This is a genomic window from Streptomyces polyrhachis, assembly GCF_042663125.1.
GTDB classification, from domain to species: domain Bacteria; phylum Actinomycetota; class Actinomycetes; order Streptomycetales; family Streptomycetaceae; genus Streptomyces; species Streptomyces polyrhachii.
In genome coordinates this window covers 1-57,544 of record NZ_JBHSZO010000011.1, presented here as the reverse complement: position 1 = coordinate 57,544, position 57,544 = coordinate 1, and the positions used below count along the sequence as shown (strand labels likewise).

Here is a 57,544-nt window from a genome sequence, read left to right as displayed (position 1 = left end):
CCACGAGGGCGCGCCCGCTGCGGGCGCGCCCTCGTGTGCTGCTGCGGATCGGCCGTTACGCCGGCACGCTCGCCACGCCCTCCGGGAGGAAGCGGCGGCCCAGGACGCGCTCGGTGACGCCCGCGCGGTCCAGGTACGGGGTGATGCCGCCCAGGTGGAAGGGCCAGCCCGCGCCCGTGATCAGGCACAGGTCGACGTCCTGCGCCTCGGCGACGACGCCCTCGTCGAGCATGAGGCCGATCTCCTGCGCGATCGCGTCCAGCGCGCGGTTACGGACCTGCTCCTCGGTCAGGACGGTGTCGCCGACCTGGAAGAGCTCGGCGACCTCCGGGTCCAGCTCGGGGGTGCCCGAGTCGTAGACGTAGAGGTTGCGCTTGCCGGCGGCGACCACGCGGCCCAGGTTCTCCGACTGGCGGAAGCGGTCGGGGAAGGACTCGGCCAGGGTGCCGGCCACGTGGTGCGCGACGGCCGGGCCGACCAGGTCCAGCAGCACGATCGGCGACATCGGCAGCCCCAGGGGCGCCAGCGCGCGGTCGGCGACCTCCACCGGGGTGCCCTCGTCCACCGCGCCCAGGACCTCGCCCATGAAGCGGGTCAGGATGCGGTTGACCACGAACGCCGGGGCGTCCTTGACCAGCACGGACGTCTTCTTCAGCTTCTTCGCGACGGCGAAGGCGGTGGCGAGGGTGCCCTCGTCGGTCCTCTCCGCCCGCACGATCTCCAGCAGCGGCATGATCGCGACCGGATTGAAGAAGTGGAAGCCCACGACCCGCTCGGGGTTCTTCAGCTGCGAGGCCATCTCGGTGATCGACAGCGAGGAGGTGTTGGTCGCCAGGATCGTGTGCTCCGGGACGACGGCCTCCAGCTCGGCGAAGACCTGCTGCTTGACGCCCAGTTCCTCGAAGACGGCCTCGATGACGAAGTCCGCGTCGCCGAACGCCTCGGCCTTGTCCAGGGAGCCGGTGACCAGGCCCTTGAGGCGGTTGGCCTTGTCCTGGTTGATCCGGCCTTTGAGCAGCAGGAAGTCGATCTGCTCGTGGACGTAGGCGACACCCTTGTCGATCCGCGCCTGGTCGATGTCCGTCAGCGTGACCGGCACCTCCAGGCGGCGGACGAAGAGCAGCGCCATCTGCGAGGCCATCAGGCCCGCGCCCACGATGCCGACCTTGTTCACCGGACGGGCCAGCGCCTTGTCCGGGGCGCCGACGGGGCGCTTGGCGCGCTTCTGCACCAGGTTGAAGGCGTAGATACCGGAGCGCAGTTCACCGCCCATGATGAGGTCCGCGAGGGCCTCGTCCTCGGCGGCGAAGCCCTGGCGCAGGTCGCCGTTCTTCGCGTTCGCGATGATGTCCAGCGCGCGGTACGCGGCCGGGGCGGCGCCGTGCACCTTGGAGTCGGCGACCGCGCGGCCGTGCGCGACGGCGGCGTCCCAGCCCTCGCCCCGGTCGATCTCGGGGCGTACGACCTCGGTCTCGCCCGTCAGGACGGACGCGGCCCACAGCAGCGACTGCTCCAGGAAGTCCGCGCCCTCGAAGATCGCGTCCGCGATGCCGAGGTCGCGGACCTGCCTGCCCTTGAGCTGGCGGTTCTGGTTGAGGCTGTTCTCGATGATCACCTTGACCGCGCGCTCGGCGCCGATCAGGTTGGGCAGCAGGGTGCAGCCGCCCCAGCCGGGGACCAGGCCGAGGAAGACCTCAGGCAGCGAGAAGGCCGGCAGCGCCGCCGAGACGGTGCGGTACGTGCAGTACAGGCCGACCTCGACGCCGCCGCCCATCGCCGCGCCGTTGTAGAAGGCGAAGGTGGGGACGGGCAGCGCGGTCAGGCGCTGGAAGACGGCGTGGCCGCCCTGGCCGATGGCCAGCGCGTCCTCCCGGCGCCCCAGCAGCTCGACGCCCTTGAGGTCGGCGCCGACGGCGAAGATGAACGGCTTGCCGGTGACACCGGCGGCCGTGATCTCGCCGGCGGCGGCCTCGCGCTCGACCTGGTCGATCGCGGCGTCGAGGTTGGCCAGCGACTGCGGGCCGAAGGTGGTCGGCTTGGTGTGGTCCAGGCCGTTGTCCAGGGTGATCAGGGCGAAGCGCCCGGCGCCCGGCAGGTCCAGGTGGCGGACGTGCGCGGCGGTGACGACCTCGTCGGGGAAGAGCGCCGCGGCGCCCTTCAGCAGTTCGGCGGTGGTGCTCACTTGCCCTCCCAGTGGGGGTTCTCCCAGATGACCGTCGCGCCCATGCCGAAGCCGACGCACATGGTCGTGATGCCGTAACGGACCTGCGGCTGCTCCTCGAACTGCCGCGCCAGCTGCGTCATGAGACGCACGCCGGAGGAGGCCAGCGGGTGGCCGTAGGCGATGGCGCCGCCGTACTGGTTGACGCGCGGGTCGTCGTCGGCGATGCCGTAGTGGTCGAGGAGGGCCAGCACCTGCACGGCGAAGGCCTCGTTGATCTCGAAGAGGCCGATGTCGTCGATGGTCAGGCCGGCCTTGGCCAGGGCCTTCTCCGTCGCGGGGACGGGGCCGTAGCCCATGACCTCGGGCTCGACGCCGACGAAGGCGTAGGACACCAGGCGCATCCGGACCGGCAGGCCCAGTTCCTCGGCGACGTCCTCGGCGGCCAGCAGGGAGGCGGTGGCGCCGTCGTTGAGGCCGGCCGCGTTGCCCGCGGTGATCCGGCCGTGCGGGCGGAAGGGGGTCTTCAGCCCGGCCAGCGACTCCATCGTGGTGCCCGGCCGCATCGGCTCGTCGGCGGTGGCCAGGCCCCAACCGGTCTCGCCCGCCTGCTCGTTGGTGCGGCGGATGGCGATCGGCACCAGGTCCTGCTGGATCCTGCCGTCGGCATACGCCTTGGCGGCCTTCTCCTGGGAGCGCACGGCGTAGGCGTCGGCGCGCTCCTTGGTGAGGTGCGGGAAGCGGTCGTGCAGGTTCTCCGCGGTCATGCCCATGAAGAGGGCCGACTCGTCGACCAGCTTCTCGGAGACGAAGCGCGGGTTGGGGTCCACGCCCTCGCCCATGGGGTGGCGGCCCATGTGCTCCACGCCGCCGGCCACGACCACGTCGTAGGCGCCGAAGGCGATGGAGCCGGCCGTGCTGGTGACCGCGGTGAGCGCGCCGGCGCACATCCGGTCGATGGAGTAGCCGGGGACCGACTGCGGCAGGCCGGCCAGGATGCCGGCGGTGCGGCCCAGGGTCAGCCCCTGGTCGCCGATCTGCGTGGTGGCGGCGATGGCCACCTCGTCGATCTTCGCCGGGTCCAGCGCCGGGTTGCGGCGCAGCAGCTCACGGATGCACTTGACGACCAGGTCGTCGGCGCGGGTCTCGTGGTAGATGCCCTTGGGGCCCGCCTTGCCGAACGGGGTCCGGACGCCGTCGACGAAGACGACATCCCTAGCGGTACGAGGCACGGCTCTCCTCCGGGGGGGTGGGGTTACGTACGAGCCATGCTACTCGCGAGTAACAGGTACGCCCAGGCCGGGCCGCGCTAGCGGCGCATCTCACACACCGCGCCCCCGCGACCGTCCTCCGCTCCCCCTAACTCCCCCGCCCTCACTTCCCCAGCACCGCCGCCAGCAGCGGCGCCACCAGCTCCACCTGCCACTGCCGCGCGCCGTGGGCCCGCAGGAAGGCGCCCACGGCCGCCTCGTCCGCCACGGCCGGCGGCTCCCAGCACAGCCGGCGCACCGTGTCCGGCGTGATCAGGTTCTCCTGCGGCAGGTCCAGCTCCTCGGCCCGCGCGGAGACCGCGGCGCGGGCGGCGGCCAGCCGCGCGGCGGCGGCCGGGTCCTTCTCCGCCCAGGAGCGCGGCGGCGGCGGGCCGTTGAGCACGGCGCCCAGCTGCGGCAGCTCGCTCTCGGGCAGCTCGCGCGCCCGGTCCACGGCCGACTGCCACTGCTCCAGCTGGCGGCGGCCCGTGCGCTGCCCGAAGCCGGGCAGCGCCGCCAGCGCGCCCACGCTCGCCGGGAGCTTCAGCGCGGCCTCCACGATCGCCGCGTCCCCGAGCACCTTGCCCGGCGAGACGTCGCGCCGCTGCGCGACGCCGTCCCGGGCGAGCCACAGCTCGCGCACCACGGCGAGCTGCCGGCGCCGGCGCAGCTTGTGCATCCCGGAGGTACGGCGCCAGGGGTCGCTGCGGGGCGCGGGCGGCGGGGCGGCGGCCAGCGCGGCGAACTCCTGGCGCGCCCACTCCAGCTTCCCCTGCCCCGCCAGCTCCTCCTCCAGGGCGTCGCGCAGGTCCACCAGCAGTTCCACGTCGAGCGCGGCATAGCGCAGCCAGGGCTCCGGCAGCGGGCGGGTGGACCAGTCGACGGCGGAGTGGCCCTTCTCCAGGGCGAAGCCCAGCACCTTCTCCACCATCGCGCCCAGCCCGACCCGGGCGAAGCCCGCGAGCCGGCCGGCCAGCTCGGTGTCGAAGAGCCGCTTGGGGCTCATGCCTATCTCGTGCAGGCAGGGCAGGTCCTGGGTGGCGGCGTGCAGCACCCACTCGGCGTCGGCGACAGCGGCGCCCAGAGCGCTGAGGTCGGGGCAGCCCACCGGGTCGACCAGGGCCGTCCCCGCGCCCTCGCGGCGCAGCTGGACGAGGTACGCACGCTGCCCGTAGCGGTAGCCGGAGGCGCGCTCGGCGTCCACCGCGACGGGGCCGCGGCCCGCGGCGAAGGCTTCGACCACCTCGGCCAGGGCGCCCGGGGAGGCGACCACCGGGGGGACGCCCTCGCGGGGCGCGAGCAGCGGGACCGGCTCCTGCTCCGCGGCGCCTCCCGCGTCGGCGGGGCTGCCGGCGCCGGCAGCCCCGTCAGGGACTGCGCCGTCCGTACCGGTTACTTCCCGCGCGGTGTCGTTTGCTGCGGTGTCTTGAGCGTCGGTCACCTGTCAAGGGTATCCGGGCGCGCCGACAGCCCGCCGACAGTACGGGCCCGTCGACGGAACGTTCCGTCGACGGGCCCGGTGGGAATGTACAGATTCAGTGGATGATGCCGGTCCGCAGCGCCACCGCGACCATGCCGGCCCGGTCACCGGTGCCGAGCTTGCGGGCGATGCGCGCGAGGTGCGACTTCACGGTCAGCGCGGAGAGCCCCATCGAGACCCCGATCGCCTTGTTGGACTGGCCCTCCGCCACCAGCCGCAGCACCTCGACCTCGCGGCCGGACAGCTCCCGGTAGCCACCGGGGTGGCCCGGCGCCCCCTCGCCGCGGCCGGGGGCCCCGCCCGGGGCTCCGGGGCGGCGGTGCAGCCGGCCGGCGGCGGCGCCGATGTGCGCGGCGCCGGGGCGGGTGCCCAGGCCGACGTTGGTACGGGTGCCGGTGACGACGTAGCCCTTGACCCCGCCGGCCAGCGCGTTGCGTACCGCGCCGATGTCGTCGGCGGCGGAGAGGGCCAGGCCGTTGGGCCAGCCCGCGGCGCGGGTCTCGCTCAGCAGGGTCAGCCCCGAGCCGTCCGGGAGGTGGACGTCGGCGACGCAGATGTCACGCGGGTTGGCGATCCGGGGGCGGGCCTCGGCGATGGAGGACGCCTCGATCACGTCGCGGACGCCGAGGGCCCAGAGGTGGCGGGTCACGCTGGAGCGCACCCGCGGGTCGGCCACGACGACCATGGCGGTCGGCTTGTTGGGACGGTAGGCGACCAGGCTTGCGGGTTGCTCGAGCAGTACGGACACCAGGCCTCCTGATGATGCGGGGACTTTTGCACGGGGGGATCCACTGGGGAGGGGAGCCTTCGGGTCGGAAGGGTCAATCAGTTCTTCGGCACGGGGCGGGCGCGGCTTTAGGCAAGATCGCGGATTGATTTCTACTAATTCGGGCAATTCGGATGCGTTATCGACTGGCTCGTACGGCTCCGGACGCCCCTCCCCGGGGTCGCGCCGGGGTCCCGTGGGCACTGCGGGGCGGGCGCGGGGCCCGTATCGTGGAAAGCCCGGTGGCCGGGGGCCGTAGAGCGGGCCGACTGGCAGCCGATTCACATACGCGCAGGTCAGCGACCCGGTCGGGAGACTGAGGAGCTGGGCACCATGGCCGATGAGAAGCCGCTCGTCGTCGTTGACGCAGCCAATGTCGTGGGCTCCGTGCCCGACGGCTGGTGGAAGGACCGCAAGGGCGCCGCGACCCGGTTGCGGGACTCACTCGATCCGGTGGTCGAGAAGGGCGTCCCGGGGCATCCGGGTCCGGCGGAGGTGGTGCTGGTCGTGGAGGGCCAGGCGCGCGGGGTGGACTCGGTGGAGGGGGTGCGGGTGGAGTCCGCGCCGGGCAGCGGGGACGACCACATCGTCTCCGTGGTGGCGAAGGCCGATCCCGAGCGCGACCGGGTGGTCGTCACGGCCGACCGCGGGCTGCGCGACCGGATCGAGGCGCTGGGCGCGACGAGCGTGGGGCCGAGCGCGGTGCGGCGCAAGTCCTGAGGGGTACACAGCAGGAGGGGCCGCCCGGTGCGACACCGGGCGGCCCCTCCTGCTGCGTGCGGTCAGCGGGGCGCTGAGGCGCTGTTCAGGCGGCTGTGGCTGCGGCCGTACGCGTAGTAGACCGCCACCCCCACGGCCATCCAGACGCCGAAGCGGATCCAGGTCTCGGCCGGGAGGTTCAGCATCAGCCAGAGCGAGGCCAGCACCGACAGGGCGGGGACCAGCGGGACCAGCGGGGTGCGGAAGGAGCGGGGCAGGTCGGGGCGGGTGCGGCGCAGGACGACCACCCCGAGGGCGACCACGATGAAGGCGAAGAGCGTGCCGATGTTCACCAGCTCCGCCAGCTCGTCGATCGAGGTGAAGCCGGCGACGACGGCCACCACCGTGCCGAGCAGGATCGTCGAGCGGTAGGGCGTGCCGAACCTCGGGTGGACGTGGGCGAAGAAGCGCGGCAGCAGGCCGTCGCGGCTCATGGCGAAGAAGACCCGGCTCTGGCCGAGCAGCAGGATCATGCAGACCGTGGTCAGGCCGATGGCCGCGCCGAAGCTGATGGTGCCGGCGAAGAAGGGGGCGCCGACGGCCTTGAAGGCGTCGGCGAGGGGGGCGGCGGTGGACAGCTCGGTGTAGTGCTGCATGCCGACGACGACCAGCGAGACCAGTACGTACAGCAGGGTGCAGATGGCGAGGGAGCCGAGGATGCCGCGGGGGATGTCCTTCTGCGGGTGGATGGTCTCCTCGGCGGCCGTCGCCACGACGTCGAAGCCGATGAAGGCGAAGAAGACCACCGCCGCGGCGGTGAAGATGCCCAGCACGCCGAAGGTGGTGGGGGTGTAGCCGGACATGAGCTGGATGAGGGGGGCGTGGATGCCGGTGTCGCCGGGGGTGCTCTTGGCGGGCGGGACGAAGGGGGTGTAGTTGGCGGCCTTGACGAAGAAGGCGCCGGCGATGATCACCAGCAGCACCACGGCGACCTTGATCGCCACGACGACCGAGGTGACGCGGGAGGAGAGCTTGGTCCCGGCGACCAGCAGGGCGGTGAGCGCCAGGACCAGCAGGCAGGCCAGCAGGTCGAAGCCGAAGTGCCCGTCGTGCGTACCGGACAGGGCGTCGGGCAGGGGGATGCCGGCGGAGTCCATCAGCGAGCGCAGGTAGCCCGACCAGCCGACCGCGACCACCGCGCAGCCCAGCGCCAGCTCCAGGATGAGGTCCCAGCCGATGATCCAGGCGGGCAGTTCGCCCAGGGAGGCGTAGGAGAAGGTGTACGCCGAGCCGGCCACCGGCACGGTCGAGGCGAACTCGGCGTAGCACAGGGCGGCGAGGCCGCAGACGACGCCCGCGACGACGAACGACAGCGCGGTCGCCGGGCCGGCGGTGTCGCGGGCGATCTTTCCGGTGAGGACGAAGATGCCGGTGCCGATGATGACGCCGACGCCGAAGACGGTCAGGTCGACGGCGGTGAGGGACTTCCTCAGTCCGTGCTCCGGCTCCTCGGTGTCCCTGATGGACTCCTCGACGGACTTCGTACGGAAGGCGCTGCTGCGCATCGGGCACTCCTTCACGGCGGGGTGGTGGCCATGGGTGCCCGTTTCCGGGTGCGGGAAAGCCGGGGGCCGGGCCGCTCACCTCGTACGAGTGAGCGACCCGGCCTCCGGGTGGGTCAGTCGGCCGCCTCAGTCGCGGGCGGGCTCGCGCGCTGCCTCGCTGGCGTCCTCGCCGGCGTGGCGGTCGATCCGCGCCACCAGGCCCGTGATCTGGCGGGCGATGTCCGGGGCGGTGAGGCCGATCTCGGCCAGCACCTCCTTGCGGGAGGCGTGGTCGAGGAAGCGCTCGGGGATGCCGAAGTCGCGCAGCGGCAGGTCCACGCCCGCGTCGCGCAGGGCCTGGGAGACGGCCGAGCCGACGCCGCCGCTGCGGCTGTTGTCCTCGACGGTGACCACCACGCGGTGGCGCGCGGCGAGGGGCGGCAGCTGCTCGTCGACGGGCTTGACCCAGCGGGGGTCGACGACCGTCGTCGTGATGCCCTGCTGCTGCAGCATCTCGGCGGCCTCCAGGCACATCGGTGCCAGCGCGCCGACGGAGACCAGCAGCACGTCGGGCTGCCCGTCCTCCCCCGTGCCCGCCTCGCGCAGCACGTCCATGCCGCCGATCCGGCGCAGGGCCGGGACGGCGGGGCCGACGGCGCCCTTGGAGTAGCGCACCACGGTGGGGGCGTCGTCGACCTCGACGGCCTCGCGCAGCTGGGCGCGCAGCTGGTCGGCGTCGCGCGGGGCGGCGATCCGCAGGCCGGGGACGACCTGGAGGATCGACATGTCCCACATGCCGTTGTGGGAGGCGCCGTCGGTGCCGGTGATGCCGGCCCGGTCCAGGACGAACGTCACGCCGCACCTGTGCAGGGCGACGTCCATCAGGACCTGGTCGAAGGCGCGGTTGAGGAAGGTGGCGTAGACGGCGACGACCGGGTGCAGGCCGCCGGTGGCCAGGCCCGCGGCCGAGACCGCGGCGTGCTGCTCGGCGATGCCCACGTCGTAGGTGCGCTCGGGGAACGCCTCGCTGAAGGGGTGCAGGCCGGTGGGGCGCATCATCGCGGCCGTGATGGCGACGAGGTCCTCGCGCTCGCGGCCCAGGGCGACCATCTCCTCGGCGAAGACGGAGGTCCAGTCGGCGCCGGAGGTGGCGACGGGCAGGCCGGTGTCGGGGTGGATGACGCCGACCGCGTGGAACTGGTCGGCCTCGTCCTCGCGGGCGGGGCGGTAGCCGCGGCCCTTCTCGGTGAGGCAGTGCACGATCACCGGGCCGCCGAAGCGCTTGGCGCGCTGCAGGGCGGACTCCACGGCGGCGATGTCGTGGCCGTCGATGGGGCCGACGTACTTCAGGCCCAGGTCCTCGAACATGCCCTGGGGGGCGATGAAGTCCTTCAGGCCCTTCTTGGCGCCGTGCAGGGTCTCGTAGATGGGCTTGCCGACGACCGGGGTGCGGTCGAGGAGGTCCTTCGTACGGGCCAGGAAGCGCTCGTAGCCCTCGGTGGTGCGCAGGGTGGCGAGGTGGTCGGCCAGGCCGCCGATGGTGGGGGCGTAGGAGCGCTCGTTGTCGTTGACGACGATGACCAGGGGGCGGTCCTTGGCGGCGGCGATGTTGTTGAGCGCCTCCCAGGCCATGCCGCCGGTGAGGGCGCCGTCGCCGATGACGGCGACCACGTGGTCGCCGGTGGCGCGGACCTGGTTGGCCTTGGCGAGGCCGTCGGCCCAGCCCAGCACGGTCGAGGCGTGGCTGTTCTCGATGACGTCGTGCTCGGACTCCGCGCGGGAGGGGTAGCCGGAGAGGCCGCCCTTGGTGCGCAGGCGGGAGAAGTCCTGGCGGCCGGTGAGCAGCTTGTGGACGTAGGACTGGTGGCCCGTGTCGAAGAGCACCCGGTCGCGGGGCGAGTCGAAGACCCGGTGCAGGGCGATGGTCAGTTCGACCACGCCGAGGTTGGGGCCGAGGTGGCCGCCGGTGCGGGCGACGGACTCCACGAGGAAGGTGCGGATCTCCGCGGCCAGGTCCTCCAGCTGTGCGGGGGTGAGGCCGTCCAGGTCGCGGGGGCCGGTGATGCGGGTCAGCAGGGGCACCCGTTCCTCCTAGGTGTACGTCGCGCGGAGCGCGGAGCGCGGGTGTGGGCGTGGTCCGCGTTGAGTCTAATCTTCCGGCCGGGTCGCGGCTTCGCCGGTGTGGTTTTCGGGTTGCGTCGCGGTACGTCGAGGTCCCGTCGCGCCGGCCGGCGCGGTTCCGGCTTCGCCGGGAGTCCTCACCGCATCCGGCAGCGCGCTCCGCCCGCGGGCCGGACGGGCCGGGGGGTGTGCCCCCCGGGCGTGCGAGAACCCCGCCCGGGGCGGGCGGGGTTCTCGGCGGGGTGCGTTACGCGCGGCCTGCTGTCTTCTGGGTTTTGCGGGAGATCGAGTCGATGACCACCGCGGCGAGGAGGACACCGCCGGTGATCATGTACTTGACCGGTTCGGCGATGCTCTCCAGCTGGAGGCCCTTCTGGATCGAGACGATCACCAGGACGCCCAGCAGCGCCGACCAGGTGCGGCCCCGGCCGCCGAAGAGGCTCGTACCTCCGATGACCGCCGCGGCGATCGCGCTCATCAGGAGGTCGCCCGAGCCCGCGCCCTGGTTGGCCGCGGAGATCTTCGAGGCGATCAGCAGGCCGCCCATCGCCGCCAGCGTGCCGGAGATGGCGAAGACGGAGATGCGGACCGCGGTGACGTTGATGCCGGCGCGGCGGGATGCCTCGACGCTGCCGCCGAGGGCGAAGACCTTGCGGCCGAAGGAGGTGCGGCGCAGCACCAGGTCCGTGACCACGACGACGACGAAGAAGATCACCAGCGCCAGCGGCAGGCCCTTGTACTGGTTGAGGACGTACGCCGAGCCGAAGGCGAGGACCGCCAGCGCGGCGGTGCGCACCGCGATCTCGTTGACGGGCCGCGAGGGCACGCCGACCGCGGCGCGGCGGCGGCTGTCGAGGAAGGCCGAGAGGAAGTACAGCCCCACGGCGACCACGGCCAGCCCGTAGGCGGCGGCGACGTCCGTGAAGTAGTAGCCCGTGAGCTTCTTCAGCAGCCCGGTGTCGGGGATGTTGATGGTGCCGTTGGAGCCGAGGATCTGCAGCATCAGGCCGTTCCAGGCCAGCAGTCCGGCCATGGTGACGACGAACGCCGGCACGCCCACGCGGGCGAAGAAGTAGCCGTGGACGACGCCGACCAGGGTGCCGGCGAGGATCGCCAGGACCAGCGCGAGCCACTCCGGTACGCCGTGGCTGACGTTGAGCACCGCGAAGGTGGCGCCCGCCAGGCCGCTCACCGAGCCGACCGAGAGGTCGATCTCGCCGAGGAGCAGGACGAAGACGATGCCGACGGCGATCAGGCCCATGCCCGCGATGTCGACGGAGATGTTGGAGAGGTTCTCCGCGGAGAGCATGAGGGAGTTCATGCTCTGGAAGATCGCCAGGATGACGACCAGGCCGACGACGACCGGCACGGAGCCCAGTTCGCCGGAGCGCATCCGGCGCCTGAACTCGCCGAGGTAGCCGGCGAAGCCCTGCTCGCGGACGAGCAGTCGGGGGTCCACCGCGGCGCTGGCGCCCGCGGCGGCGGGGGCGGCGTCGACCGGCGCGGCCTGTGCGGGGACCACGACGGGCGTGCCCTGCTGGGAGGTCTTGTCGGTGCTCACTTCGCGACCTCCCCGTGGGAACGGGCCTTGCGGCGCGTCACGGCGTTCTCCGTGGCGCCGGTGATGGCGGAGATGATCTCCTCCTGCGAGGTGGTCCGCACCTCGAAGACGCCGTTGTTGCGGCCCAGGCGCAGCACGGCGACCTTGTCCGCGACGGCCTTGACGTCCGCCATGTTGTGGCTGATGAGGATCACGGCGAGGCCGCGCTCCCGCAGCCGCTCGACCAGGTCCAGGACCTGCGCGGTCTGCTCCACGCCCAGGGCGGCGGTGGGCTCGTCGAGGATGACGAGCTTGGGCTCGCCGAGCAGCGAGCGGGCGATGGCCACGGTCTGGCGCTGGCCGCCGGAGAGCGAGGCGATGGGGATGCGCACGCTCGGGATGCGGATGGAGAGCGTGGTGAGCAGCTCGCGCGAGCGGCGCTCCATCTCGACCTCGTCCAGCACGCCCCGGCTGCGCAGTTCGCGGCCCAGGAAGAGGTTGCCGACGACGTCGAGGTTGTCGCAGAGCGCCAGGTCCTGGTAGACGGTCGCGATGCCCAGGTCCTGGGCGTCGTGCGGCTTGTCGATACGGACGGACTCGCCGCCCCACTCGATCTCGCCGTCGTCGATGGGGTGGACGCCGGCGATCGTCTTGACCAGCGTGGACTTTCCTGCGCCGTTGTCGCCGACCAGGGCGACCACTTCGCCGGCGTGGACCTCAAGCTCTACGTCGGTGAGTGCCTGCACCGCACCGAACCGCTTGGAGACCCCGCGCAACGCCAGCACGGGCGTAGCGGACAAGTGAACCATCTCCTTCGCCGCCTGACCGGCGGGATGCCCGCGCCAACGGGGTTGCGCAGCACGGGGGTTGAGAAAAACGGGAGCCTTGGATGGAGTGAACTCCCCGGCGGGGGACCGATCAAGACTCCGGGCGGTATTCCGTCCGGCCCCCGCCCCGCGGCAGCGGGGGATGAAGTCGGGGGCGGGGGCCGGGCGGGCTCCGGGGGCCGGGCGGGGGCGGTGCCCCGTACGGCCGCGGCGGCTGCCGGAGGGGGAGCTCCGGCGGCCGGGAGGTGCTACTTCAGGCCGAGCTTGTCGCAGGCGGCCTTGTAGTCGGCGGTGCAGATGTCCGCGACCGTGTAGACGTTGTCCTTGATGACCGTGTCGGTGATGTTGTCCTTGGTCAGCGAGACAACCGGGATGATCTTGCTCGGGACGCCCTGGGTGGTGGGGCTGTCGACCTTCTCCGGGGCGATGGCGTCGAGCTTGTCGCCCTTGGCGAGCGCCACGGCCATCTCGGCGGCCACGACGGCCTCCTGGGCGTAGGGCTTGTAGACGCTCATGAACTGCTCGCCCGCGACGATGCGCTGCACGCCGGCCAGCTCGGCGTCCTGGCCGGTGACGGGGGGCAGCGTGTCGAAGCCGGCGCCCTTCAGGGCCTGGATGATGCCGCCGGCCATGCCGTCGTTGGCGGAGTAGACGCCGATGATCTTGTCCTTGCCCAGGGAGGTGATCGCCGACTCCATGTTGGAGTTGGCGTTCTCCGGCTTCCACTCCTTGGTGTCGAACTCCTTGCCGATGTTCACCTTGCCGTCGAGCTCGGCGTGCGCGCCCTTCTTGAAGAAGGCGGCGTTCGGGTCGGTGACCGCGCCGTTCATCATGACGATCTGGCCGTCCTTGGCCTTGTCGCCCAGGGCCTCCAGCAGGGCCTTGCCCTGGACGTGGCCGACCTGCTCGTTGTCGAAGGAGGTGTAGGCGGAGATCGGACCCTCGGCGAGGCGGTCGAAGGCGACGACCGGGATGCCGGCCTCCTTGGCCTTGGTCACCGAGCCGGCTATGGCCTTGGAGTCGACGGCGTCCAGGATGATCGCGTCGACCTTCTGCGTGATCATCGTGTCCATCTGCTGCGTCTGCAGCGAGGCGTCCTGCTTGGCGTTGACGTAGTTGACCTTGCCCTTGCCGCCGGTCAGCTCCTTGACCTTCGCCTCGATCAGCGGGCGGTCGGACTTCTCGTACCGCGCCGTCTGGTTCTCCGGCAGGAGCAGGCCGATGGTCAGCGAGTCGCCCTTCTTCTCGCCGCCCTTGTCCGCCTTGTCGCCGGACTCCTTGGCGCTGCCGCACGCGGCGAGGCCGACGGTCATCGAAACGGCGGCCAGACCGACGGCCGCGCGACGCAGATGCGTGTTCACGTGGGGAACCCTCCCTGACGGGGCCGCGTCGTTGCGGCCGAGGTGAGGAGAAGTCAACTCCGACACCCCGTTGACGTCAAGAAGTAAATCTTTAACGAGATGGCAACGATGGTTTGCGTTCTTTAGCCGAACGCGGACGGTTGCGCGGGGATGAATCCATCCAGGACGGACTTGTCGCCCATCTCGTTGAGTACGAGCGCCAGCGCCCCGAGGACCTCCGCCCGGTTGCCCAGCGCGCCGACCTCGATGCCCAACTGCCGTGCGGCGCTGGGGATCGCGTAGCGGGCGACGGAGTCGCGGATGGGGCCCAGCACCAGCTCCCCGGCCTCCGCCAGGTCGCCGCCCAGGACGACGCGGCTGGGGTTGAGGAGGTTGCACAGCGAGGCCACCCCGCTGCCGATGTGACGTCCGACATCCCCCACCACCCGGCGGCAGCCCGGGTCGCCCTCGCGGGCCAGGGCCACCATGCGCTCCACCGTCAGGTCGGGGCCGTGGCTGGCCTCCAGCAGCGGCAGTACGTAGCGGCCGGCGGTGAAGGTCTCCAGGCAGCCGCGGTTGCCGCAGCGGCAGACGGGCCCGGACTCGTCCAGGGTGATGTGGCCGATCTCCCCCGCCGTGCCGCCGGGGCCGCGGTAGACCTGGCCGTTGATCACCAGTCCGGCGCCGACGCCGCTGGCCACCTTGATGTACGCGAGGTCGCGCACCCCGCGCCCCGCCCCCCAGACCATCTCCCCCAGCGCGCCGAGGTTGGCGTCGTTGTCCACGTAGACCGGCATGCCCAGCCGGGCCGCCAGCTCCTCGCGCGGGTTGGTCCCGGCCCAGCCCGGCAGGATCGAGGTGGAGCCCAGCACGCCGGTGGCCACGTCGATCGGGCCGGGGACGCCCAGGCCGACGCCGACGATCTTCTCCGCCGGGGCGTCGGTGGCGGCGACCAGCCGCCTGACCAGGCGCTGCGCGCGGTCCAGGCCCTGCGCGGCGGAGGCGTCCACGTCGATCGGCTCGGACTCCTCGGCCAGGATCCGGTGGGCGAGGTCGCCGACGGCGACGCGCAGGTGGGTGTGGCCGAAGTCCACGCCGATCACGAGGCCGGCGTCGCCGCTGAGCGAGACGGCGCGGGCGCGCCGGCCGCCGGAGGAGGTCGGGTTGACGTCCACGGTGCCGCTGTCCTGCAGCTCGCGGACGATGTTGGAGACGGTGGCCGCGGAGAGCCCGGTGCCGCGGGCGATCTCGGCCTGGGTGAGCGAACCGGCCAGCCGTACGGCCCGTACCACCCGCTCCAGATTGGCCCGGTGCAGCGAGGACTGCGAACCCGGAGTCGCCACGGCCATCCACTCCCACCTCGAAGGCGGCAGCACGCCGGCCGCCGACCACCCGGCGCACGGCGCTGTGCCCGGACTTGTCTACAACTTGTGAAGTCTAGGCTCGGTGGACAGGGTTACCGGCGTCAAGGGGTTGATGAGACTGTGATCTGATCACCGCGCGCGCCCGGCCCGCACGAACGGCGCTCCGCGACGGCGCCCGGGGCACACGGGAAAACGGGGCCGCCCGCCCGGGTTAACAATCGTTAACCCGGGCGGGCGGCCCCGTCGGCAGGTCCCGGCGGCAGGTGTCAGCGGAAGGTGCCCTGCGACACCGAGCCGGCGATCCGGCGCTGGAAGACGACGTACACGGCCAGTACGGGCACCACCGTCACCACGATCGCCGCGAACAGCGCGCCGTAGTCGATGTCGTAGACCTGCGAGGAGGCGTAGGCGGCCATCCCCTGGGTCAGCACCCACTTGTCCTGGTCGGTGTTGAGCGCCACCGGCAGCAGGAACTGGTTCCACAGTCCCAGGAAGTTGAAGATCGCCACCGCGGCCAGACCCGGGCTCGCCATCGGCAGCATCACCTGGAAGAACGCCCGCCAGTCACCGGCGCCGTCGATCAGCGCCGCCTCGTACACGTCATGCGGCAGTGACCGGAAGAACGAGTAGAGGAAGAACATCGTGAACGGCAGCGCGAAGGCGACGTAGGTGAGGATCAGCCCCGGACGGGTGTTCAGCAGTCCCAGGTTCTGCAGCTGGAAGAACAGCGGCACGATCGCCAGGAAGCAGGGGAAGGTCAGTCCCGCCAGCATCGTGTAGTAGATCAGCCGGCGCCCGGGGAACTCGAACCTGGCCAGGATGTAGGCGCACATCGCGCCCAGCAGCATGACCAGGAACAGCGCGGAGACAACGACGATCACCGAGTTCAGGAAGTACTTCCCGATGTTCGCGTCGGTCCACGCGTTCGCGTAGTTCTCCACCCGCCAGCGCCCCGGCAGCGAGAACGGCGACGACAGGATCTCGCCGGTCGACTTGAACGACGACATCAGTACCCACAGCATGGGCACGATCACGATGACCGACCACATGATCAGCAGGACGTGCGAGATCGTCGCGAACCTGCGGTCGCTGTTCGCGGTGACCCTCGTCAGCTTCCGGTCGGTGGCTGTGGTGCTGCTCACTTCGCACCTCCCTTGGCTCCGGCACGCCGAGCCTTCAACCCACGCGCGTTCTCTTTCTCTTTGCCCTCGCCACCGCCGGTCAGGCGGTTGACGCCGAACACCAGCGCCGCGAACACCAGGGTGACGACGGCGAGTACGACACCCATGGCGGTGGCGTATCCGAACTGGCCCTGCCGGAAGGCGACGTTGAACAGCCGCTGGCTGATCGTCAGGGTCGAGTTGTTCGGGCCGCCGTTCGGCAGCAGTGCCTGGACGAAGACGAAGGCGTCCAGCGCGGCGATACCCAGGTAGATGTACGCCGTCTGCACGCTGTCGCGGATCGCCGGCAGGGTGATCGAGATCGTGGTACGGAACCGGCCGGCCCCGTCGATCTTGGCCGCCTCGTACAGCTCGGCGGGGACTCCCTTGATCGCGGCGATGAAGAGCACCGCGTAGAACCCGACGAGGCCCCAGACGAAGACGAACATCAGCGACGGCATCGCGGTCGCCTCTTCGCCCAGCCAGGAGAACGACTCGAAGTCGAACCCCAGCCTGGTGAGGAAGCCGTTCACCAGGCCGGCGTTCGGGTCGAACATCTGCGCCCAGATCAGGCCGACGATGATCGCCGGCACGACGTAGGGGAAGAACGAGACGATCCGGTAGAACGATGCTCCCCGGATCCCTCGGACCGGTCCCTTGCTGGGCCCGCCCAGGGTGATGGCCACCGCGACCCCGAGGGCGAGCGTCAACGTCACCAGCGGCACGAACGCCGCCAGCAGCGTGACGTTGCGCAACGCCTTCAGGAAGATGTCGTCCTCGAACATCTTGGTGAAGTTGTCCAGACCGACGAAGTTGTAGTCCGGGCTGAAGCCCCGCCAGTCCGTCATCCCCCAGTAGACCGCCTGGACGAACGGGATCAGGACGAAGGTCACGAAGACGGCCAGCGGGATGCCGAGGAACGCCAGGAAGAACGTCACCCGGTCGAAGGTCAGCTTGCGGCGCCGGGGCCGCCCGCCGCGAGCGGCCGGCACAGGCCGGCGGCTCGCGGCTTCAGGGGTCGTGATGGTCTCACTCATGGTGGGGCTAGCTGACCTTCAGCTTCTCGATGGAGTCGTCGTCGGCGACCTTGTCGGAGATCTTCTGCAGCGCCGCGGTCAGGCCCTTGGCGTCCAGGTCACCGGCGAGGAAGGAGTTCCACGGCACCAGCTGGTCGGTGTTCATGCCGTAGGCGCCGACGAAGTTCCAGGTGAAGATGTTCTCGCCCGCGGCCTCGAGCATCTTCGACTGGGCGACCAGGGCCGAGGAGCCGTAGCCGTCGGCGGGGACGGTGCCCTTGACGATCGTCGGGGCCAGCTTCGTCTTGGAGAAGTTGGCAGCCGCCTTCTCCGACAGCATGGCCCGCAGGACCTCCTTGCCGCCAGCCGCGTTCTTGGCCTTGGTGGGGACGATGAACGGCTCGCCCGCGGCCGCGTGCACCGCCTCGTAGGGCAGCTTCGAGTCGGCGGTGAGCGTCATGGACGGGACACCGGTCATCTGGAAGTCCGCCTTGGTGGCGTCCTTCATCTCGTTCTCGATCCAGCCACCGGTCGGGTAGAGGAGCGCCTTCTGGTCGTTGCTCCAGGACGCCTGCGCCTTCTGGAACTGGGTGCCGGAGCCGCCGGGCACGAACATGCCCTCCTTGACCATGGTCTCCATGACCTTGAGGACACCCTGGATGGCCGGGTGCGACCAGGCGTCCTTCTCCAGCTTCTCGAGGGCGAGGCGGACCTCGTCGCCGCCCTCCTTGATCGCCGACTCGATCAGCAGCGTCTGGTAGTAGGTCGCCGCCTCCTTGCCGTGGACGAAGAGGAACTTGCCCTTGGCCTTCGCCTTGCGGCCGAGCTCCAGCGCCTCGTCCCACGTCTTCGGCGGGGTCCAGCCGTTGGCCTCGAACAGCGTCTTGGAGTACCAGACGCCGTAGACCGTCATCACGTAGTTGAGCGCGACGAACTTGCCGTTGAACGTCCCGGGCTCCTTGACGCCGGCGTAGATCGTGTCAGCGATCTTCTTGCCCTCGTAGTTGTTGGCCTCCAGGACGTCGTCGAGCGGCTCCAGCTGGTCCAGGATGCTGAGGAAGCCGATCTGGTCCTCACCGGAGTTGTCGATGAGGTCCGGCGGGTTGCCGCCGACGAAGCGGGGCTGGAGCTCCGGGGCGATGTCGACGACCGGCTTGACCGCGACCTTGACGCCGGCGATCTGGCTGCCGATGACCTGGTTGGCGTAGTCGACGTAGTCGACGCCGTAGCCGCCGTCGAAGATGCACGCCTCGACCTTGGAGTTCTTGGCGACACCGAAGGGGTTCTTGGCCGAGGTCTCGCCCTTCGGGCCGCCCTTGCTGCCGCTGTCGTCGGAGGGAGAACCACACGCAGCCGCCATGGATGCCATGGCTGCCGTTGCGATCGCCCCGCGCAGGAACGTCCGCCTGTTAAGAGAGCCGTTACGAGTGGTCATCTCTGCATCCTCACTGATCGATTGGATCTTCATGGGTTTCGCTGCGTGTTCGGCTGTCAGGCCAGGTCGGGCGAGGTGCTTGCCGCGCTTCTCCGTGAGCGCGGCTTCGGGTGGATCTCCGTGTGAGATGGTGGCGGAGATGCGCACCCAGGGCGTTTCGCCGTCGTTTCGGAGCCGCTCAGCGGCCGATCGGTGCACACGAATTCAGAAAAGCGGGTGCCGGGGTCACGGCCGAAGCGCTGGTCGTGCTCATGATCAGATCGCGATGGTCTGTGCCGGGGGTGGATCCCATGCTCACGTCCTCACTCTCCACACGCCTCACCGCGATCAGCTCGGTACTGGATCTTGCCGGGTGGCACACCGGGGGACGACGCCGGCCGCTCGGCCCGCTTTCCACCCCCGGGTCGTCCAGCGCTCCGTGCGCCCTCAGACGCGATAGGTATAGTCCACTTGCCGCCAGGGGGGCAAGATCGAATACAGGTTTGGGCAGCAGTCTTTCCCGAGTTGAGACCTGGCGGAAATTCATCGGGATGTCCGGGCGTGGCCACCGGCCATCAGCGGCGTTGTGGCACGCGGGTGGACACAACGGATCTTTCTACGACCTTCGCGGCGTATCGCAGAGGCAGTCTCCCCCGTACGCGGGCGGGGAATGCACGGGGGTGCGGGGGCGGGTGAGGCCCCGGGGTCCCCGGCGTGCGCCGGGGAAGCACGTCGGGGCCGCCCCCTGGGATGGGGGCGGCCCCGAAGGCCGTCAGACGCGGCGGGTCCGGCTCGTACGGGACCCCTACGGGACTCGTACGGGAGCGGCCGGCGCCGTGGTGGCTACTTGCGGATCAGCGAGCGCAGCACGTACTGCATGATGCCGCCGTTGCGGTAGTAGTCCGCCTCGCCGGGGGTGTCGATGCGCACGACCGCGTCGAACTCCACGCCGGTGTCGGTGGTGACCTTCACCGTGCGCGGGATGACGCCCTCGTTCAGCTTCTCGACGCCGGTGAAGGAGAAGGCCTCCTCGCCGGTGAGGCCCAGGGCCTCGGCGGTGGCGCCCTCGGGGTACTGCAGCGGCAGCACGCCCATGCCGATCAGGTTCGAGCGGTGGATGCGCTCGTAGGACTCGGCGATGACGGCCTTGACGCCCAGCAGCGCGGTGCCCTTCGCGGCCCAGTCGCGCGAGGAGCCGGAGCCGTACTCCTTGCCCGCCAGGACGACCAGCGGGATGCCCTGGTCGATGTAGTTGCGCGAGGCGTCGTAGATGAAGGAGACCGGGGCGCCGTCGCGCGTGAAGTCGCGCGTGAAGCCGCCCTCGGTGCCGGCCGCGATCTGGTTGCGCAGCCGGATGTTGGCGAAGGTGCCGCGGATCATGACCTCGTGGTTGCCGCGGCGCGAGCCGTAGCTGTTGAAGTCGCGGCGCTCCACGCCGTGCTCCGTGAGGTACTTCCCCGCCGGGGTGTCGGCCTTGATCGCGCCGGCCGGGGAGATGTGGTCGGTGGTGACCGAGTCGCCCAGCTTGGCCAGCACGCGGGCGCCCGTGATGTCGCTGACCGGGGTCAGGTCCATCGTCATGCCCTCGAAGTACGGGGGCTTGCGCACGTAGGTGGACTGCGGGTCCCACTCGAAGGTGTTGCCGGTGGGGACCTGCAGGGCCTGCCACTGGGCGTCGCCGGCGAAGACGTCCGCGTAGGAGCTGGCGAACATCTCCTCGCCGATGGCGGAGGCGACGACCTGCTCGACCTCCTTCTCGGAGGGCCAGAGGTCCTTCAGGTAGACGGGGTTGCCGTCCTTGTCGATGCCCAGAGCGTCCTTGGTGATGTCCGTCTTCATCGTGCCGGCGATGGCGTATGCGACGACCAGCGGCGGGGACGCCAGGTAGTTCATCTTGACGTCCGGGTTGATCCGGCCCTCGAAGTTGCGGTTGCCGGAGAGGACGGAGACCACGGCGAGGTCGTGCTCGTTGACGGCCTTGGAGACCTCCTCCGGCAGCGGGCCGGAGTTGCCGATGCAGGTGGTGCAGCCGTAGCCGACGAGGTTGAAGCCCATCTTGTCGAGGTAGGGCGTCAGGCCCGCGCGGTCGTAGTAGTCCATGACGACCTTGGAGCCGGGCGCCAGGGTGGTCTTGACCCAGGGCTTGCTGGTCAGGCCCTTCTCCACCGCCTTCTTGGCCACCAGCGCGGCGGCGACCATGACGTACGGGTTGGAGGTGTTGGTGCACGAGGTGATCGCGGCGACCGTGACGGCGCCGTGGTCGATCTCGTACGTCGAGCCGTCGGGGGCCGTGACCGTGGTGACGCGGGTCGGCGTCGGGTCGGCGGGCGCCGGGGAGTCGGAGGCGGGGAAGGACTCCTCGCCGGCCTCGTCGGCGTCCGGGACGTAGTTGCGCACGTCCAGCTTGAACTGCTCGGCGGCGCCTGCCAGCACGATGCGGTCCTGCGGGCGCTTGGGGCCGGCGATGGAGGGGACGACCGTGGAGAGGTCCAGCTCCAGCTTCTCGGAGAAGTCCGGCTCGGCGGCCGGGTCCAGCCACAGGCCCTGCTCCTTGGCGTACGCCTCGACCAGCGCGAGCTGCTGGGGCGAACGGCCGGTCAGGCGCAGGTAGTTGATCGTCTCGTCGTCGATGGGGAACATCGCGGCGGTGGAGCCGAACTCCGGCGACATGTTGCCGATGGTGGCGCGGTTGGCCAGCGGGACCCGCGAGACGCCCTCGCCGTAGAACTCGACGAACTTGCCGACGACGCCGTGCTTGCGCAGCATCTCGGTGATGGTGAGCACCAGGTCGGTGGCGGTGGTGCCGGTGGGCAGCTCGCCGGTGAGCTTGAAGCCCACCACGCGCGGGATCAGCATGGAGACGGGCTGGCCGAGCATGGCCGCCTCGGCCTCGATGCCGCCGACGCCCCAGCCCAGCACGCCCAGGCCGTTGACCATGGTGGTGTGCGAGTCGGTGCCGACCAGGGTGTCGGGGTACGCCTTGCCGCCGCGGACCATCACGACGCGGGCCAGGTGCTCGATGTTGACCTGGTGGACGATGCCGGTGCCCGGGGGGACGACCTTGAACTCGTCGAAGGCGGTCTGGCCCCAGCGCAGGAACTGGTAGCGCTCCTTGTTGCGGCCGTACTCCAGCTCCACGTTCTGCTGGAAGGACTGCGGGGTGCCGAAGCGGTCGGCGATGACCGAGTGGTCGATGACCATCTCGGCGGGGGCCAGCGGGTTGATCTTCGCCGGGTCGCCGCCCAGCTCCTTGACGGCCTCGCGCATGGTGGCGAGGTCGACGACGCAGGGCACACCCGTGAAGTCCTGCATGATCACGCGGGCGGGCGTGAACTGGATCTCCTGGCTGGGCTGCGCCTGGGAGTCCCAGCCGCCCAGGGCGCGGATGTGGTCGGCGGTGATGTTGGCGCCGTCCTCCGTCCGCAGCAGGTTCTCCAGCAGCACCTTCAGGCTGTACGGGAGGCGGGCTGCGCCCTCCACCTTGTCCAGCCGGAAGATCTCGTACGACTCGTCACCCACCTGCAGCGTGCTGCGGGCGTCGAAGCTGTTCGCCGACACGACAGTCTCCTTCAGATTTCCTCAAGCGCGGTTCACCGCAATCCTGCCGCTCGGTCCCGTGCGGGGCGAGTGCGGGGGCGCCCTTCGGCAAGTATCTCGATGTCGAGATAAACACTACTCCATGGGTGCGGGGGTGTGGGGGCCGGGCCCTGCCCGGATTCCGGGGCGCTTCCGGCTACGGCAGCACCGCGATGCCGTCCAGTTCCACGAGGGCCTCCTCGTCCCACAGGCGGGTGACCCCGATCAGGGCCATCGCCGGGTAGGTGCCGCCGGCGCGGCGGTGCCAGATGCGGCCCAGCTCCTCGGCGTGGGCGCGGTAGTCCGCGGGATCGGTGGCGTAGATCGTCACACGGGTGAGGTGGGAGGGGTCGCCGTCCGCCGCGGCCAGGGCGGTGAGGAGGTTGCGCAGGGCCTGCTCGAACTGGACCGGGAGGGTGTCCCCGGCGATCCGGCCCTGCTGGTCCAGCGCCGTCTGCCCGGCAAGGAACACGAGCGTGCCACCGGTCGCGGTCACGGCGTGACTGAAGCCGGAGGGCTTGGCAAGGGAGAGGGGGTTGATGCGGTGGACGGTCACGGGCGGGGGCTCCGTTTCGACGGCGGGCGGGGGGTCCGGCGGGAGGTCAGGGGTGGGGCTGGGGCTGGGCGATGACACAAACGTAGTCTCGGCGCGTCCTAGGGGTGGACAGGCTGACCGGGGCGCACAGCGGGTCGGCGCGGTGACGGACGGGGGAGCTCTCGATGGCGGGACGGCACGAGGAGTTCGAGGCGTACGCCACCCTGCGCGGCCCGCACCTCTTCCGCACGGCGCTGCTGCTGACGGGCGGGGACTGGCATCAGGCGGAGGACCTGGTGCAGACGGCGCTGGCGAAGGTGTACGCCTCCTGGCTGCGGGTGCGCGGTGCCGACAACCGGGACGCGTACGTCCGCACCGTGCTGGTACGGACGCACATCTCCGCCAAGCGGCGGCGGCAGAGCGACGAGCTGCCGGTTTCCGTACTGCCGGACGGCGCCGGGACGACGTCCGATCCCGCGCTGCGGGTGGCACTGCTCCAAGCGCTGGGCCGGCTGCCGCCGAAGGACCGGGCGGTGCTCGTCCTGCGGTACTGGGAGGACCGCAGCGTCGAGCAGACGGCGGCGGAGCTGGGGCTGCGGCCCGGCACGGTGCGCAATCGGGCCAGCGGGGCGCTGCGACGACTGCGCGAGTTGCTCGCCGCTGAACGCGACACTCTGACGACGGGGAGTTGAACGATGGACACGAACGACGCGGTGGACGTGGCAGCTGCGGAAGAACGGGATGTCGCGGACGAGTTGAACGCGGCCGTCGCGGATGTACGACCGGACACCCGGGCGCTCGTCGCGGGCGCGGTGCGGCGGGGCGGACGGATCCGCCGGCGTCGGTGGGCACTGGGCGGCACCGCGGTGGGCGCCGTGATGTGCGCCTCGATGGCTGTGACGGTCTTCGGCGCGTACCTGCCGACCACGACCCTCGCCGGAGGGGAGCCGTTCACACCGCGGGAGGCGGTCCGCGAGGGGGCGGTCACGATCCCCGAGGTGTGGAAGCTGCCGAGGCGCCAGACGGCACCGCCGGGCATGGCGGCGCTCACCGGGCGTGCGACGGTCGACATCCTGCGGGACCTGCTGCCGGGGCGGCCGGAGACCTCCGGGTACACCGGCCAGGACAGCTGGCCCAAGGAGGGGGGGATTCCGGTGCAGACCTTCGGGAAGCTGAAGGTGGGCGGGGAACTCACCGGCCGCACGGTGCAGATCAATGTGCAGAGCCTGATGTTCAGTGCGAGTAAGCCCGCCGAACTGCGGGAGTTTTACAACTGCGCCCGGGAGTCGTACCGCAAGAAGGTGGAGAACTGCACGGTCTCCAACCTCCCGGACGGATCGGTGCTGTTGGTGGTGGAGTGGCACGAGGGGCTGCTCATCAGCAGGAGTGTCGACCTGCTGCGCCCGGACGGGACGCGGGTGGTCGCCTCGACGGTCAACGGCGACGACCCTGAGAAGGGGCCCGTGACCGGTGTCAAGCCGCCGCTCGGGCTGGCAGACCTCTACCGGGTCGTGGTGAGCCCTCGATGGCAGGCGTACGTCGATCCGGAGGTGGTCGAGGAGGCGAGGGCCCTGTCCCCGTTCGACGACCGGTCGCAGGACTCCTCCGACGCGGTTTCCACCGACGAAGGGCGCTAGCCCTGCGCTCACCGGTACAGCTCGCGGGCGATGATTTCGTACTGGATCTCTGTTGCGCCCTCGTAGATGCGGGGGGCGCGGACCTCGCGGTAGAGGTGTTCCAGGAGGTGGCCCTGTTGGAGGGCTCGGGCGCCGTGGAGTTGGACTGCTGCGTCTACCACCCACTGCGCTGTTTCCGTGGCGAGCAGTTTTGCCATCGCCGCGCGTTTTACCAGGTCCGGGGCGGTTTTGTCGTACGCGCAGGCCGCCGCGTAGACCAGGAGGCGCGCTGCCTCCACGCGCGTGGCCATCTCCGCCAGGCGGTGGGCCACCGACTGCAGGTCGCGCAGTCGGGCGCCGAACGCCTCGCGTTCGTCCGCCCACGCCAGGGAGGCGTCCAGGGCGGCCTGGGCCATGCCGACGGCGAAGGCGCCGACGCTGGGGCGGAAGAGGGTCAGGGTGCGCATCGCGACGGCGAAGCCGTGGTCCGCCTCGCCCAGGACGTCGCCGGGGCCGACGGGGACGCCGTCGAAGCGCAGGGTGCCGATCGGGTGCGGGGAGAGCATCCGCAGCGGCTCGCCGCTCAGGCCGGGGCGGTCGGCCGGTACGAGGAACGCCGTGACGCTCCGGGAGCCGGCGCCCGGGGTCGTACGGGCGAAGACGGTGGAGAGGTCGGCGGCCGGGGCGTTGGAGATCCACGTCTTCTCCCCCGTCAGGCGCCAGCCGCCCGCGCCGTCGGGGTCGGCGCGCAGGGCGAGCGCCGCGGCGTCGGAGCCGGCGTCGGGCTCGCTCAGCGCGAAGGCCGCGACCGCGCGCCCGGCGCGCACCTCCGGCAGCCAGCGCGCCCGCTGCTCCTGCGTGCCGTCGAGGGCGATCGGGCCGGCGCCCAGGCCCTGGAGCGCGAGGGCCGTCTCCGCCCCGGTGCACTCGCGGGCCAGGGACTCGCGCAGGAGGCACAGGTCCAGGGCGCGCACGGGCGGGCCGTCGAGCGGGAACACCCGCTCCAGCAGGCCGAGTCGGCCGAGTTCGGCGACGAGGGGGCGGTTCACTTCCCCCGCGGCGCCCGCCGCCGCCAGGGGGCGCAGCCGCTCGGCGGCCAGCGTGCGCAGCCGCGCGCACCAGCGCTGCTCCTCGGGGCTCAGCTCGTACGCCTCGGGCATCGGTGGGCCTCCCCGGCTCGGTGGGTCGCGTAGGGGTGTTCCGAGTCCTCCCGTGGAGGAAGGAGCGGCGTCCGGTGCGGTGCCTCGCAAGGCGCCGGGAAGTCCGTGCGGCGGAGCCACCGGGGCTTTTCGGCAACGCGGCGAGGCGCCGTGCCGGACGCCGCGGGAGGACCCGGAACACCCCCCGATACGCAGGCTATCGCGCACTGTTGACTGCCGTCACGAGGACGCTACGCTCGAAGCGGTTCTGCAGGCGCACCCCCGGGAGGCGCAACCGCGATGCAGCTGAGACCGTCCGCCCACGCCGACACCTTCGCCCGCGACCACCTGCCGCCGCCCGAGCAGTGGCCCCGACTCCTCTTCGACCTGCCCGAGTTGCGCTACCCCGACCGCCTCAACTGCGGCGCCGAGCTGCTGGACCGCACCGTCGAGCGCCACGGCGCCGCCCGTCCCGCGCTGCGCGACGGGCACGGGCAGGTGTGGTCGTACGGGCGGCTGCGGAGCGAGGTGGACCGCATCGCCCACACCCTCGTCCGCGACCTCGGCGTCGTCCCCGGCAACCGGGTGCTGCTGCGCGGCCCGACGACGCTGTGGCTGGCGGCCTGCTGGCTGGCGGTGATGAAGGCGGGCGCGATCGCCGTCACGGTGCTGGCGCAGCAGCGGGCGCACGAGCTGCGGACGATGTGCGCGATCGCCGAGGTCTCGCACGCGCTGTGCGACGTGCGCGCGGTGGACGAGCTGGCGAAGGCGGAGGTGCCGGGACTGGCGGTGACGGTCTTCGGCGGGGAGGCACCGGACGACCTGCTGCGGCTCGCGGCCGGGCGGCCGCAGTCGTTCACCCCGGTGGAGACCTCCGCGGACGACGTGGCGCTGATCGCCTTCACCTCGGGGACGACCGGGCGGCCCAAGGGGTGCGTGCACTTCCACCGCGACGTGCTGGCCATCGCGGACACCTTCGCCGCGCACGTGCTGCGGCCCACCGCCGAGGACGTCTTCGCGGGCAGCCCGCCGCTGGGCTTCACCTTCGGGCTCGGCGGGGTGCTGGTCTTCCCGCTGCGGGTGGGCGCCTCGGCGCTGCTGCTGGAGCAGGCCGGCCCCGACGCGCTGCTGCCGGCGCTGGCGGAGCACGGGGTGAGTGTGCTGTTCACGGCGCCGACGGCCTACCGGGCGATGCTGGGCAGGCTCGCCTCGTACGATCTGAGCCGCCTGCGGCGCTGCGTGTCGGCCGGGGAGAACCTGCCGGAGGCGACCTGGCGGGAGTGGTACGCGGCGACGGGGCTGCGGATCATCAACGGCATCGGGGCGACGGAGCTGCTGCACATCTTCGTCTCGGCCGCGGACGAGGCGATCCGGCCGGGCACGACGGGGCTGCCCGTGCCGGGGTACGAGGCGTGCGTGCTGGGGCCGGACCTGCGGCAGGTGCCGGACGGGGAGCCGGGGCTGCTCGCGGTGCGCGGGCCGACGGGGTGCCGCTACCTCTCCGACGAGCGGCAGCGCGAGTACGTGCGCGGCGGCTGGAACATCACGGGCGACACCTACGTCCGCGAGCCCGACGGCTACTTCCGCTACGTCGCCCGCGCCGACGACATGATCATCTCGGCTGGCTGCAACATCGCCGGCCCCGAGGTCGAGGAGGCGCTGCTGCGCCACCCGGCCGTGGCGGAGGCGGCGGTGGTGGGGCGGCCGGACGCCGATCGCGGGCAGGTCGTGGTGGCGCACGTGGTGGCGCGCGAGGCGGAGGCGGGGGCTCGACTGGAGCGCGAGCTGCTGGAGTTCGTACGCGCGGAGCTGACGCCGTACAAGTGCCCGCGCGAGATCGTCTTCGCGCCGTCGCTGCCGCGGACGCCGACGGGGAAGCTGCGGCGGTTCGTGCTGCGGGAGCGGGAAGAGGGGCGGGCGGAAGGGTCCGGCTCCGCGGCCGATCGATAGAATGATCGAGTGGCAGAACAGCGCACTCCGCGATCCCTCATCGTCACCTTCTACGGGGCGTACGGGCGCGAGGCGGGCGGCGACGAGGGGTTGCCGGTCGCCTCGCTCATCCGGCTGCTCGGCGCCGTCGGCGTGGACGCGCCGGCGGTGCGCTCGGCGGTGTCTCGACTGAAGCGGCGCGGCTTCCTCGTCGCGGACGGCTCGCGCTACCGGCTCTCCGACTCCGCGCGGGTGATGCTGGCCGACGGCGACCGGCGGATATACGAGCGCCCGGCGCTCAAGGACGACGGCGAGTGGCTGCTGGCGGTCTTCTCGGTGCCGGAGCAGGAGCGCGGCAAGCGGCACCTGCTGCGCTCGCGGCTGGCGCGGCTGGGCTTCGGGCAGGCGTCGCCGGGGGTGTGGATCGCGCCCTCGCAGGTGTACGAGGAGACGCGGCACACCCTGCTGCGGCTGGAACTGACGCCGTACGTCGAGCTGTTCCGGGGTCTGCACGAGGGCTTCACGCCGACGGTGGAGGCTGTGGCGCGGTGGTGGGACCTGCCGTCGATCGCGGGGCTGCACCGGGGGTTCCTGGCCTCGCAGGAGCCGGTACTGGCGCGGTGGTCCGCGAAGGGGACCCAGGGCGCCCGCGAGGCGTACCGCGACTACCTCCTGGCAGTGGACGCCTACCGCCAACTCCCCTACGCGGATCCGGGGTTGCCCGGCTCCCTGCTGCCGGACGACTGGCCGGGCGCCCGCTCGGCGGAGGTCTTCGCCTCCCTGCACGCGCGGCTGCGGGAGCGCGGCGCGGCGCACGCGGCGGAGCTGCTCACAGCGTGAGCCGGGGTTTGGGCGCGTCCGTACGGCCGGTGGGGGGCGTGCGCGAGCCCGCGCGGTACGGGAGGGGCCAGGGCGCCGCCGGGCCCGTGTAGCCCTGCTCCGCCGCCGCGTGCAGGGTCCAGTGGGGGTCGTAGAGGTGGGGGCGGGCCAGGGCGCACAGGTCTGTTCGGCCTGCCAGGAGCAGGGAGTTGACGTCGTCCCAGGAGGAGATCGCGCCCACCGCGATCACCGGGACGCCCGCCTCCGCGCGGATGCGCTCCGCGTAGGGGGTCTGGTAGGAGCGGCCGTACCGGGGGCGTTCGTCCGCGACGACCTGGCCCGTCGAGACGTCGACGGCGTCCGCGCCGTGGGCGGCGAGGGCGCGGGCGATCTCCACCGCGTCGTCCGCCGTGGTGCCGCCGCGCGCCCAGTCCGTGGCCGAGATGCGGACCGTGAGCGGGCGCTCGGGCGGCCACGCGGCCCGTACCGCGTCGAGGACCTCCAGCGGGAAGCGCAGGCGGGCGGCGAGGCCGCCGCCGTAGGCGTCGGTGCGGTGGTTGGTCAGCGGGGAGAGGAAGGAGGACAGGAGGTAGCCGTGGGCGCAGTGCAGCTCCAGCAGGTCGAAGCCGGCGCGGGCGGCGCGCCGGGTGGCCTCCGCGAACTGGCCCCGTACGCCCGCCAGTTCGACGGCGGTGAGGGCGTGGGGGGTCTGGCTGCCGGGGCGGTAGGGCAGCGGGGAGGGCGCCAGCAGCGGCCAGTTGCCCGCGGGCAGCGGTTCGTCCATGCCCTCCCACATCGGCTTCGTGGAGCCCTTGCGGCCCGCGTGCCCGAGCTGCACGCCCAGGGCCGTGCCGGGCGCCGAGGCGTGGACGAAGTCGGCGATCCGCCGCCAGGCCGCCTCCTGTTCGCCGTTCCACAGGCCCGTGCAGCCGGGCGTGATGCGGCCCTCGGGGCTGACGCAGACCATCTCCGTCATCACCAGCCCCGCCCCGCCCAGCGCCCGCGCGCCGAGGTGGACGAGATGGAAGTCGCCGGGCAGCCCGTCGACGGCGGAGTACATGTCCATCGGTGAGCACACCACGCGGTTGCGCAGGGTCAGCCCGCGCAGCCGCAGCGGGGTGAACATCGGCGGGGTGTCCGGCGGGATGCCGGCCTCGGCCTCGACCGCGCCGACGAACTCCGGGTCGCGCAGCCGCAGGTTGCCGTGGGTGATGCGGCGGCTGCGGGTGAGCAGGTTGAAGGCGAGGCGGTACGGGGGCTGGTCGACATGGCGACGAAGCTCCTCGAACCACTCCCGGCTCGCCTGCGCCGCCCGCTGCGTGGAGGCGACGACGGGGCGCCGCTCGGCCTCGTACGCCGCCAACGCCTCGGGGAGGGAGGGGTGTTCGCCCAGGCAGGCGGCCAGGGCGAGGGCGTCCTCCACCGCGAGTTTCGTCCCCGAGCCGACGGAGAAGTGCGCGGTGTGGGCGGCGTCGCCGAGCAGCACGGTGTTGCCGGCAGACCAGCGCTCGCAGACCACCGTGCGAAAGGCGGTCCACTGCGAGCGGTTGCCGGTGAGGGGGCGGCCGTCCAGCGCGCCGGCGAAGAGCTTGGCGCAGCGCTCGGCGGACTCCTCCTCACCCAGTCCGGCCAGGCCCATGCGGCGCCAGACCTCCTCGCGCAGCTCGACGATCACCGTGGAGGCGTCGGGCGCGTAGGGGTAGCCGTGCAGCTGCGCCACGCCGTGCTCGGTCTCGGCGATCTCGAAGCGGAAGGCGTCCAGGGCGAAGGGGGCGGAGAGCCAGATGTAGCGGCAGCGGTGCTCCTCGATCCGGGGGCGCAGCACCTCGGCGTACGCGGCGCGGGTGGCGCTGTGCGCACCGTCGGCGGCGATCACCAGGTCGTGCGTGGCGGCGAGGGCGGCGGCGGGCGGGGCCTGGGCGCCGAAGCGCAGCTCCACGCCCAACTCGCGGCAGCGCTCGTGGAGTACGGCGAGCAGCCGGCGCCGGCTCAGCGCGGCGAAGCCGTGGCCGGTGGAGCGCAGGGTGCGGCCCCGGTGGACGAGGTCGATGCCGTCCCAGCGGACGAACTGCGCACGCAGCGCCGCGTAGACCTGCGGGTCGGCGTGCTCGATGCCGCCGAGGGTCTCGTCGGAGAGGACGACGCCGAAGCCGAAGGTGTCCTCGGGCGCGTTGCGCTCGTAGACGGTGATCTGCCGGGCGGGGCCCAGGCGTTGGAGCAGGGCGGCGGCGTAGAGGCCGCCGGGTCCGCCGCCGATGACGGCCACGCGCATCGCGTCACACCATCCTTAGACCGGCCGGTCTTACCGGCCCCGCCACTTCGGGGGTCGCTTCTCCGTGAACGCGGCGTGGAACTCGGTGTAGTCGGCACTGTTCATCAGCAGGGCCTGCGTCGCGGCGTCCAGCTCCACGGCGGCGGCCAGCGGCATGTCCAGCTCCGCCGTGAGCAGCGCCTTGGTCTGGGCGTGGGCGAGCGCGGGGCCGTCGGCGAGGCGGCGGGCGAGCTGCTGGGCGGCCTCGTCCGCGCCGCCCTCCTGCGTCAACTGGCTGATCAGACCGATGCGTTCGGCCTCGTCCGCCCCCACTTCCTCCCCCAGCATCAGCAGCCGGGTGGCGTGGCCCAGGCCCACGACGCGGGGCAGCAGGTAGGCCGCGCCCATGTCGCCGCCGCTGAGGCCGACGCGGGTGAAGAGGAAGGCGAAGCGCGCGGTGGGGTCCGCGACGCGGAAGTCGGCGGCGAGGGCGAGGACCGCGCCGGCGCCGGCGGCCACGCCGTGCACGGCGGCGACCACCGGGAAGGGGGCCTCGCGGACGGCCCGTACGACCTGGCCCGTCATCCGGTTGAAGTCGAGCAGCCCGGCGGTGTCCAGGGCGAGCGTGGCGCCGATGATCTCGTCCACGTCGCCGCCGGAGCAGAAGCCGCGCCCCTCCCCCGCCAGCACCAGCGCGCGCACCCCGCCGCTGCGGGCCAGCTGGGCCAGGAGGTCGCGCAGGTCGGCGTAGGCGCCGAAGGTGAGGGCGTTGAGCTTGGCCGGGCGGTCGAGCGTGACGGTGACGACGCCGTCCTCGGCGGCGACCCGCAGGTGCTCCCAGTTCTCGGTGTTCGCGGCGGATCCGGTGAACGGGCTCATGACACGAAGCTATCACCGCTTGGTGACTGTCGTCACGGGTACGCGATAAGCCGATGCCGCGCCGGTGTGCCCCGAGTGGCCCAGTCCGCCGCGCCAGGAGCGGCCGTGGACATGACCGTTGGAGGATGCGTGACTTCTGGAGAGTCCGGGGGATAACCGGGGCCCGCCTGCGAGGCGGGCTCCACGGGTTGCCCGCCTGGGCGAGACGGCGGCGCGGGCACGCCGTCCTCGTGGCGCTGGGCACGGCCCTCGCGCTGGCCGGGGTCTGCGCGCTGCTGCTGCCGGGCTCCGCCGCCGAGCGCTCCGGGCCGCGGCCGTCGGCCAAGCTGCCGGCCGCCCTCTTCTACACCGCCGCCCGGCCGGTGGTCCTCCCGCGCTCGCGCTGGATCCGCGACGCGGCCCGCGACCGGCCGCCCGCCCGCTACTCGGCCCGGGTGGGCGCGGTCTTCGTCCACCACACCGACTCGCCCAACGGCTACGACTGCGCCGACGCCCCGCGCATCATCCGCTCCCTGTACGCCGGCCAGACCGGCAACCGCGGCTGGGACGACGTGGGCTACAACTTCCTCGTCGACCGCTGCGGCACCATCTACGAGGGCCGCGCGGGCGGCACCGACCGGCCGGTGGTCGGCGCCCACGCCCTGGGCTTCAACCGCGGCACGACCGGTATCGCCGCGCTGGGCACCTTCACCGCCGGGAACCCGGTGCCGGCCGCCATGGAGCGGTCCATCGCGGCCCTCGCCGCCTGGAAGCTCGGCATGTCGCACACCGACCCCCGCGCGCGCGTGCGCCTCGTCTCCACCAGCGACGAGAGCCTCTACCCCGCCGGCACCCCCGTCACGCTGCCCGCCGTCGCGGGCCACGACCAGGGCTTCGGCACCAGCTGTCCGGGCAAGGCGCTCTCGGCGCGGCTCCCGGCGATCCGGCGGGCGGCGGCCCGGCTGCAGGGGCGCACCGCGCAGGCGCTGCCGCCGTACAGCAGGCCCGCGGTGATGGCCGCCCCGGCGCCGGGGCGGGTGGCGGGGCCGCGCGAGGAGCGCGGGAGCACCGTCCGCTTCCCGTACCCGGGCCTGGCTCCGCAGCCGCTCAGGCGAGGGTGGCGACCAGCAGGGCCTTGATCGTGTGCATGCGGTTCTCCGCCTCGTCGAAGACCACCGAGTGCTCCGACTCGAAGACCTCGTCGCTGACCTCCAGGTACTCCAGCCCGTGCCGCTCGTGGATCTCGCGGGCGACCGAGGTGCCCAGGTCGTGGAAGGCCGGCAGGCAGTGCAGGAAGCGCACGGCGGGATTTCCCGTGGCGCGCAGGACGTCCATGGTCACGGCGTACGGGGCCAGGGCGGCGATGCGCTCGTCCCAGACCTCCTTGGGCTCGCCCATCGACACCCACACGTCGGTGGCGAGGAAGTCGGCGCCCGCCACGCCCTCCTCGACGCTCTCGGTGAGGGTCAGGCGCGCGCCGGTGCTCTCGGCGATCCGGCGCGCGGCGGCGGCGACCTCCTGCGCCGGCCAGTACGCGCGGGGGGCGACCAGGCGTACGTCCATGCCGAGCAGCGCGCCGGTGACCAGGTAGGAGTTGCCCATGTTGAAGCGGGCGTCGCCGAGGTAGGCGAGGGTCTGCTCCGCCAGCGGCCGGGGGCAGTGCTCGGTCATGGTGAGGACGTCGGCGAGCGTCTGGGTGGGGTGCCAGTCGTCGGTGAGGCCGTTGTAGACCGGCACCCCGGAGTGCGCGGCCAGCTCCTCGGCCGTCGACTGCGCGGCGCCCCGGAACTCGATCGCGTCGAAGAGGCGCCCCAGCACGCGGGCGGTGTCCTTGACGGACTCCTTGCTGCCCAGGTGGGAGCCGGCCGGGTCGAGGTAGACGGTGGCGGCGCCCTGGTCGGCGGCGGCCACCTCGAAGGAGCAGCGGGTGCGGGTGGAGTTCTTCTCGAAGAGGAGCGCGATGGTGCGGCCGGTGAGCAGCCGCTCCTCGGTGCCGGCCGCCTTGGCCGCCTTCAACCGCGCGGCCAGGGCGACCAGTTCGCGCAGCTCGTCGCCGGTGTGGTCCAGCTCCTTCACGTAGCTGCGACCGGTGAGGTCCAGTGCCATGGGCGGGCTCCCGCGTACTCGGTCCGATGCGTTTGATTATGCGTAAGAACGCATCACTATACCGGATCGCGTTCGACCGGGCAGCTCATGCACCTCGGGCCGCCCCGCCCCCGCCCCAGCTCACTGCCCCGGATCTCGATCACCTCGATGCCCTGCTTGCGCAGGAAGGTGTTGGTGGTGACGTTGCGCTCGTAGGCGACGACCACGCCCGGCTCCACGGCCAGCACGTTGCAGCCGTCGTCCCACTGCTCGCGCTCGGCGGAGTGCACGTCCTGGGTGGCGGTGAGCACCCGGACGCGGTCCAGGCCCAGGGCGGCGGCGATGGCGCGGTGCATGTGCTCGGGCGGATGGTCGGTGACCTTCAACTCCTCGGCGCCGGAGCCCGGTTCGATGGTGTACGAGCGGAGCATCCCGAGCCCGGCGTACTGCGTGAAGGTGTCGCCGTCGATCATCGTCATCACGGTGTCGAGGTGCATGAACGCCCGCAGCTTCGGCATGTCCAGCGCCACGATCGTACGGGCCGAGCCGGCCTGGAAGAGCCCCCTGGCCAGCATCTCCACCGCCTGCGGGGTGGTGCGCTCGCTCATCCCGATCAGCACGGCGCCGTTGCCGATCACCAGCACGTCGCCGCCCTCGATGGTGGAGGGGTAGTCCTCCTGGCCGCCCGACCAGAAGCGGAAGTCCGTGCCGGTGAAGAGGGGGTGGTGGCGGTAGATCGCCTCGAAGTGGACGGTCTCGCGCCGGCGGGCCGGCCACTTCATCGCGTTGACGCTGACCCCGTCGTACACCCAGCAGGAGGTGTCGCGGGTGAAGAGGTGGTTGGGCAGCGGGCCCAGCAGGAAGTCGTCGGGGTCCAGGGCGTGGAAGCGGACCGAGACGGGCTCGGGGAAGGCTTCGAGGTACTCGCGTTTGGTGATGCCGCCGACCAGCGCCTCCCCGAGGGTGGCGGAGGGCAGCGAGGCGAAGGAGTCGAGGAGCTTCCCGGCCGCCAGGGGGCCGAACTCCTTCTCGTGGAAGACCCGTTCGAGCACCAGCGCGCGGGCGGCGGGGATGTCGAGGGACTCGGCGAGGAGGTCGCCGAAGAGGTGCACCCGCACCCCCCGGTCGCGCAGGACGTCCGCGAAGCCGTCGTGCTCCTCGCGGGCGCGGCGCACCCAGAGCACGTCGTCGAAGAGGAGGGCGTCCTTGTTGCGGGGGGTGAGGCGCTTGAGCTCCAGGTCCGGCCGGTGCAGGATCACGCGGCGCAGCCGCCCGGCCTCGGAGTCGACGCGCAAGCCGCTGTCCGTACGGGCTGATCGCACAGTCATGCCGCTCACCATGCCACGGGGCGGGTCGTTCCGGCGATGACCTTGCGGGGGCCGGTGACGCGGGCCGGCGGGCATGGCGGACGAACCGGTCACGGCGGGCGGTCGTCTACGGTGACCGGATGACGACTCTCTTCCTCGCCCGGCACGGCGAGACGCTCTGGCACGAAGGAAACCGGTACGCGGGGGTGAGCAATGTCGGGCTCACCGGGCGGGGGTTGGAGCAGGCCGAGGCGCTGGGGGTGTGGGCCGGAAAGGCGGAGCTGGACGGGGTGTGGGCCTCGCCGCTCTCCCGGGCCCGGCTGACCGCGACGCCCGCCGCGCGGGCGGCGGGGGTGGAGCTGCGCGTCGACGAGGGGCTGACCGAGCTGGACTTCGGTACGGCGGAGGGGCGCACCCTCGCCGAGGTCGAGGTGGACGAGCCGGCGGCGGTGGCGGCCTTCCGGGCCGATCCGGTGGGCAGTCCGCTGCCCGGCGAGGAGGACCCGCGCGCGGCCGCCCGGCGCGGAGTGGCGGCGCTGTGGCGGATCGCGCAGGAGTTCCCGCGCGGACGGGTGCTGGTGGTGTGGCACGGGACGCTGATGCGGCTGGTGCTGTCGGAGCTGCTGGGGATGCCGCTGGAGAACTACCGGCGGGTGCTGCCGGACATGCGCAACGGGGCGCTGACGGAACTGCGGTTGACGCCGCCGGACGGGGTGGCGCTGCTGTCGTTCAACTCGCGGGTGGTGCCGTTCTGACACGGGCGCGGCCCGAGGGGGTCCTTGAGTTCACGGTCTCCCCCGGGCCGCATCCGCTCACAGGCGCGGGTCCACCGGCTCCGACTCCAGCGCCAGCACCGCGAAGACCGCCTCGTGCACGCGCCACAGCGGCTCGCCGTCCGCCAGCCGGTCCAGCGCCTCCAGGCCCAGCGCGTACTCGCGCAGGGCGAGCGAGCGCTTGTGGCCCAGGGAGCGCTTGCGCAGGCGCTCCAGGTTCTCCGGCCGGGTGTACTCGGGTCCGTAGATGATGCGCAGGTACTCGCGGCCCCGGCACTTGATGCCGGGCTGGACCAGGCGCTTGCCGTCGCCGTCGCTGCCGTCGCGCACCAGTGCCTGCAGCGGCTTGACGACCATGCCCTCGCCGCCCTCGGCGGTCAGGTCCAGCCACCAGCGCACGCCCGTCGCCGTCGACTCCTCGTCGCCGGTGTCCACGGTCAACCGGCCGGTGGTGCGCAGCAGTCCGCTGCCGTCGGCCGCCACCAGGCGGTCCAGCCAGGCGAGTTGGCGGTCGTGGGGTACGGCCGCGTGGCTGCGCCCCTGGGAGGCCAGCAGCTGGAAGGGGGCCAGGCGCACGCCGTCCAGGCCGTCCGTGCTCCAGCAGTAGCGCCGGTAGGCGGCGGTGAACGCCTCGGCGTCCGCCGCCCGTTCCTCCTGCCGTACGAGCAGCGCGGCGGTGTCGACCCCGCGCGCCCCGGCGGCGCGCAGCGCGTCGAGCGCGCCGGGGAACGCCGCCCGGGAGGCGGCGCCCACCGCCGCGTACTGGTGGCGCAGCAGCCCGGTGGCCTTCAGCGACCAGGGCAGCAGCTCGGCGTCCAGCAGCAGCCAGTCGGTGTCCAGCTCCTCCCACAGCCCGGCCGCCGTGACCGCCTCGCGCAGCCGGCCGAGGATCGCCTCCGTCATCGCCGGGTCGTCGAAGAAGGGGCGTCCCGTCCGGGTGTGGAGCGCGCCGGTGACGCCCTCCATGCCGAAGCGCCCGGCGTTCTCGCGGCAGACGAGGGCCACGGCGCGCGAGCCCATGTGCTTCTCCTCGCACACCACGTGGCGCACCCCGTCGGCCCGGTAGGCGGCGAACGCCTCGGCCGGGTGCTCCAGGTAGCCCTCGCGCCGCGAGGTCGCGGTCGGCGCCATGGTCGGCGGCAGGTACGTCAGCAGCCGGGGGTCGATCGCGAAGCGGCTCATCACCTCCAGCGCCGCCGCCGCGTTCTCCTCCCGTACGGCCAGCCGCCCCATGTGCCGCGTCTCGACCACCCGGCGGCCCTGCACGTCGGCGAGGTCCAGCGGGCGGCCGTCGGCGCCGCCGGGGGCCTCCACGGCCAGGGGCCGGGCGGGCTCGTACCAGGTCTTCTCGGCCGGTACGTCGACGAGTTCGCGCTCGGGCCAGCGCAGCGCGGTGAGCCGGCCGCCGAAGACGGCGCCGGTGTCCAGGCAGATGGTGTTGTTGAGCCAGGTGGCCTGCGGGACGGGGGTGTGGCCGTAGACCACGGCCGCGCGGCCCCGGTAGTCCTCGGCCCAGGGGTAGCGCACGGGCAGGCCGAACTCGTCGGTTTCGCCGGTGGTCTCGCCGTACAGGGCGTGGCTGCGCACCCGGCCGGAGGTGCGGCCGTGGTACTTCTCGGGCAGGCCGGCGTGCGAGACGACCAGGGCGCCGCCGTCCAGGACGTAGTGGCTGACGAGGCCGTCGAGGAACCGGGCGACCTGCGCGCGGAACTCCTCGCTCTGCGGCTCCAACTGCTCGATGGACTCGGCCAGTCCGTGCGTGTGCTGGACCTTTCGGCCCTTGAGCCAGCGGCCGAGCTTGTTCTCGTGGTTGCCGGGGACGCACAGGGCGGAGCCGGCGGCGACCATCCCCATGACGCGGCGCAGCACGCCGGGGGTGTCGGGGCCCCGGTCCACCAGGTCGCCGACGAAGACGGCGGTGCGGCCCTCGGGGTGCGCGCCGTCGGTGTAGCCGAGCGCGGACAGCAGCGACTCCAGCTCGGAGGCGCAGCCGTGGATGTCGCCGATGATGTCGAAGGGGCCGGTGAGGTGGCGCAGGTCGTTGTAGCGGCGCTCCCGCACGATCCCGGCGCCGTCGATCTCCTCGACGCCCTTGAGCACGTGCACCGTGCGGAAGCCCTCGCGCTCCAACCCGCGCAGGGAGCGGCGCAGTTCGCGGCGCTGGCGCGGGATGACGTGCGGGGGGATGCCGGCGCGGTCGGGCTTGCGGGCGTTGCGCTCGGCGCAGACGGCCTCGGGGACGTCCAGCACGATGGCGACGGGCAGCACGTCGTGCTCGCGGGCGAGCGCGACGAGCTTGCGGCGGGCCTCCTGCTGGACGTTGGTGGCGTCCACGACGGTGAGCCGGCCGGCGGCCAGGCGCTTGCCGACGATGTAGTGCAGGACGTCGAAGGCGTCGCCGCTGGCCGACTGGTCGTTCTCGTCGTCGGAGACCAGGCCGCGGCAGAAGTCGGAGGAGATCACCTCGGTGGGCTTGAAGTGGCGGTGTCCGAAGGTGGACTTGCCGGAGCCGGTGGTGCCGATGAGGACCACGAGGGAGAGGTCGGGGACGGGGAGGGGTGCGTGGGGTGTCATGGGGTGGCCTCCTTCGGGGTGTCGGTGCGGGTCTCGGTGCTGATGCCGGTACGGGCGTCGGTGTCGGTGTCGGCGGCCAGGGTGAACACCGCCAGCTGCGTCGGCGCCCCCACCTCCGGGTCGTCCGGCCCGACCGGTGCGTGCGCGACCGTGTAGCCGTGGCGCGCGGCCACCGCCCGCGCCCAGTCGCGGAACTCCGCCCGGGTCCACTCGAAGCGGTGGTCCGCGTGCCGGCTGTGCCCGGCGGGCAGCGTCTCCCAGCGGACGTTGTACTCCACGTTCGGCGTGGTGACGACGACCGTGCGGGGGCGCGCGGCGCCGAAGACCGCGTACTCCAGGGCGGGGAGCCGGGGCAGGTCGACGTGCTCGATCACCTCGCTCAGCACGGCGGCGTCGTAGCCCTTGAGGCGGCTGTCGGTGTACGTGAGCGCGCCCTGCCGGAGCGTGAGGCGGCTCGCCTGCCGCTCGCCCATCCGGTCCAGGCGCAGCCGGCGCGCGGCGACGGTGAGCGCCCGCACCGAGACGTCGACGCCGACGATCTCGGTGAAGCGGACGTCCTTGAGCAGCGCTGCGAGCAGGTGGCCCTCCCCGCAGCCCAGGTCGAGCACCCGGGTGGCGCCGGCGGCGCGCAGGGCGTCGAGGATCGCGGTGCGGCGGTGGACGGACAGCGGGACCGCCTTCCCGGCGGGCGCGGCGTCCGGCTCGGGCGCGGCGCTCCGGTCGGCTGCGGCGCCGGGTCCGTCGGTGGCGTCCGGCCCGTCGGTGGTGTCCGGCTCTTCGGTGGTGTCCGGCTCCTCGGAGGTGTCCGGCTCCTCGGAGGTGTCCCCCACCGCGTTGTCGAACTCCTCCGCCGCCGAGTCGTCCGCCTCCGCCAGCCGCGCCAGCTCCAGGCGCTCCAGCGCCGTCCGCGCCAGGGAGCGGCGGCGGGCGAGGTAGCGGGAGGTGATGAGCGTCTGCTCGGGGTGCTCCTCCAGCCAGCCCTCACCCGCCCGCAGCAGCTTGTCGACCTCGTCGGGCGAGACCCAGTAGTGCTTGGCGTCGTCGAGGACCGGCAGCAGGACGTAGAGGTGGCGCAGGGCGGCCGACAGGGGCAGCTCGCCCTCCAGGCGCAGGGAGACGTAGCGCGAGTCGCCCCACTCGGGGAAGCGCGGGTCCAGCGCCACGGGGTCGGCGGTGACCTGCCAGCCCATCGGCTCGAAGAGCCGGCGCACCAGACCGGCGCCCCCGCGCGCGGGCACGGCGGGGATCTCGACGCGCAGCGGCAGCGGCTGCTCCGCGCGGCCGGGGAGCTTGTCGCAGACGCCGCGCATGGCCGTACCGAAGACGGCGCTGAGCGCGACGGCGAGGAGTGAACTCGCCGCGTAGGGGCGGTCGTTGACGTACTGGGCGAGCGCGGAGTCCGGTGCGCCGCCGCGGCCCCTGCCGCGGCCCCGGCGCACCAGCGCGACCGGATCGACCTCCAGCAGCAGCGCCGCCGTACAGCGCCGCTCGTCCGCCTCCGGGTAGAAGACGTGCGCGGTGCCGTGGGCGGTGGAGAAGGACTGGGCCTTCGCCGGGTGCTTGTGCAGCAGGAAGCCGAGGTCGGTCGCGGGGCGGTCGGGGGTGCCGGTGGTGGTCATGGTCAGGAACACCCGGCGAGTATCACCCGGGGTGTGGCCTTATGACCAGGGGTTTTCCTTCCGCGTCCGGGCGCGGCGCCTCAGCCGCGCGGGGCGACGTACAGCGTCTGGGAGCTGCGGCCCAGGGGGCCCTTCTCGTCGTGCAGGGCGGCCTGCGCGAGGCCGATGCCGGCGGCGTCCACGGTCGTACGGGCGTCGAGGCAGACCCACTCGCCCTGGGGGTGGCGGTCGACGTTGACGGTGAGGTCGGTGTTGACGAAGAGGTAGCGGTCGAAGTCGACGACGGAGCTGATGCCGTTGCCGGAGTCGGCGGCGACGAGCACCCGGCTCAGCGGGGCAATCTCCTCGCCGAGCACGAGCGGGACGCGCATCCGGAACCAACCGGTGGCGGGGCCGGTCTCGAGGACGGAGCCGGCGGCGAAGCGCAGCTCGACGGCCGTGTGGTAGCCCTGCTCCCACGGGATCGGGAAGAAGCCCCGGTCGAAGGCGTCATCGGGCCCGGGCACCTCGGGCGCGGGCCGCACCTCGGGTACGGAGCCGGGGCTGGTCTTGACGAGCAGCCCGGTGGCCCGCATCACCTCGCCCCCGCCCTCGGGGGCGAGCGCGGCCTCGACCAGCTCGGTACTGCGCCCGGCGCGCAGCACCCGGGTGCGCACGGTGAGGGGCGCGACGGGGACGGGGCGCAGGATCTCGTAACTCATCCGCGCGATACGGAAGTCGGGGCGGCGCTGCGGGTGCTCGTCGACGGCGAGGGCGAGCAGCGCGGCGGGCGGGCCGGCGTGCTGGGCGTCGGGCGACCAGGGCCCTGCGGTGTACGCGGAGGAGAGGAACCGTCCGTCCCCGACCCGCTCGTAGAACGCCTCGATGGGGGGAACGGACATGTGGGCCTCCTGGGAAGGGACGCTGGTTTTCCCTGACTGAGCGCTTGCTCACGGTAGTTGGGGGTGCGCGGGGCTGTCCAGGCGGTTCGGGAAGGCGTCGAAGCACGGGCGCGGGTCCGGGGCGCCTCAGTCCCCGGCCAGATCCGCCGCCAGGCGGGTGATCGACTCCGGGCCCACCCGGCAGCAGCCGCCGATCAGGCGCGCGCCCGCCTCGTACCAGCCGGGCGCCCGATGCAGGGCGTAGCCCGCCTCGCCCCGCCAACTGCGGGTGGGCGCGTGCCAGGACTCGCCGCTGTTGGGGTAGGCCACCACCGGTTTGCCCGTGGCCGCCACCGCCGCCGACACCGCCTCCGAAACCTCCTGCGGGGCACAGCAGTTGACGCCCACCGCCAGCACCTGGTCGTTGCCCGCCGCCAGTTCGAAGGCCGCCGTCAGGGGCTGGCCCGCCCGGGTGCGGCCGTCCGCGACCGTGTACGACAGCCAGAGCGGCACGCCCAGTCCCTCCGCCGCGCGCAGCAGCGCCTCGGCCTCGTCCACGTCCGGGACCGTCTCCAGCGCCAGTACGTCGGGGGCGGCGGCGGCCAGCACCGCCAGGCGGGGGCGGTGGAAGCGCGCCAACTCCCGCACACTCAGCCCGTACCGGCCCCGGTACTCCCCGCCGTCCGCCAGCATCGCGCCGTACGGGCCCACCGACGCCGCCACCCACCGCGCCCCGGCCGCCCGCGCCAGCTCCACGCTCCGTACGAGCAGCGCCGTCGCCTCCGCGGGGGCGGTCCCGCGCCGGGCGAAGCCCTCGTACGTCGCCTGGTAACTGGCGGTGGTCACCACCTGCGCCCCCGCCCGGACGTACGCCCGGTGCGCCGCGGTGATCCCGCCGGGGTCGTCCGCCAGCAGCCGCGCCGACCAGAGCGCGTCGGAGAGGTCGCAGCCCTGCGCCTGGAGCTGGTTGGACAGGCCGCCGTCGAGCACCACGGGCCCGGCGGCGAGGGCCTCGCGCAGGGTGCCCGCGGGCGGCGGGCTCGCGGGCGGCGGGTTCGCGGGCAGGGCGCTCACGGGAGCGGGAAGCGCTCTTCGTTGCGCTCGATCTTCGCCGCGAGCGCCGTCAGCGGATCGATGCCCAGCACGGTGCACAGCTGCAGCAGGTACGCCAGTACGTCCGCGACCTCGTCGCGCACCCGGAAGGCGTCCTTCGGGTCGGCCATGATGTTCGCGGCCTGCTCGGGGGTCAACCACTGGAAGATCTCCAGCAGTTCGGACGCCTCCACACTGAGCGCGCTGACCAGGTTCTTCGGGGTGTGGTACGGACCCCACTCCCGGTCCACGGCGAACTGCGCCAGCCGCTCCCGCAGTTCGGAAAGCCCCGGACCCGGGGTCTGCTCGTCCTGACTCATGCGCCCAGGTCTACCATCGCGATCCCCTCCCCCGCGCGCACCGCCCCCGCATCGCCGGGCGGGTCGACCGAGGCGAGCAGCCGTACGTGCCCGCGCGCCGCCATCGCGCCCGCGAGCCCCACCAGCGTGGCGCACTGGCCGGCGTCCAGGGCGCGGTCCAGGCCGCCCGCGAGGACGGTGAGCGCGGCGGGGACCTCGGCGGCGGGCTCGACCTCCAGCACGCCGGGGCCGGTGAGGAAGACCAACGACAGTCCCAGATAGCGCAGTTCGCCGTCGGTGAGGGTGTCGAGGGCCCGACTGCCGTGCTCGCCGCCCCGGTCCAGCATCGCCCGCACCGTCCCGTCCGGCAGCTCCTCGGCCAGCAGGTCCCGCAGCGGACCGCCGCACCCCTCCCGCACCGCCGCGACGAGCGCGGCGTGCCGGGTGGCGCACTCCGCGCGCACCCGGTTCAGCACGGCGGCGAGATTGCCGCAGTCGCGGCGCAGCGCGGCGCCGTCCGCCCGTACCGGTGCGCGCATCGCGGCCGGCTGGGGCTCGCAGCTGAAGAGGGAGCGCAGGGCGACCACGACCTGCTCGGCGGCCCGCAGCACCAGCCGCTCCCCCTCGGTGCGCCCGGCGACGCGCAGCGGCAGCAGCGCGGTGCCCAGGCGGTCGTCGGGCAGCGGGGCGCGGGTGACGCGCACCAGGCCGGCGGTCCGCCAGCTCGCCTGGACCCGGCGGCGCCCCGGGTCGCGCAGCGCGGTGGAGAAGAGCTGCTCACCCGCGGCGGTCAACCGCTCGCCGACGACGCGCAGTTCGGGCTCGACCTGCACCGCCACGTCGAGGCGCACCTCACCGAGCGGCCCGCGCGCACTGCACCCGATCCGCAGCCCGCGCCGCCCCTCGCTGTCGGGCTTCGCCGAGCGCGGTACGCAGGCGGGGGCGCCGCCGGGAATCGGGGCGAAGGACTCCGCCAGCGTCTCCCCGCCGGCCAGCCGGGCCAGCACGGTGCAGGCCTCCAGGGCGCTGGCGCGCCCGCTGCCGGGGGCGCCGGCGAGCAGGGTGACGGGGCTGAGCGCGAGGGTGCGGCCGCGGTGGCGCTTGAAGGCGGCCAGCCGCAGCTCGGTGAGTCCGGGGAGGAGGTGCATGGAGGGAGACGTTAGTGATCACGCCGGGTGGCGAACCGTTACGCCTGCCGGGACTTCGCTCGAACGGGTGGGATCACTGCCGTCCGCGATGGCCGCATGGGCCAACGCGACGTCCGGCAACCGGACTTCAGTGCCCGGCCGCCGGCTCCACCTCGGTGCCGACCGGCGCGAGGAGGAAGACGTTGCGGTCGACCCGGTGCATGGTGCTGCGGATCCCGAAGGTGACCCCGCTGGCGAAGTCGAGGATCCGCTTGGCGACGTCGTGCTCGGCCCCCGTGAGGTCGAGCAGCACCGGAGTCTGCGCGATCAGGTACTCGGCGACCTGCCGCGCGTCGGCGAAGCACTGGCAGCGCAGGACGACGAACCGCCGTGCCTCCTCGCCCGGTTCGGGGTCGGGCAGCGCCGAGTGCCCGGTCCAGGAGGGCCATTCGTTACCGCGCAGCGGCACCACCTCGGCCAGTCCCCGCCACTGCTCGTCGGTGACATCGTGTCCGCTCACCGGTCACCTCCCGCCTTCGCACGCTCGTATGGACATCGGCCGAGTCTAACGAGGTACGCCCCGGCGCGCGGGAGTTGGCCCCTACCGGCCGCCCCGCGCATCTCGAGGACGCCCTGAGCGTCGCATGAGTGCCACGGCCGACGAAGACGACGCCTCCGGCTTCACAGAGGAAAAACCTCCGGAAGCACCCGGAACGCCTTGTGGCGGCCGAGCGGGCGCACCGCACGGAAGTCGCGGCGGTTCAGAGTGAGGACGGCATCGGTGTCGAAACCGGCCCCGGTCTCGCGGCGTACGGCGTGGGCCGCGGTGTCGCGCACCTCGCTCTTGCCGGGGGTGCGACCGGCACCCTCGAACGTACGGGGGAAGAGAGGCTCGTCCCAGACACGGTTGGCCATGGCCGCGGGGTGGCTGCCCTGCCGGATGGTCTCCGCCTCGCTGATGCCGCGCCGCTTGGCGGCCTCTTTGATGATCGCGAGGTCCTCCGGATCGGCGTAGACGTTGGTGCGCTTCATCGGCACGCACCAAGACATAGCGCAGGTACCGCAATGATGTACGTCCGCGGCCGGCGGCCCGCTCAGGCGCCCTTCGCCACCGGCCGCAGCACCGCCACGCACTCCACGTGCTGCGTCATCGGGAAGAGGTCGAAGACCCGCGTCCAGCGCGGTTCGTAGCCGACCTCCGCGAAGTAGGCCAGGTCGCGGGCCAGGGCCGCCGGGTCGCAGGCGACGTAGGCGACGCGGCGGGGGGACAGGGCGGCGATGCTCTTCACCGTCTCGCGGCCCGCTCCGGAGCGCGGGGGGTCCAGGACCACCAGGTCCGCCTCCGTGATGCCGGTGCGGGGCAGGACGCGGTCGACCTTGCCGTGCTCGATGCGGACCCGCTCCAGGTCGCGGAGGTTGTGGCGGGCGTCCTCCACGGCGCGCTTGCCGGACTCGATGCCCAGCACCGCGCCCTTCTCGCCGACCCGCTCGGCCAGCGCCGCCGAGAAGAGGCCGACTCCGCAGTACAGGTCCAGGGCCATATCGCCCTTCTTCGGCATCAGGCCCGTCATCACCGTCTCGACCAGCAGGTCCGCCGCCTTGGGGTGGACCTGCCAGAAGCCGCCGTCGCCGACCCGCCAGGTGCGGTCGATGGCCCGCTCCCGTACGAAGGGACGGCCGTGCACGCGGTGCACGCTGCCGTCGCGCTCGTGGACGCGCTCGACGGAGACCGGCTTGTCCAGCTCCACGATCGGCAGCCGCTCACCGGGCCGCGGGGTCAGGATCACCTGCCGGTCGCCCGAGCCGGTCGCCGCGATGGCCTCCACGCTCTCCATCCCCGGCCAGCTGCGCTTCTCCACGCCCAGCTCCGAGACGCCGGGCGCGGCGATCAGGCAGCGGTCGATCGGCTGGACGTCGTGCGAGCGGTGCTTGCGCAGGCCGGCGCGGCCCTCCTCGTCGATCGCGTACTGCACGCGCGTGCGCCAGGCCGGCACCTCGCCCTTGGCGACCTTGTCGCCCGGCGCGGGCTCCACGGTGCCGTCCCAGCCGGCCTGCTCGGGCGTCAGCCCGGCGAGGCGCTGCAGCTGCTCGGCGACCACGGCGCCCTTCAGCCGGCGCTGCGCGCCCGGTGCGGCGTGCTGCCAGTCGCAGCCCCCGCACTGGCCCGGGCCGGAGAAGGGGCACGGTGCCTCGACGCGGTCCTTGGACGCCTCCAGCACCTCGACGGCGTCGGCGCGCAGGAAGCGGGAGTCGGCGTCGCCCTCGGTGACGGAGGCGATGACCCGCTCGCCGGGCAGCGTGTGGCGGACGAAGAGGACGCGCCCCTCGTCCGTACGGGCGATGCAGTGGCCGCCGTGGGCGACCGGGCCCACGGTGACCTCGTACTCCTCGCCGACCAGGGACGGTGTGGCTGCTGCGGGCACGGGGTGACTCCTGAGCTGGTGCGGAACGGTGTGCTGCGGGGGATGCGGACGCGACCGCTCAGTCTATGCTCCCCCGCGCCCGCCCCGCCCCCCGGCGGAACCCGCCCCCGGGGGCGCTACTCGCGCGTCCCGCCGCGGTCCTTCTTCGCCGGGGCCGCCGGGCCGCGGCGCACCGAGCCCGGCGCCGTCCACTCCGCGCGCCGGCGGGCGCGGACCTTCGCCGCCTCGGAGGAGCGCAGCTGGTACGGGACGGAGGTCAGCACGACGCCCGGGGTGAAGAGCAGCCGGCCCTTGAGCCGCAGCGCGCTCTGGTTGTGCAGCAGGTTCTCCCACCACTTGCCCACCACGTACTCCGGGATCACCACGCTCACCAGCTCGCGCGGGCTCTGCTTGCGCAGCCCCTTGACGTACTCGATGACCGGCCGGGTGATCTCCCGGTACGGGGAGTCGAGCACCTTCAGCGGGACGTCGATGCCGCGCTCCATCCACTCCCGCTGCAGTTCCCGCGTCTCCGCCGGGTCCACGCCGATGCTCAGCGCCTCCACGGTGTCCGAGCGCATCAGCTTGGCGTAGTTCAGGGCGCGCAGCGTCGGCTTGTGGATCTTCGAGACGAGCACGATGGTGTGCACCCGCGCGGGGCGTACCACGTCGTCGTCCCGCTCGTCGGCGATGGCGATCTCCGCGGCGACGAGGTCGTAGTGACGGCGGATCGCGGACATCACGGCGTAGAAGACGGCCATGCCGAGCACGGCGACGTAGGCGCCGTGGGTGAACTTGGTGACCAGGACGACCGCCAGCACCAGACCGGTGAAGAAGGCGCCGAAGGCGTTGATGGCCCGCGAGCGCATCATCCTGCGGCGCTCGCCGGTGTCCTTCGTCCCGCGCAGCAGGCGGTTCCAGTGCCGGACCATGCCGATCTGGCTGATGGTGAAGGAGACGAAGACGCCGACGATGTAGAGCTGGATGAGCCGGGTGGAGTCGGCCCGGTAGGCGTAGACGAGGATGCCGGCGAAGACGGCCAGCAGCACGATGCCGTTGGAGAAGGCGAGGCGGTCGCCGCGGGTGTGGAGCTGGCGGGGCAGGTAGCGGTCCTGGGCGAGGATCGAGCCCAGCACGGGGAAGCCGTTGTAGGCGGTGTTGGCGGCGAGGAAGAGCACCAGGGCGGTGCAGGCCGCGAGGAAGACGAAGGGGATCGAGCCGTTGCCGAAGACGGCGGCGGAGACCTGGGCGATGACCGGGTCCTGGTGGTAGTCGGCGCCGGCCGGCACCCCGTTGATCAGGATCTCGGTGGCGGGGTGCTCGGCCATCTTCACGTTGGTGGCGAGCGCGAGCCCGATGATGCCGCAGAACATGACGACGGCGAGGCCGCCCATCAGCGCCAGGGTGGTGGCGGCGTTCTCGCTCTTGGGCTTGCGGAAGGCGGGCACGCCGTTGGAGATGGCCTCGACGCCGGTGAGCGCCGCGCAGCCGGAGGAGAAGGAGCGCAGCAGCAGGAAGACCAGCGCGAAGCCGGTCAGGTCGCTGTGCTCGGCGACGATCTGGTACGAGGCGGTGGGCGCGCTCATCTCGCTGTCCAGGACGGCCGCGCGGACGATGCCGACCGCGACCGTCGCCAGGACGCCGACGACGAAGGCGTAGGTGGGGATGGCGAAGAAGGTGCCGGACTCCTTGACGCCGCGCAGGTTCATCAGCGTCAGCAGCACGATCACCGCCAGCGCCATGAGCACCTTGTGCTCGGCGACGAAGGGGATCGCGGAGCCCAGGTTGTCGATGCCCGCGGAGACCGAGACGGCCACCGTCAGGACGTAGTCGACCAGCAGCGCGGAGGCCACCGTCAGGCCGGCGCGGGGGCCGATGTTGGTGGTGGCGACCTCGTAGTCGCCGCCGCCGGAGGGGTAGGCGCGGACGTTCTGCCGGTAGGAGGCCACGACGGTGAACATCAGCACCACGACCGCGAGCGCGATCCAGGGGCTGAAGTGGTAGGCGCCGAAGCCGGCGACCGCCAGCACCATCAGTACCTCGCCCGGGGCGTAGGCCACCGAGGAGAGGGGGTCGGAGGCGAACACGGGCAGCGCGATGCGCTTGGGCAGCAGCGTCTCCCCGAGCCGGTCGCTGCGCAGGGCGCGGCCGATGAGGATCCGTTTGGCTTCGTCGGTCAGTCTGGACACGGGCTCGATCGTATGGGTGCGGCGGGGCCCGGGGACACCGGGGCCCGCCGCCGGGTGGTGTGCGTCCGCCGCGCGCGAGCCCGCAACCGAGGGGCGCGCCTGCGTCCACCGGCCCGTACCCCGGGGTGCCGCGGGGCGCCTACGCTGTGTAGTTTGGAAATCTGCCTCCCCCTGCCCGGCGGCCGGCGTCCAGCGGACGCGGCACCGCCGCGGCGGTGCGGCGGGCGGGGCCCTGCAGCCGCAGGACCGAACAGGCCCTACGGCCGGAAGGACGGGCGTGCACATCGTCATCATGGGTTGCGGCAGGGTGGGTTCCACTCTGGCGCGGACCCTGGAGCAGCAGGGTCACACGGTGGCCGTGATCGACCAGGACCCCACCGCGTTCCGCCGGCTCGGCTCGTCCTTCGGCGGCCGGCGCGTCACCGGGGTCGGCTTCGACCAGGACACCCTGCGCGAGGCCGGCATCGAGGAGGCGGGCGCCTTCGCCGCGGTGAGCAGCGGCGACAACTCCAACATCATCGCCGCCCGGGTGGCCCGCGAGATGTTCGGCGTGGAGAACGTGGCGGCGCGGATCTACGACCCCCGCCGCGCGGAGGTCTACCAGCGCCTGGGCATCCCCACGGTCGCCACGGTCCGCTGGACGGCGGACCAGATGCTGCGCCGGCTGCTGCCCTCGGGCGCCGAGCCGCTGTGGCGCGACCCGAGCGGCAAGGTCGAGCTGGCCGAGGTGCACTACTCCCCCGCCTGGGTGGGCCGCAAGGTCGCCGTCCTGCAGGAGGAGACCGGCGTGCGCGTCGCCTTCCTCACCCGTCAGGGCGAGGCGATGCTGCCGACGTCCAAGACGGTGCTGCAGGACGGCGACCTGGTGCACGTGATGCTGCGTACGGACGAGTTGGAGCAGGTCGAGGCCGCCTTCGCCAAGGGGCCGGAAGAGGGTGCGCACTGATGCGGGTCGCCATTGCCGGTGCCGGGGCCGTGGGCCGCTCCATCGCGGCGGAGCTGCTGGACAACGGGCACGAGGTGCTGCTGATCGACAAGACGCCCTCGGCGATCTCGGTGGAGCGGGTGCCGCGCGCCGAGTGGCTGCTGGCGGACGCCTGCGAGATCACCTCGCTGGACGAGGCGGCGCTGCAGCGCTGCAACGTGGTGATCGCCGCGACCGGTGACGACAAGGTCAACCTGGTCGTCTCGCTGCTGGCGAAGACGGAGTACGGGGTGCCGCGGGTGGTGGCCCGGGTGAACAACCCGCGCAACGAGTGGCTCTACAACGAGGCCTGGGGCGTGGACGTGGCCGTCTCCACCCCGCGGCTGATGTCCGCGCTGGTGGAGGAGGCGGTGAGCGTCGGCGACCTGGTGCGGCTGCTGCGCTTCAGCCACGGCGACGCGAACCTGGTCGAGCTGACCCTGCCGCCGGAGTCGGCGCTGACGGGCACGCTGGTGGGGGATGTCTCCTGGCCGGAGGACACCTCGCTGGTGACGATCATCCGGGGCAGCCGGGTCCTGACGCCCAAGCCGGAGGACACCCTGGAGGCGGGCGACGAGCTGCTGTTCGTGGCGGCGCAGGACCGCGAGGAGCAGCTGGAGGACCTGCTGTCGGTGCGGCACACCTCCTGAGGCGCGCGGTACGTACGAAGGGCCCGCCCGGATCTCTCCGGGCGGGCCCTCGCCGTTCGTACGTACGGGGCGGGGTCAGCCCTCGCGGTGCTTGGCGGCGGCCTCGCGCTCCTTCTCGGCGCGCTCCTCGGCCTCCATCTCGGCGATCACGTCGATCGGCGGCGGGGCCTTCACGAGGAACACGTACGTCAGGTAGACGCACAGCACCATCGGCGGGATGCCCAGCGCCACGCGCAGCCAGCCGAGCTGGGTGGCGTCGCCCCAGAAGTAGATGGGGAAGGTGATCGCGGACTTGCCGAGCAGGACCAGGCCCCAGGCCCAGGACGCCTTGGTGTAGGCGGCCTTGCGGCCGGGGTTGCGGGTGCGCCAGGAGAGGTTCTCGCGGAAGACCGGGCCGAGGATCAGCCCGATGAGCGGGACGCCTGCGGCGGCGGTCGCGCAGTAGGCGACCGCGAGGCCCAGGGTGTAGAGCATGCCGGGCAGGTAGAAGTTCTTCGCGTCGCCGGACATCATCGCGAAGACCGCGCCGACCGCGACGCCGAAGACGCCGCTGAAGGCGTGCTTGACGGTGTCGCGGGTGACCAGCCGGGCGACGGCGAGCGCGGCGGACAGCGCCAGGGCGATGATCGCGGAGAGGTGGATGTCGCGTTTGACGGTGTAGGTCAGGACGAAGACCAGGCCCGGCAGGGTGGTCTCCACCATGCCGCGCACGCCGCCGAAGGCGTCGAACAGCGCGGCCTTCGTGACCTCCTGCCCCGCCTCCGGTGTGCCGGGGGCGGGCGCCTCGGGGGTCTGGTCGGACCTCCGCTGCGGGGCCGGGTCCACCGGCTGCTTGTCCAGGGACGTCACGCCTACTCCTGTCCGGTGGGTCGCAGTTCGTACTTGGGGTTGAACAGCACGCGCCGGCCCTGGCTCACGGAGAGCCGGCCGGAGACGATCATGCGGCGGCCCGGCTCGACGCCCGCGATGGAGCGGCGGCCCAGCCAGACGATGTCCAGGGAGTCCTCGCCGTCGAAGAGCTCCGCCTGCAGGGCGGGGGTGCCTGCCCGGGGCTGCATGGTGACGGTACGCAGCGTACCGGCGACCCGCACCACCTGGCGGTCCCGGCAGTCGCCGATCCGCGCACAGCCCCGCTCGCCGGTGTCCTCACCGGGCAGCGGGTCCTCCGCGGACTCCCCGTTGTCGGAGGAGAGGCGGCTCAGTATCCGGCGGAACCGGCCACCGGTGTTCGATTGGGCACTGCGCGGGCTCATGCGGGCAGCGTACCTGCCGGGGCACGCCGGTTTCACCGGCGCGGAGATCACGAAGGGGGGCTCAGTGCTCTTCGACGATCCTGCCGTCGACGAGTTCCAGGACGCGGTCCGCGAGGTCCAGCAGTGCCGCGTCGTGGGTGGCGACCACGGCCGTGACGCCCTCGCTGCGTACGACGGCGCGCAGCAGCTCCATCACCGCGTGGCCGGTGTCGGCGTCGAGCTGGCCGGTGGGCTCGTCGGCGATGATCAGCGCGGGGCGGTTGGCGAGGGCGCGGGCGATGGCGACGCGCTGCTGCTGGCCGCCGGAGAGCTCGCCGGGGCGCTGCTGGGCGTGCTCGGCGAGGCCGACGAGGGACAGGAGCAGCGCGACGCGCTCCTCGCGCTCGTGGACGTCGGTGCGGCGCAGCCGCATGGGGACGCCGACGTTCTCCGCGGCGGTGAGGATGGGGATCAGGCCGAAGGACTGGAAGACGAAGCCGATGCGGTCGCGGCGCAGCTCCAGCAGGCCGCTCTCGCCGAGGCCGGCCAGTTCCGTGCCGTCCAGGGCGATCCGGCCGCCGTCGGGGCTGTCGAGGCCGCCGACCAGGTTGAGCAGGGTGGTCTTGCCCGAGCCGGAGCGGCCCTTGAGGGCGACCAGCTCGCCGCGCCGGACGCGGAAGGAGACGCCGCGCAGGGCGTGGACCGCGGTGTCGCCGCTGCCGTAGGTGTGCCGCAGGTCCTCGACGACGACCATGTCGCCGTCGGGTGCGGACCCGTCCAGGACCGCCGTGCGCTGGCGTCCGATTCCTGACGTCATCGTGCCTCCCCCGTGTTGCTGCTGCTGGTGCCGCTGCTGCCGTCGCTGGTGCTGCTGCTGCCGCTGTCGCGGCCGTCCGCCCCGTCCGACGCTACCGGGCGCTCCCCGCCGGGCGGAAGGGCCGTCGCCGACTGATCGTCCTGGGCCCGTCGGACGCCGACGTGGTCGGTCTCGGCGGTCAGTCGTACGCGGCGGCTGAGTGCGTAGCGCTCGACGTACTCGCGCGGCAGCTGGAGTCGGCCGGCGCGGTCCAGGACGGCGAACTCCTCGGCGCGCGTGGCGTCGTGGCGCAGGGTCTCGGTGGAGGTGCGGCCGTCGCGGATCCGGACGGTGCGGCTGACCTGGTCGGAGACCTGGGCGTCGTGGGTGACGATCAGGACGGTGACGCCGAGGTGCTCGTTGGCGCGGCGCAGGGCGGCGAAGACCTCCGCGCCGCTGGCGGTGTCCAGTTCGCCGGTGGGCTCGTCGGCGAGGAGGACGCGCGGCTCGTTGGCGCCGGCCACGGCGATGGCGACGCGCTGCTGTTCGCCGCCGGAGAGTTCGCCGGGGCGGCGGTCGCGGCAGTGGGCGATGCCCAGGGTGGCGAGCAACTCCTCGGCACGGGCGGGGCGTTGGCGGCGCGGGACGCGGGTGTAGCGCATCGGCAGCATCACGTTCTCCCGCGCGGTGAGGTAGGGCAGGAGGTTGCTGCCGGTCTGCTGCCAGACGAAGCCGACGGTGCGGCGGCGGTAGGCGAGGCGTTCGCGGGCGCCGAGGGCGAGCAGGTCGTGGCCGGCGACGCGGGCGGTGCCGGCGGTGGGGACGTCCAGGCCGGAGAGGATGCCCAGCAGGGTGGACTTGCCGGAGCCGGAGGCGCCGACGAGGGCGGTCATCTCGCCCTCGTCCACGTGCAGGTCGAGGCCCTGGAGGGCCTGGACCTCGACTCCCTCGGTGCGGAAGATGCGCACCAGGCTGTCGCAGGCGATGAGGGTGTCGGGGGGCGGTGGGTCCTGGCCGGCGCGGGCGCGTTCCTCCAGGGCGGCGAGGGAGGGTGCGGTCACGGGGGTGCTCCTCTCGGCTGGGTTCATCGGTTCTCCCCCAGGCGCAGGACGGCGCCGACTCCCCTGCGCCGGGCGGCGAGTTGGTCGGCGGCGACCGCGCAGGCGATCAGGGCCAGCAGGCCGGCGCCGAGGGCGAGGGTGCGGGCGTGGTCGGTGTGCAGGGGCGGTTGGACGGGGCCGCCGGTCAGGGCGCGCAGGTCGAGGGCGGGCCCCAGGGCGGCGGGGAGGGCGTAGCCGAGGGTGAGGCCGCCGAGGGCGGCGGCCAGGGCCATGGGGGCCAGTTGCAGCAGGCCCAGGAGGGTGGCGGGGCGGGGGGCGAGGCCCAGGGTGCGCAGGTAGGAGGCGGTGCGGCCGCGGTCGGGGGCGGAGAGCAGCAGTTCCAGCAGGAGGGCGAGCAGCGCGAAGGCGGCGGCCAGGGCGGTGCAGGCGCCGTGCACGGTGCGTACGACGTCCAACACGCCGTCGCCGTCCGTGCGTTGGGCTTCCTCGGCGTGGAAGAGGAGGGCGCCGTACGGGCTGCCGGGGGCGGTGGGGGGCGCGGCGGCCCGGACGGCGGCGGGGTCGAGGGCCTTGCCCGGGGCGGCGTAGAGCAGGGTGGCGCTCTCGGCGCGCAGGGCGGCTCCGGCCCGTTCGGCGGCGTCGAGGGAGGCGGCGGGGGCGAGGAGTACGGGCGCCTCGCCGTCGGCGCCGGCGGCGGGGGCCTGGCGCAGGAGCGGGCCCAGCGGCGGGTCCTGGAGGGTCCGGCGGGGCAGTTCCCCGACGACGCGGACCTGGACCCGGGCGCCCTTGAGGGTGGTTTCGAAGGTATCGCCCGTCTGCCGGTCGGTGGTGCCGGCGGTGGCGAGTACCGGGATGACGAGCAGGCCGCCGCGGGCGTCGGCCTCGGGTACGGCCCGGAGCGCCGCCGCGGTGGCCGAGTCCGGGGCGGCGGCGGTCAGTTGGGGGGCGTCGGGGGCGAGGAGGTAGACGGAGGTGCGGGCGGCGCCGCTGCGGGTGCTGGTCAGGTCGGTGCGGACCAGGCGCAGCCGCGCCGTGTGCGCCACGCCCGGCGCCCGGCGCAGGGCGCGGGCGGCGGCCGGGTCGGTGGCGCCGGTGAGTACGGCGTCGGCGCCGCCGGTGGACCAGGTCAGGGCGGTGGCGCGGCCCGCTTCGACGGTGGAGGTCACCAGCCCGCCGAAGACGGCGGAGCCGAGGGTGGTGACCAGGACGAGCAGGGCGAGCGTCGCGGCGGGGGCGTCCTTGGCGGCGCGGGCGGCGGCGATCAGTCCGAGGGCGCCGCGCCGCCGGGCGGTCAGCCGGGCCAGGGCGTGCAGGGGCAGCGGGTAGAGCCGTACGAGCACGATGACCACGGCCAGCGCGCACAGCAGGGGGACGGCGGCGAGCTGGGGGTCGGCGCCGTCGGCGCTCGCGGGGCCGCGCAGCCGCAGCGCGAGCACTCCGGCGGCGGCCAGCAGCAGCACGGCGGCCTCGGCGGTCGCGCGGCGGTGTACGGGCGTCTCGGCGGGGGTGCGCAGGGCGCCCTCGCGCAGGCTGCGCCAGGTGAGTACGGGCAGCGTCAGCCAGGCGGCGGCGGCCGTGGCGAGCGCGGCCGGGGAGGGGCCGGCCGGGATGAGGGCGCGGCTGAGGGCGAGTCCGGCGGCGAGGCCCAGGAGCGCGGCCGGCGCGGTCTGCAGCGCGCGGGCCAGCGCCAGGCCGGTGGCGGAGGCGCCCCGGGCGCGCTGCAGCCGGTGGGCGGGGGCGCGGCGGCGTACGGCCAGGCGGGCGGTGACGACGACGGCGGCCAGTCCGACGCCGGCCAGGGAGGCCACGGCGAAGGAGGTGAGCTGCTGGGCGCGGTGCCACTGCGCCCCGAAGTCCTCCACCAGGGGGCGGGCCTGGTCGGTGTAGGTGTCGCCGGTGGGTTTGAGGGTGGAGCAGTCCTCGCAGAAGTGGGTGCGCACGAGTTGCCCGTACTCGCTGAGGGCGCGGACGAGGGCGGCGCGGCCCCGGTCGCCGGCGAAGCGGTCGGCGGCGTCGGCGAGGTCCAAGCGCAGTCGCCACTGGGCCTGGAAGCGGGGCAGTCCGTAGTGCTGGAGCGGCTCCAGGGAGCCGGGGGCGATGAGGGCCTGGGCGTGGACGGGGGCGCCCTTGACGTCCAACGGGCAGGCCAGCAGCGGCTGTTCGCGCCAGAGGCGGGGGCCCGCGCCGGGGGCGGCGGGCTCGGGGGCGCGGAAGACGCCGGTGACGAGGGCGGGGGCGTGGAGGGAGGACAGGCCGCCGTCCAGCCGTAGGCGGCTGCCGGGGCGCAGGTGGAGGCGCTGGGCGGTGCGGGTGGAGACGGCGAGCTCCACGGGCCGGTCGCGGCCGGTGGCGCGCGGGGGCCGACCCTGGGCGTAACTCCCCGCCGCGGGGGCGTCGTCGGCGTACAGCAGGGACAGCTCGGCGGGGCCCGCGGGGGTGCGGACGGTGGAGGAGGGCAGGTCGACGCGGGTGGAGGTGAGGGTGAGGCTGCCGTGGAGGCCGCCGACGAGCTCGGGCTCGGCCTGGGCGAGCGCCCAGTCCAGGTCCTCGCCCAGGGGGGTCGGCTCCCCGGCGGCGAACTGGGCGGCGGGGGGCGTGGCCGTGCTGAGCTGGTCGAACTCCCCGGTGACGCGGACCAGGGTGTCGGTGCGCTGGGCGGCCGCCAGGCGCTCGTCGAGGGCGCGGACCTCCAAACGGTCCAGCAGCGGGCCGGTGGCGTTCACCGCCGCCGTGAGGAGCGCGACGAGTACCGCGAGGCAGGCCAGCAGGGGCAGCTCGGCGCGCATCTCCCGTACGGGCAGGGGCAGTCGGTGCTTCATCGGTCCTCCCCCGCGCGCAGGACGCGGACCAGGTCGGCCCGGGTGAGCAGGCGGGCCGCCGCGGTGACGGCCAGGCAGATCAGCAGCACCGTGCCCGCGGCGATCGGCAGCACCCGGCTCCACGGCACCGTGGCGAGCAGCCCCGGGTAGACGGGGAAGCCGTGGTCGTCCACCCCCGTCACGGGGGTGATCACCGCGGCCAGGGCGGTGCCGGTCAGGGTGCCGGTGAGGGCGGCGAAAGCGGCGAGGCAGAGCTGCTCGGTCCACAGCACGGCCGTCAGCTGGCGGGGCCGGGTGCCCAGCGCCCGCAGCAGCGCGAACTCGCGGGCGCGGGAGCGTACGGAGAGCACGGTGTGCAGGGTGAAGCCGATGACGGCGAAGGCGGGGGCGAGGACCAGGCACAGGGCGAGCGCCGCGTCGGTGCCGGCGCGCAGGGGGCTGCGGGCGAGGGCGGCGCGCTCCTGCGCCACGTCGCGGGTGGTGCCCAGGGCCGCGCCCGGGGCGGCGGGAGCGCGGGCCGCGGCGAGGGCGGGGGCCGGGTCGCCGTCGGTGGCGGCCAGCCACCAGAAGGCTTCGCGGGGCGGCGGCTGCCCCGCGTGCGTCAGCCGGGCCGCCAGCGCGCGGGTGTCGAGCAGCAGCCGGCCCCGGCTGCGGTCGAAGCCGGGGATGCCGTCGATGCGGCCGATGACGCGCACCCGGTACTCCCGGCTGTCGAGGGTGAGGGTGAGGGTGTCGCCGGGCTCGGCCTCGCCGGTGGCCGCCAGTACGCCGTCGACCAGCGCGGGGATCGGCGCCGCCTTGCCGGGGGTGTCGGGGCGCAGGTCGATGCGCCAGGTGAGGAGGTCCTGGCGGATGTCGAGGTCCGGTCCGCGCAGGACGGCGTCGAGCAGTTCGCCGTCGCCGGTGTCGTCGGCGCACAGGACGAGGCCGGCGGCGGGGCGCTCGCCGGCCCGGTTGCGGGGCGGATCGACGCCGGGGCAGCCGGCCAGCCAGGGCGAGGGCGTCCGGCCGGAAAAGCCGTCGCGCCAGCCGGGGAACGGGGCGGCGGCCCGCGGACCGCTGAGGCGCACCCGGTACGTACGGCGCTGGCTCTCCTCGCCGGGCGGTACGGACAGCCGCAGCCCGGTGATCCGCAGCGGGTACTGCGGGTGGGTGCCCAGCGGGATGCGCAGGGCGTGCTCCCGGCCGTCGAACGGGGGCAGCGGGTGGCTGAGGGTGTGCCCGAGCCCGTCGCCGTCCTCCAGCGTGAGCTGCACGGTGAGCGGGGCGGCGCCGGTGGGACCGGTGGCGGAGAGCACGGCGCGCAGGTCGAGGGTGCGGGGGCGGCCGGGGAGCAGGAGGCCGTGTTCGCGGACGTCGGCGCCGAGTCTGGCCATCTGCTCTGCCGTACTGCTGCTGTAAAGGTCGGGGCGCAGGGCGGGGATCGGACCGGAGGGGGAGCCGGGGCGCCGGGTGGCGGGGATCTCGGCGGTGTCGACGGCGGTGACGCCGACCGACTCGGAGCCGACCTGGCCGCCGAGCGCGACGACGGGGGTGGTGGCGCGGATGCCGGGCAGTGCGGCGTAGGCGGCGTGGCGGTCGAGGCGCGGCAGGAAGCCGGCGCTGTCGTCGCCGGCCTCGATCCGCAGGTCGGCGCCGGTGCGGAAGACGGCCTGGTCGTGGTCGCCGCGGTGCAGGATCGCCAGCGCCGTCCCGCTGAGGGAGGCGACGGCCAGGGCCAGGGCGACGAGCAGGACCGGACCGGCGTGGCCCCGGGTGCGGCGGCCCAACTGCCAGCCCCCCAGCGGCAGTACGAGTCCGGCGGTGCGGCGTGCGAGCCGGTCCGCGGCGCGCCCGGCGAGCGGCAGCAGCCGCAGGGAGAGCAGCACGGTGGCGGCGGTCATCGCGACGGGCGCGAGGAGGAGCAGCGGGTCGAGGGTGCCCTCGTCGGCCAACGGGGTGCGGTAGCGCAGCAGTTGCAGCCAGCCCAGCACGGCCACCGCCGCCAGCGCCAGGTCGGCGCCGGTGCGCTGGGCGGCGGCGAAGCGCCCGGCGCGCAGCCGCAGCCGCCGGCTGGCGTGCCGGTCGCGGGCGGCCCGTACGACCGGGACGAGCACGGCGGCGGCGTGGACGGCCAGCGCGGCCGCCACCACCCACCAGCCGGCGGCGGTGGCGGCCGAGGGCGGCAGGTCGGCGTCCAGCGCCCCGGCGTCGCGCAGCAGCCGCAGCAGGGGGACGGCGAGGAAGGGGGCGGCGAGGGCGGCCGGGACGGCGAGGAGCGCCCACTGGGCGGCGGCCGTCCCCGCCGCCT

The 57,544-nt window shown here is 73.2% G+C and carries 45 protein-coding genes; 9 read left to right on the top strand and 36 right to left on the bottom strand.

What is annotated here, in order from left to right:
* Window positions 1-55 precede the first annotated feature (55 nt).
* The 4 genes from ACFQLX_RS09405 to ACFQLX_RS09390 form a co-directional block, all read right to left on the bottom strand.
* The gene (locus ACFQLX_RS09405; protein ID WP_386413735.1) at window positions 56-2,182 is read right to left on the bottom strand and encodes a 3-hydroxyacyl-CoA dehydrogenase NAD-binding domain-containing protein; all 2,127 of its coding nucleotides are present in this window, start codon (window positions 2,180-2,182) and stop codon (window positions 56-58) included.
* Window positions 2,179-3,393 (bottom strand): thiolase family protein, encoded by a 1,215-nt coding sequence (locus ACFQLX_RS09400; RefSeq protein WP_386413734.1) that lies wholly within the window; start codon window positions 3,391-3,393, stop codon window positions 2,179-2,181. The genes ACFQLX_RS09405 and ACFQLX_RS09400 overlap by 4 nt, the downstream gene beginning before the upstream one ends.
* A gap of 142 nt (window positions 3,394-3,535) precedes the next feature.
* Entirely contained in the window at window positions 3,536-4,852 is a 1,317-nt protein-coding gene (locus tag ACFQLX_RS09395) for an HRDC domain-containing protein (RefSeq protein ID WP_386413732.1), read from the bottom strand.
* A 94-nt stretch (window positions 4,853-4,946) separates the two neighbouring features.
* Entirely contained in the window at window positions 4,947-5,639 is a 693-nt protein-coding gene (locus tag ACFQLX_RS09390) for a LuxR C-terminal-related transcriptional regulator (RefSeq protein WP_386413731.1), read from the bottom strand.
* A gap of 351 nt (window positions 5,640-5,990) precedes the next feature.
* On the opposite strand from ACFQLX_RS09390, the gene ACFQLX_RS09385 reads away from it, so the two are divergent.
* Window positions 5,991-6,377, top strand: a complete 387-nt coding sequence (locus ACFQLX_RS09385; protein ID WP_386413730.1) for an NTP pyrophosphohydrolase — start codon at window positions 5,991-5,993, stop codon at window positions 6,375-6,377.
* Between the two features lie 62 nt (window positions 6,378-6,439).
* Here the strand turns inward: ACFQLX_RS09385 and ACFQLX_RS09380 are convergent, their stop codons facing one another.
* From ACFQLX_RS09380 to ACFQLX_RS09330, 11 genes are all read right to left on the bottom strand, one after another.
* The gene (locus ACFQLX_RS09380; RefSeq protein ID WP_386413729.1) at window positions 6,440-7,921 is read right to left on the bottom strand and encodes an amino acid permease; all 1,482 of its coding nucleotides are present in this window, start codon (window positions 7,919-7,921) and stop codon (window positions 6,440-6,442) included.
* A 126-nt stretch (window positions 7,922-8,047) separates the two neighbouring features.
* The gene (gene dxs, locus ACFQLX_RS09375) at window positions 8,048-9,982 is read right to left on the bottom strand and encodes a 1-deoxy-D-xylulose-5-phosphate synthase (protein WP_386413727.1); all 1,935 of its coding nucleotides are present in this window, start codon (window positions 9,980-9,982) and stop codon (window positions 8,048-8,050) included.
* Window positions 9,983-10,268: 286 nt separating this feature from the next.
* Complete coding sequence (locus tag ACFQLX_RS09370; protein ID WP_386413726.1) at window positions 10,269-11,582, bottom strand: sugar ABC transporter permease; 1,314 nt, start codon at window positions 11,580-11,582, stop codon at window positions 10,269-10,271.
* Window positions 11,579-12,370, bottom strand: a complete 792-nt coding sequence (locus ACFQLX_RS09365) for an ATP-binding cassette domain-containing protein (protein WP_386413724.1) — start codon at window positions 12,368-12,370, stop codon at window positions 11,579-11,581. The genes ACFQLX_RS09370 and ACFQLX_RS09365 overlap by 4 nt, the downstream gene beginning before the upstream one ends.
* A 266-nt stretch (window positions 12,371-12,636) precedes the next feature.
* Window positions 12,637-13,701, bottom strand: coding sequence for a substrate-binding domain-containing protein (locus ACFQLX_RS09360; protein WP_386413801.1), 1,065 nt, complete (start codon window positions 13,699-13,701; stop codon window positions 12,637-12,639).
* Between the two features lie 170 nt (window positions 13,702-13,871).
* Entirely contained in the window at window positions 13,872-15,071 is a 1,200-nt protein-coding gene (locus ACFQLX_RS09355) for an ROK family transcriptional regulator (RefSeq protein WP_386413800.1), read from the bottom strand.
* Between the two features lie 287 nt (window positions 15,072-15,358).
* Entirely contained in the window at window positions 15,359-16,234 is an 876-nt protein-coding gene (locus ACFQLX_RS09350) for a carbohydrate ABC transporter permease (protein WP_386413722.1), read from the bottom strand.
* Window positions 16,231-17,289, bottom strand: a complete 1,059-nt coding sequence (locus ACFQLX_RS09345; protein WP_386413720.1) for a carbohydrate ABC transporter permease — start codon at window positions 17,287-17,289, stop codon at window positions 16,231-16,233. The genes ACFQLX_RS09350 and ACFQLX_RS09345 overlap by 4 nt, the downstream gene beginning before the upstream one ends.
* Window positions 17,290-17,296: 7 nt before the next feature.
* The gene (gene ngcE, locus ACFQLX_RS09340) at window positions 17,297-18,628 is read right to left on the bottom strand and encodes an N-acetylglucosamine/diacetylchitobiose ABC transporter substrate-binding protein (RefSeq protein WP_386413719.1); all 1,332 of its coding nucleotides are present in this window, start codon (window positions 18,626-18,628) and stop codon (window positions 17,297-17,299) included.
* 897 nt (window positions 18,629-19,525) lie between these two features.
* Window positions 19,526-22,240: an aconitate hydratase AcnA gene (acnA, locus tag ACFQLX_RS09335; RefSeq protein ID WP_386413718.1), complete on the bottom strand. Its 2,715-nt coding sequence runs from the start codon at window positions 22,238-22,240 to the stop codon at window positions 19,526-19,528.
* Between the two features lie 175 nt (window positions 22,241-22,415).
* Complete coding sequence (locus ACFQLX_RS09330) at window positions 22,416-22,814, bottom strand: RidA family protein (protein ID WP_386413716.1); 399 nt, start codon at window positions 22,812-22,814, stop codon at window positions 22,416-22,418.
* A gap of 164 nt (window positions 22,815-22,978) precedes the next feature.
* Here ACFQLX_RS09330 and ACFQLX_RS09325 point away from each other — a divergent pair, with 164 nt between their 5' ends.
* Window positions 22,979-23,485 (top strand): SigE family RNA polymerase sigma factor, encoded by a 507-nt coding sequence (locus tag ACFQLX_RS09325; RefSeq protein ID WP_386413715.1) that lies wholly within the window; start codon window positions 22,979-22,981, stop codon window positions 23,483-23,485.
* Between the two features lie 3 nt (window positions 23,486-23,488).
* The gene (locus tag ACFQLX_RS09320; protein WP_386413714.1) at window positions 23,489-24,430 is read left to right on the top strand and encodes a hypothetical protein; all 942 of its coding nucleotides are present in this window, start codon (window positions 23,489-23,491) and stop codon (window positions 24,428-24,430) included.
* Window positions 24,431-24,438: 8 nt separating this feature from the next.
* On the opposite strand, the gene ACFQLX_RS09315 is transcribed toward ACFQLX_RS09320, so the two are convergent.
* Window positions 24,439-25,569, bottom strand: a complete 1,131-nt coding sequence (locus ACFQLX_RS09315; protein WP_386413712.1) for an acyl-CoA dehydrogenase family protein — start codon at window positions 25,567-25,569, stop codon at window positions 24,439-24,441.
* 279 nt (window positions 25,570-25,848) lie between these two features.
* On the opposite strand from ACFQLX_RS09315, the gene ACFQLX_RS09310 reads away from it, so the two are divergent.
* Window positions 25,849-27,498: an AMP-binding protein gene (locus tag ACFQLX_RS09310; RefSeq protein ID WP_386413711.1), complete on the top strand. Its 1,650-nt coding sequence runs from the start codon at window positions 25,849-25,851 to the stop codon at window positions 27,496-27,498.
* A 9-nt stretch (window positions 27,499-27,507) separates the two neighbouring features.
* Window positions 27,508-28,317, top strand: coding sequence for a PaaX family transcriptional regulator (locus tag ACFQLX_RS09305; protein WP_386413709.1), 810 nt, complete (start codon window positions 27,508-27,510; stop codon window positions 28,315-28,317).
* Here the strand turns inward: ACFQLX_RS09305 and ACFQLX_RS09300 are convergent.
* Together ACFQLX_RS09300 and ACFQLX_RS09295 are read right to left on the bottom strand one after the other, a co-directional pair.
* Window positions 28,307-30,568: a bifunctional salicylyl-CoA 5-hydroxylase/oxidoreductase gene (locus ACFQLX_RS09300; RefSeq protein ID WP_386413708.1), complete on the bottom strand. Its 2,262-nt coding sequence runs from the start codon at window positions 30,566-30,568 to the stop codon at window positions 28,307-28,309. The two genes, ACFQLX_RS09305 and ACFQLX_RS09300, sit on opposite strands and share 11 nt — an antisense overlap.
* 30 nt (window positions 30,569-30,598) lie before the next feature.
* Window positions 30,599-31,426 (bottom strand): enoyl-CoA hydratase family protein, encoded by an 828-nt coding sequence (locus ACFQLX_RS09295; RefSeq protein WP_386413706.1) that lies wholly within the window; start codon window positions 31,424-31,426, stop codon window positions 30,599-30,601.
* Window positions 31,427-31,656: 230 nt separating this feature from the next.
* Between ACFQLX_RS09295 and ACFQLX_RS09290 the strand changes: the two genes are divergently transcribed.
* Complete coding sequence (locus ACFQLX_RS09290; RefSeq protein ID WP_386413705.1) at window positions 31,657-32,544, top strand: peptidoglycan recognition protein family protein; 888 nt, start codon at window positions 31,657-31,659, stop codon at window positions 32,542-32,544.
* On the opposite strand, the gene argF is transcribed toward ACFQLX_RS09290, so the two are convergent.
* The gene (argF, locus tag ACFQLX_RS09285; protein ID WP_386413704.1) at window positions 32,513-33,511 is read right to left on the bottom strand and encodes an ornithine carbamoyltransferase; all 999 of its coding nucleotides are present in this window, start codon (window positions 33,509-33,511) and stop codon (window positions 32,513-32,515) included. The genes ACFQLX_RS09290 and argF overlap by 32 nt on opposite strands.
* 56 nt (window positions 33,512-33,567) lie before the next feature.
* On the bottom strand, window positions 33,568-34,818 hold the full coding sequence (locus ACFQLX_RS09280) for an arginine deiminase (RefSeq protein ID WP_386413703.1): 1,251 nt from the start codon (window positions 34,816-34,818) through the stop codon (window positions 33,568-33,570).
* A 119-nt stretch (window positions 34,819-34,937) separates the two neighbouring features.
* Between ACFQLX_RS09280 and ACFQLX_RS09275 the strand changes: the two genes are divergently transcribed.
* The gene (locus ACFQLX_RS09275; protein WP_386413701.1) at window positions 34,938-35,552 is read left to right on the top strand and encodes a histidine phosphatase family protein; all 615 of its coding nucleotides are present in this window, start codon (window positions 34,938-34,940) and stop codon (window positions 35,550-35,552) included.
* 57 nt (window positions 35,553-35,609) lie between these two features.
* Here ACFQLX_RS09275 and ACFQLX_RS09270 read toward each other — a convergent pair whose 3' ends face one another.
* From ACFQLX_RS09270 to ACFQLX_RS09225, 10 genes are all read right to left on the bottom strand, one after another.
* Entirely contained in the window at window positions 35,610-38,144 is a 2,535-nt protein-coding gene (locus tag ACFQLX_RS09270; RefSeq protein ID WP_386413700.1) for a polynucleotide kinase-phosphatase, read from the bottom strand.
* Entirely contained in the window at window positions 38,141-39,775 is a 1,635-nt protein-coding gene (locus ACFQLX_RS09265; protein WP_386413699.1) for a 3' terminal RNA ribose 2'-O-methyltransferase Hen1, read from the bottom strand. Before ACFQLX_RS09265 ends, ACFQLX_RS09270 begins: the two co-directional genes overlap by 4 nt.
* A gap of 68 nt (window positions 39,776-39,843) precedes the next feature.
* Window positions 39,844-40,644, bottom strand: coding sequence for a thioesterase family protein (locus ACFQLX_RS09260; RefSeq protein WP_386413697.1), 801 nt, complete (start codon window positions 40,642-40,644; stop codon window positions 39,844-39,846).
* Between the two features lie 126 nt (window positions 40,645-40,770).
* Window positions 40,771-41,697, bottom strand: a complete 927-nt coding sequence (mmuM, locus tag ACFQLX_RS09255) for a homocysteine S-methyltransferase (protein WP_386413696.1) — start codon at window positions 41,695-41,697, stop codon at window positions 40,771-40,773.
* Entirely contained in the window at window positions 41,694-42,035 is a 342-nt protein-coding gene (locus tag ACFQLX_RS09250) for a nucleotide pyrophosphohydrolase (protein WP_386413695.1), read from the bottom strand. Before ACFQLX_RS09250 ends, mmuM begins: the two co-directional genes overlap by 4 nt.
* Entirely contained in the window at window positions 42,032-43,162 is a 1,131-nt protein-coding gene (locus tag ACFQLX_RS09245) for an AAA family ATPase (RefSeq protein WP_386413694.1), read from the bottom strand. Before ACFQLX_RS09245 ends, ACFQLX_RS09250 begins: the two co-directional genes overlap by 4 nt.
* A 127-nt stretch (window positions 43,163-43,289) precedes the next feature.
* Window positions 43,290-43,661, bottom strand: a complete 372-nt coding sequence (locus tag ACFQLX_RS09240; RefSeq protein WP_386413693.1) for a cell division protein SepF — start codon at window positions 43,659-43,661, stop codon at window positions 43,290-43,292.
* Between the two features lie 161 nt (window positions 43,662-43,822).
* On the bottom strand, window positions 43,823-44,173 hold the full coding sequence (locus ACFQLX_RS09235; protein ID WP_386413692.1) for a ribbon-helix-helix domain-containing protein: 351 nt from the start codon (window positions 44,171-44,173) through the stop codon (window positions 43,823-43,825).
* Between the two features lie 62 nt (window positions 44,174-44,235).
* Window positions 44,236-45,564 (bottom strand): class I SAM-dependent RNA methyltransferase, encoded by a 1,329-nt coding sequence (locus ACFQLX_RS09230; RefSeq protein WP_386413691.1) that lies wholly within the window; start codon window positions 45,562-45,564, stop codon window positions 44,236-44,238.
* Between the two features lie 116 nt (window positions 45,565-45,680).
* On the bottom strand, window positions 45,681-47,732 hold the full coding sequence (locus ACFQLX_RS09225) for an APC family permease (protein WP_386413690.1): 2,052 nt from the start codon (window positions 47,730-47,732) through the stop codon (window positions 45,681-45,683).
* 277 nt (window positions 47,733-48,009) lie between these two features.
* Here ACFQLX_RS09225 and ACFQLX_RS09220 point away from each other — a divergent pair, with 277 nt between their 5' ends.
* Entirely contained in the window at window positions 48,010-48,678 is a 669-nt protein-coding gene (locus tag ACFQLX_RS09220; RefSeq protein ID WP_386413688.1) for a potassium channel family protein, read from the top strand.
* Window positions 48,678-49,346: a potassium channel family protein gene (locus ACFQLX_RS09215; protein ID WP_386413687.1), complete on the top strand. Its 669-nt coding sequence runs from the start codon at window positions 48,678-48,680 to the stop codon at window positions 49,344-49,346. Before ACFQLX_RS09220 ends, ACFQLX_RS09215 begins: the two co-directional genes overlap by 1 nt.
* A gap of 75 nt (window positions 49,347-49,421) precedes the next feature.
* Here the strand turns inward: ACFQLX_RS09215 and ACFQLX_RS09210 are convergent, their stop codons facing one another.
* From ACFQLX_RS09210 to ACFQLX_RS09185, 6 genes are all read right to left on the bottom strand, one after another.
* Complete coding sequence (locus ACFQLX_RS09210) at window positions 49,422-50,195, bottom strand: DUF3159 domain-containing protein (protein WP_386413686.1); 774 nt, start codon at window positions 50,193-50,195, stop codon at window positions 49,422-49,424.
* Between the two features lie 2 nt (window positions 50,196-50,197).
* Window positions 50,198-50,599: an OB-fold nucleic acid binding domain-containing protein gene (locus ACFQLX_RS09205; RefSeq protein WP_386413685.1), complete on the bottom strand. Its 402-nt coding sequence runs from the start codon at window positions 50,597-50,599 to the stop codon at window positions 50,198-50,200.
* 61 nt (window positions 50,600-50,660) lie between these two features.
* Window positions 50,661-51,395 carry an ABC transporter ATP-binding protein gene (locus ACFQLX_RS09200; RefSeq protein WP_386413684.1) on the bottom strand — a complete coding sequence of 245 codons (735 nt, stop codon included), beginning with the start codon at window positions 51,393-51,395 and terminating at the stop codon, window positions 50,661-50,663.
* The gene (locus tag ACFQLX_RS09195; protein WP_386413683.1) at window positions 51,392-52,462 is read right to left on the bottom strand and encodes an ABC transporter ATP-binding protein; all 1,071 of its coding nucleotides are present in this window, start codon (window positions 52,460-52,462) and stop codon (window positions 51,392-51,394) included. Before ACFQLX_RS09195 ends, ACFQLX_RS09200 begins: the two co-directional genes overlap by 4 nt.
* Window positions 52,459-55,254, bottom strand: coding sequence for a hypothetical protein (locus tag ACFQLX_RS09190; RefSeq protein WP_386413682.1), 2,796 nt, complete (start codon window positions 55,252-55,254; stop codon window positions 52,459-52,461). Before ACFQLX_RS09190 ends, ACFQLX_RS09195 begins: the two co-directional genes overlap by 4 nt.
* A partial coding sequence (locus ACFQLX_RS09185; protein WP_386413680.1) for an ABC transporter permease occupies window positions 55,251-57,544 on the bottom strand: 2,294 nt, incomplete at its 5' end. The genes ACFQLX_RS09185 and ACFQLX_RS09190, both read right to left, overlap by 4 nt.

Coding starts and splice junctions, on each gene's coding strand:
- ACFQLX_RS09385 (WP_386413730.1), top strand. CDS start 5,991: ATGGCCGATGAGAAGCCGCTCGTCGTCGTTGACGCAGCCAATGTCGTG.
- ACFQLX_RS09380 (WP_386413729.1), bottom strand. CDS start 7,921: ATGCGCAGCAGCGCCTTCCGTACGAAGTCCGTCGAGGAGTCCATCAGG.
- ACFQLX_RS09365 (WP_386413724.1), bottom strand. CDS start 12,370: ATGGTTCACTTGTCCGCTACGCCCGTGCTGGCGTTGCGCGGGGTCTCC.
- ACFQLX_RS09360 (WP_386413801.1), bottom strand. CDS start 13,701: ATGACCGTCGGCCTCGCCGCGTGCGGCAGCGCCAAGGAGTCCGGCGAC.
- ACFQLX_RS09345 (WP_386413720.1), bottom strand. CDS start 17,289: ATGAGTGAGACCATCACGACCCCTGAAGCCGCGAGCCGCCGGCCTGTG.
- ngcE (WP_386413719.1), bottom strand. CDS start 18,628: ATGGCGGCTGCGTGTGGTTCTCCCTCCGACGACAGCGGCAGCAAGGGC.
- ACFQLX_RS09325 (WP_386413715.1), top strand. CDS start 22,979: ATGGCGGGACGGCACGAGGAGTTCGAGGCGTACGCCACCCTGCGCGGC.
- ACFQLX_RS09320 (WP_386413714.1), top strand. CDS start 23,489: ATGGACACGAACGACGCGGTGGACGTGGCAGCTGCGGAAGAACGGGAT.
- ACFQLX_RS09315 (WP_386413712.1), bottom strand. CDS start 25,569: ATGCCCGAGGCGTACGAGCTGAGCCCCGAGGAGCAGCGCTGGTGCGCG.
- ACFQLX_RS09310 (WP_386413711.1), top strand. CDS start 25,849: ATGCAGCTGAGACCGTCCGCCCACGCCGACACCTTCGCCCGCGACCAC.
- ACFQLX_RS09300 (WP_386413708.1), bottom strand. CDS start 30,568: ATGCGCGTGGCCGTCATCGGCGGCGGACCCGGCGGCCTCTACGCCGCC.
- ACFQLX_RS09295 (WP_386413706.1), bottom strand. CDS start 31,426: ATGAGCCCGTTCACCGGATCCGCCGCGAACACCGAGAACTGGGAGCAC.
- argF (WP_386413704.1), bottom strand. CDS start 33,511: ATGGCACTGGACCTCACCGGTCGCAGCTACGTGAAGGAGCTGGACCAC.
- ACFQLX_RS09280 (WP_386413703.1), bottom strand. CDS start 34,818: ATGACTGTGCGATCAGCCCGTACGGACAGCGGCTTGCGCGTCGACTCC.
- ACFQLX_RS09275 (WP_386413701.1), top strand. CDS start 34,938: ATGACGACTCTCTTCCTCGCCCGGCACGGCGAGACGCTCTGGCACGAA.
- ACFQLX_RS09270 (WP_386413700.1), bottom strand. CDS start 38,144: ATGACACCCCACGCACCCCTCCCCGTCCCCGACCTCTCCCTCGTGGTC.
- ACFQLX_RS09260 (WP_386413697.1), bottom strand. CDS start 40,644: ATGTCCGTTCCCCCCATCGAGGCGTTCTACGAGCGGGTCGGGGACGGA.
- ACFQLX_RS09250 (WP_386413695.1), bottom strand. CDS start 42,035: ATGAGTCAGGACGAGCAGACCCCGGGTCCGGGGCTTTCCGAACTGCGG.
- ACFQLX_RS09245 (WP_386413694.1), bottom strand. CDS start 43,162: ATGCACCTCCTCCCCGGACTCACCGAGCTGCGGCTGGCCGCCTTCAAG.
- ACFQLX_RS09235 (WP_386413692.1), bottom strand. CDS start 44,173: ATGAAGCGCACCAACGTCTACGCCGATCCGGAGGACCTCGCGATCATC.
- ACFQLX_RS09215 (WP_386413687.1), top strand. CDS start 48,678: ATGCGGGTCGCCATTGCCGGTGCCGGGGCCGTGGGCCGCTCCATCGCG.
- ACFQLX_RS09205 (WP_386413685.1), bottom strand. CDS start 50,599: ATGAGCCCGCGCAGTGCCCAATCGAACACCGGTGGCCGGTTCCGCCGG.
- ACFQLX_RS09200 (WP_386413684.1), bottom strand. CDS start 51,395: ATGACGTCAGGAATCGGACGCCAGCGCACGGCGGTCCTGGACGGGTCC.
- ACFQLX_RS09195 (WP_386413683.1), bottom strand. CDS start 52,462: ATGAACCCAGCCGAGAGGAGCACCCCCGTGACCGCACCCTCCCTCGCC.
- ACFQLX_RS09190 (WP_386413682.1), bottom strand. CDS start 55,254: ATGAAGCACCGACTGCCCCTGCCCGTACGGGAGATGCGCGCCGAGCTG.